A 57,671-nucleotide genomic window follows, 5' to 3' on the forward strand; every position below is an offset into this window, starting at 1 on the left:
CGTCCGACCCATTCGGGCGGCCCGGTGTCGGGGGTGATGATCTCGGTGATCCACCCATGCTCGCTGTCATTGACCTGGGCGTGATCGGCATCGCACGCCAGGGCGAGCACGTCGATGTCGGTCAACCCACCGTTCTTCCATTCCTGCACGTGGTGCACCGCGGCGCGGGTGGCGGGTTGATCACAGCCGGGGCGGGTGCAGCCGCGTTGGGAGGCGATCAACGCCATCCGTTGATCCGGGTTAGCGAGTCGTCGTTGCCGGCCGAGGAACAACGGCCGGTCCTTGTCGTCCAACAGGGCGAGGAACGGGCGAGACGTCCCGGCCAGGGCGAGGGCGTCCCGGACGGGGAGGGTGCCGCCGGAGGCGGTGGTCGCGATCCCGGTCTCCGCCTCCAACTCCTCCAATGTCATGACCGCGATGACCTGCGCGGGCAAGCCCCGGTGCTGGCCGAGTGCTCCGGACTCGGTGATGGTTCGCAGCATCAGGGTGAACGCATCATGGTTGCGTTGCGCGGTGCTGCGGGTGTCACGTTTCGCCGCGGCGGCAAGAACGTCGGCGTTGGCCTTGTCCGCATCTCCCACCGGTGAGTCGGGGTCATCGGGGTTGTTCATGCCCGGGCGGGCCCATTTCTCGGCCAGCACATCCCACAGGGCTCGGGTCATGGGATCGAGTTCGCCGCGGATCCCGGACATGTGGTCCACCCCCTGGCGACCCAGGGTCAACCCCCGACGGCGTTTGCGGTCGCGGTCGTCGTCATCGACCCCGTCGGGGTCCAGATAGGCCAACATGCGGTGCGCGGCCTTGGTCAACTGGTCCGGGTCCAACATCGCCGCCAACTCACCGAGTTGCTGTTCGGCGGCTTCCCACACCGCCCGGTCATCACGTATCGCGGCCGGAAACTTCGCGATCACCGACCGCATCACCCGCACATGCGCCGCCCCCACCGTCCCGTCGCGTAACAGTGTGGCCATGGTCGGTGCGTACGGCGGCAACGTTTCGCCGGTCAACCCCACCAACGGGGCACAATGCTCGGTGGTGCCGACGCGGGCGGCGGCCTCGGCACCACTCAACCGCATAACTTCTCGCAGATACGCCTTGCGCCGCAACCCTCGTTTCGCCGGTAACCCGCGCTCCAACATCTGCGTGGTCAACGCTACCTGCACCGCTTCATCCCGCCGGGTCTGCCGCTGCAACCGCTGCGCCGTGGTCACCACCTGTTCGTCATCCACCTCCACAAACGACTTGTCGACCAATCTGTCAGACAACGCTTCTCGAACGGACAACAACTCGTCGGTGTCCAAGTCCGCCAGCGCAGCCAACACCGACGACAGGCCGGATGCAGGGCCCGCTCCGTCATCAGGTGTCGCATAGGGGAACATGTGTTCGACACTACCGGGCGGTGCAACCGGGTGCCACCCTTTATCCACAACCAACAGAACGGAAATGGATTCACATCACCAGCCACCACCCATGACAGCGGTGAGACCTTCTCGCAGATCGTCGAGGTACCACTCCCTGGCCTCCAAGGACGGGAAATGACCGCCGCGAGCGGGTGCACGCCAGCGGACAATCTGCCGGAACCGCTGCTGAACCCAAGGGCGCGGATACTTTTCGATGTCCCGCGGGTACACCGTGATCGCGGTCGGCACATCGACCCGAAGTTCTGGATCGAGTGAAGCGTGGCTCTCGTAGTAGATCCTGGCCGCCGATGCACCCGACCGGGTCAGCCAATACAGGGTGACGTTATCGAGTAGCCGATCGCGCGAGATCGTCTCGAAGGGACTGTCGTCGGTGTCTGTCCACTCGGCGAACTTGTCCAGAATCCAGGCGAGCAGTCCGACTGGCGAGTCGACCAAGGAGTATCCGATGGTCTGCGGCCGAGTCGCCTGCTGTCGTGCGTAAGCAGTGCCATTCCGCCAGAAGTCGCGAGTCTCTTCGGTCCACCTGCGCTCGTCTGACGTCAAGCCGTCCGTCGACAGCCCGGGTGCCGCCTGCGCCAAAGTGGTATGGACACCGATCACGTTGTCCGCGAATCGTCCGCCCAGAATCGTCGTGATCACTCCGCCCCAGTCCCCGCCGTGCGCGAGGAATCTGTCGTAGCCAAGTCTGGCCATCAGTTCCACCCATGCGGCAGCGATCTTTTCCGTACCCCACCCGGTGGTCACCGGCTTGTCGCTGTACCCGAATCCGGGCAATGACGGCGCCACCACGTGGAACGCGGGACTGGACATCTCGTGCGGATCGGCCAGTTCGTCGATCACGTCGACGAATTCGACAACACTGCCCGGCCAACCATGGGTCAGGATCAGCGGGGTCGCGTCCGCACGGGGTGAGCGCCGATGCAGGAAGTGGATTCCAACGCCGTCGATGACGGTGCGGTACTGACCGATCTCGTTGAGGCGAGCTTCGAAACATCGCCAGTCGTGACCGGTGCGCCAGTAGTTCACCACGTCGACGAGGTCACCAAGAGGAACACCCTGATCCCATCGACCTGGGTCGGGTGCCTCCCGAAACACGGTTTCTGCCTCGGGTAGCCGCGCTGCGGTCAGCCGGGCCCGGAGGTCCTCGAGGTCACTGTCGGGTGCGTGTGCGTTGAAGGGCTGGACATCGCGGGTCATGAGACCTCCCTTCTGTGGAACCGCCTAAGACGGTTCTAGCACCGCGGCGCCTCCGCGGCAACCGGCTAAGGTGGTTCCATGGCTGCCGAGTACCCCGAGTTCCGTCTCGGCAGTGTGCTGGCCACCAGCTTCACGGCGACCCTGACCGAGCGTCAGGGACAGAGGCTGGAACGCATTCCCGTACCGCAGCGGTTGGCGGACTGGTTCGACGTCTCGGGACTCGCGGTCGAGTCCTGTTCCGCCGACAACCTCGCAGTGGCCGTGGAGCTCCGGGAATCCATCCACACTGCATTCACCGCCGCGGCGTCGCGGTCCGCACCTCCCGCGTCCGCGGTCGAGGTGATCAACGATCGGAGCATCCGCGGCAACGCCTCAGCGGTTCTGACATCTGAACTGACCCGGCGGTGGGTACTCGATTCCGCTGCGCGCGTCGAGGACGCCTTCGGTGTCATCGCCGCCGACGCGATCACCATCCTCGCCGGCGATCGCGACGGACGGCTCGCCCTCTGTGCCTCCCCGACCTGCCGAGCCGCGTTCTTCGACACCAGCCAGAGCCGCACACGTAGATGGTGCGACATGAACACCTGTGGGAATCGTCAGAAGAAGGCGCGGCTCAAGTCTGCGAGAGCGCAGGGCAAGTCAGCACGTTGAAGCCACTCTGAATCCCGTTCACGGAGTCCAGCGCACGCTTACGATGAGCGGACGACGCTGCGAGCGATCCCAACGGTGAGCGCGCACGATCATGACAGAATGCGCCTGTGACAGACCAGCGTCGGCACTGGGTGACGACGCCACACCGGTTGTGGCGGGTGGCGCACGTGACTGCGACCATCGGTATCCCTTGGGTGCTGGCTGTCTACTACTTGGTTTCGCAGCCGCATACGATTACAGGCGAAGCCGACCTAGTTGCCGACTTCCACGCGAAGGCGGCGGTCGCAGCGAGTGTTCTCCTCTTGAGCACTATATTCTTGCGTCTCTCCGGTCGCGGGGTTGCCGCGACCGTCCCCTTCGCAGTGATGTGGATGTCAGCGCTGACGTTCTCCATCTTCCAAGTGCGTGAATACAGCGGCGAATACGTCTGCGAGGATGAGCTCTGCATACCCGATTTCGGCCTCTACCTTACTGCCGTCCCATTCGCCGTTGCAGTCTCTGTCGCCGTAGTGAGCTCGGCCGTGACCAATCGGTTCCTGCGAGATCACGGCGAGGCCGTACCTGATGAATATAGGTGAGTTCGCGCCTCGGCTCCACGAGTAACCCGTTCTCCGAGACGGCTAACGAGACACTGAGTAAAACCTGTTTGTGGGTCTGATGGACTCTGCCCCAACGACGCCGGTTGCGGCGCTGTGGATTCAGCCCTCGCGCTGTTGCCTGCGGGTCCACTTCCAGTCTGGCCAGTTGAACGCTGTTCGCCCGGGTCCACCGCGCTTGACCGAGTATCAGTCGACGGCAACGCGCCGACGTCGAACAATCACGCGTGCCACCCATGTCTTTTCCGATGGTAACGATCCCGGCTGCGACCACCGATACAACAGGTGTCGGGCACACAAGCGAAGGGAATCAGCATGGGCGACAGCAATCCGTTCTTGGGCGTCGGCATCATCATCGCCATTGTGGTCTCAACCGTGGCCGGAGGCATCGTCTTGCTCGGCCACGCCTTGGGCCTCAACTAGACCACCGGCTCCGGTCCGGAGTGGAAAGCCTAGAGACAGCATGACTTTACGGTTCTGTGCCGATGTGTCACCAGCGGATTGGATCACGAACAGCCAAGATGACTGGAACGACCTCGCGTTGTTCGGGCCGTCAGGATTCGCCGGGTACGCACGCCTGCGTTTTATGCCGGATCCCGCTTACGCAGGCCAGAGCATCAATGATGCTCCCACCGCCAACCACCGCGCACACCACGACTCCGACACCACCCAAATCGCCAGGCTGTGCGCAGCGCTGGAGACTGCGACCAGCACACCCGCGGACTGCTACTTCGCCATCTGGGAGGGCTATCACAGGGTGGTGTCTCCGCTGCCGGGTGGTGCTCGGATGCGCATACCCAACCGTGGCTACCACCTCTACCAGGGGCCCCTGTCGGAGGCACAACGGTGGACCACACATGATGATCGACGCACAGCGCCGGAATTGGTCAACCATCCCGCCTTCGTGTGGCCGGCAGACCACGCCTGGTGCGTGGCATGCGACACCGACCCGCACTGGGCCGGGATCGGCGCAAGCGAACACACAATCGGCACGCTCGTGGCCCGCGACGACATCGACGTGGTCCGCGCACACCGCAGCGGACCGTTCTACACCTGACGAGCAACCCAGGGCCACACCGCCTCTGGTGCTCGTCATCTACGTCGGTGCGGCGACAACACCACTCTGTGTGCGCACACAGGTCCCGCGCCGCTGTCACAGCCACGCGAAATTCGCGAGCTCCATACAATGCACAAAGTCAGGCTACGTTTCCGCAACCTGACCTCTGCACCCGAACTGAGCTGAACCGCTCGTGGTGGGCGAAGGGGGACTTGAACCCCCACGTCCCGAAGGACACTGGCACCTGAAGCCAGCGCGTCTGCCATTCCGCCACTCGCCCGTGGCTGCCCTCCGCAGCGTGGAACCGCACTGCATTTGGACCTGAGAACGTTAGCACGCGGGACACCTGCGACGAAAATTCGTGCCGCCCGCGACCTGCTGACCACATCGTCCCTGGTCAGGGCGGCACCGAGCGGCGCACAGCCACCGGAACGCCGCTGAGGCAGGTGTTGCAGACGGTGCTGATGACTACGCAATGTCACTTTCGCGGCCCCGGGTCGCTATCATCAAAACGCACTATTGGCACGTCGACACGCTGAACGCGGGAAGGGGGTCATCCATCATGGGAATCCTGCAGCGCTTGGAACGCAAGCTCGAGAGTGCCGTCGATGACGGCTTCGCCCGCGTCTTCGGAGGCAAGGTCGCCCCGCAGGAGGTGGAGAACGCCCTCCAGCGCTCCGCCGAGGATTCGCTGGAAAGCCTGGGCGACGGCAGCCGCCTGGCGTCCAACTCCTACACGGTGGTGGTCAGCTCCACCGACTATGACGAGATGGCCGCGGAGTACGAGCTCAATCGCAAGGCGTTCTCCAAGCATCTGGAGAACTTCATCCACGACAACGGCTGGCAGACCTACGGTGATGTGGTCGTCGAACTCGAACAGTCGCCGGCACTGCACACCGGTATGTTCCGTGCCCATGGGCGCGTCGACCCCGACGCCCGCCCGATCCCCGTGCGTGGGACGAACCCGACTGCACACAACAACTCGAACGCAGAAGCAGGAGCCGTGCCCATGACTCACAACTCCGGATACGACCAGCGCCGTGGCTACGAGGGCTCCGACCGTGGCTATGACCCGGGCAACTACCAGCCCGAGGGTCGTGGCGATCAACCCCAGCACGGTGACGACCGTGGGTACGACGACCACCGCGGATACGACCAGGGTCCCGACCAGCGGTACCAGCAGGGCTACGACCAGCAGGGGGGTTACGACCCTCGCTACAGTCAACAGCAATACGGGGACCAGCAGCAGTACGGACGCCAGGACTATGCGCCGCACGACTACGGACGCCAGCCCGGCTACGACCAGGCCGACCACGGTGACTACGGCCGCGGATACGAGCAGCCCTACCAGCAGGGCGGCTACCAGCCCGGTTACCAGCAGGGCGGTTACGACCCTCGGTACGCACCCCAGTACGAACAGGGCTACGCCCAGGGTGGCGGATACGGCGGCCAGCAGGGCGGGTACGCGCTCGCCGGGTACGACCAGGGTTACCAGCAGGGTTACGCCGGTGGGAACTACGCCCCGACCGCGGTCACCCTCGTGCTCGAGGACGGCAGCAACCGCACCTTCCAGCTGCGCGATGGTTCCAACGTCATCGGTCGCGGTCAGGACGCACAGTTCCGCCTGCCCGACACCGGTGTGTCGCGGCGGCACGTGGAGATCCGCTGGGACGGCCACACCGCACTGCTCAGCGACCTGAACTCCACCAACGGCACCACCGTCAACGAGGTGCAGGTCTCCAGCTGGGAACTCGCCGACGGTGACCGCATCCGTGTGGGCCACTCCGACATCACCGTCCGGTTCCAGTAGGTCGCAACCGTCCGGGACGGCCGCGTCACACGGGCAACCGCCGTCCGGTCAGAGGCGACGATCCGATAACAGTCGCCGATCTCGGCGAGCGTCGCCTCGGCCGATTGGTAGAACTGCCAGACCCGGGCCCTAAGATGCAGTCGACAAGAGTGGTCTGCGACGCACAGTGGTCGACGACCGGCGATGCGCGATGCGCACACGACCCGCGGAGGTGAACGGCGAATGCAGGGCATAGTTCTGCAGCTGACGCGCGTCGGCTTCCTGCTCCTGCTGTGGCTGTTCATCTGGGCGGTGCTGCGAGTCCTGCGTAACGACTCCTACGCCGCGACGGGCCAACGGCCGCTCGCCCGTTACGCCCGGCCCACCAAACGCAAGGACGGCCGCACCAAGGGCGCCGCCCGGCATCTGGTGGTCACCCACGGCGCCCTGGCCAACACCCGCATCAACCTGGGCACCCAACCCATTCTGCTGGGTCGCGCACCCGACTCCACCCTGGTCCTGTCCGACGACTACGCCTCCGAACGCCACGCCCGGCTCTCCCCGCGCGGCGACGACTGGTACGTCGAGGATCTCGGCTCCACCAATGGCACCTACCTCGACCGCGCCAAGGTCACCACCGCTGTTCGCGTCCCGATCGGCACACCCGTCCGGGTGGGCAAGACCGTGATCGAGCTGCGCCCGTGACACTTGTCCTGCGCTACATCGCGCGCAGCGACCGCGGGCTCGTGCGGTCCAACAACGAGGACTCGGTGTACGCCGGTGCCCGACTCCTCGCCCTCGCCGACGGGATGGGCGGCCACGCGGCGGGTGAGGTGGCCAGCCAGCTCGTCATCCAGGCCCTGCGTCCGCTCGACGAGGACGAACCCGGCAACGATCTGCTCAGCCTGCTCGACGACGCCACCCGGCAGGGCAACGAGGCCATCGCCGCTCAGGTGCAACGCTCCCCCGAACTCGATGGCATGGGCACCACGCTCACCGCCATCCTCTTCGCGGGAAACCGCGTCGGGCTGTGTCACATCGGCGACTCCCGCGGTTACCTGCTCCGCGACGGCTCGCTCACCCAGATCACGCGAGACGACACCTTCGTCCAGACGTTGGTGGACGAGGGCCGGATCACCGCCGAGGAGGCACACACTCACCCGCAGCGGTCGCTGATCATGCGGGCGCTCACCGGCGCCGAGGTGGAACCCACGCTGACCGTCCGGGACACCCGCATCGGCGATCGCTACCTGCTGTGTTCAGACGGATTGTCCGATGTGGTCAGCGAGGAGACCATTGCCGACACCCTCGGCAGCGTCAGCGACAACAAGGAATGCGCCGACCGGCTCATCGAGCTCGCCTTGCGCGGTGGCGGCCCCGACAACGTGACCGTGGTGGTCGCCGACGTGGCCGACGTCGACTACGGCGAGCACCGGCCGATCATCGGCGGTGCCGCGGGCGGCGATGACGAGGAGTACGTCCCGGACCCACGCACCGCGGCCGGCAGGGCCGCGGCTCTGCGCCCGCCCCGCGAGGAGCCTCGCCGCCCCGACATCGAGGCCGAACCGATCGACACCCGCAGGCACCCGCGCCGCAAGTGGTATGTCGGGTCCGGAGTGGTGCTCGCCCTGATCGTGGTGGTCGCCGGCATCTTCACGGCGAACTCCTACATCCGTTCGCACTACTTCTACGTCGGTGTGCAGGGTGAGAACGTGGTGGTCTACCGCGGTATGCAGCAGTCGTTCCTCGGCATCGGCCGCGGTGAGGTCAGTCGCGCCACCTGCGTGCGCAATCTGAACACCGAGGCACCCACCATCGACTTCGTCGACAGCGGCACCGCCGACGCCGACTGCACGCACCTCGTCCTCGACGACGTCGCCGACAACTCCCGGGCCGCCGTCACCGGGACCCAGCCGTCGACCAGCCTGAACGAGGCCCAGGACCAGGTACGCCGGGTCGAGTTCAAGCCACTGTGCAAACCGGCTCGACCCGCCACCCCGGCCCCCGGACAGCCCGGCACCCCCGCGCCGCCGACCACTCCGGGGGCACCACCGACGACGTCGCCGGCGCCCACCCCGTCCACCGCGGTGTCGACGTCGGCCGTACCGTCCACGAGCGACCAGGAACCCGGCTCCTGCCGGCAGGGCGGTCGCTGATGTCGCAGGCTGCCGTCACCCAGTCCCCACCGTCGGGGCCGATCCGGGTCAGCACCGGACGCAACAGCGAACTGCTGATGCTGGTCCTCGCCACCGTGCTGTTCACCTTCGCGCTGGTCAACGTGGAGACCGCGCAGGAACAGAAGGTGTCCTGGGATCTGCTGAAGTACGTCGGCGCGTACCTTGCGCTCTTCGGCATCGCCCACCTCGTGGTGCGCCGGTTCGCCCCGTACGCCGACCCCCTGATCCTGCCGCTGGTCGCCGCGCTCAACGGGTTCGGTCTCGTGCTGATCCATCGCCTCGATCTGGGAGCCGGTCGCACCGGCGAGACCGTCAACGCCACGGTCGATTCGCACAACGCCGATCAGCAGGTGCTGTGGACGGTGCTGGGCGTAGTCGTGTTCTCGGCGATCCTCATCTTCGTCCGCGATCACCGCACGCTGTCGCGGTACAGCTACATCCTCGGCCTCGGTGGTCTGCTGTTCCTGGCCATCCCCGCCCTGCTGCCGTCGTCACTGTCGGAGATCAACGGGTCCAAGAACTGGATTCGCACCCCGCTGTTCAACATTCAGCCCGGCGAGTTCTCCAAGATCCTGCTCATCGTGTTCACCGCGTCGTTGCTGGTGTCCAAGCGCGACCTGTTCACCACCGCGGGCAAACACTTCCTCGGGATGGATCTGCCCCGGGCCCGTGACCTCGGGCCGCTGCTGGTGGCGTGGATCGTGACCATCGGGATCTTCGCGCTGGAGAACGACCTCGGTGGTCCGCTGCTGATCTTCTCCACCATCCTGGTGATGCTGTACGTGGCCACCGGGCGCATCGGATGGGTGATCATCGGCATCGTCCTGTTCACCGTGGGCGCGGTGCTGGCCTACGAGCTGTTCCCGCACCTGCAGGTCCGGGTCGCGGTGTGGCAGGATCCGTTCTCCGACTTCGACGGCAGGGGCTACCAGGTGGGTCAGGCACTCTTCGGCCTGGCCACCGGTGGGGTGTTCGGCACCGGACTGGGATCGGGTCGACCCAACATCGTGCCGTTCGCCAACAGCGACTTCATCATCGCCACCGTGGGCGAGGAGCTGGGCCTGGCCGGTCTGGCGGCGATCGTGCTGCTGTACCTCGTGCTGATCGTCCGTGGCCTGCGCACCGGTCTGACCGTGCGTGACAGCTTCGGCAAGCTGCTGGCCACCGGGTTGGCGTTCACCATCGCCGTGCAGATCTTCGTGGTCATCGGCGGCGTCACCAAACTGATCCCGCTGACGGGCCTGACCACACCGTTCCTGTCCTATGGCGGATCGTCGCTGCTGGCGAACTACGTGCTGATCGCGATCCTGCTTCGTGTCTCGAACGCCGCCCGCGAACCCGACGGAGAGAAGAACGGGCCGAAGAAGAAGCCCGCGACACCGTTGCCGCAGGCTCCCACCCAGGTGGTGAAGCGATCGTGAACGTCTCCATCCGCCGCGTGGTGATGGTGGTGATGGCCATGGTGGTGCTGTTGCTGCTGAACGCGACCTACGTCCAGGTGTTCAAGGCCGACAAACTGCGCAACGACCCGCGCAACAACCGGGTCCTGCTCGACGAGTACTCGCGTCAGCGCGGCCAGATCACCGGTGGTACCGATCTGCTGGCACAGTCGATACCCACCGAGGACCGCCTCAAGTACCTCCGCAGTTACCCCAACGGCAACGACGCGTCGGCGTACGCCTTCGCGCCGGCCACCGGGTACTTCTCGTTCCAGTACGGCAGTTCCGGTCTCGAACAGGCCGAGGACAGCATCCTCAACGGCAACGACGATCGGCTGTTCGGTCAGCGGTTCGTGGACATGTTCTCCGGGCGCGACCCGCGCGGCGGCAACGTGGTCACGACCATCAACCCGCGCGCCCAGCAGGTCGCCTACGACGCCATGCAGAAGGGCTGCTCGGGTGGATGCCGCGGCGCGGTGGTGGCGCTCGCCCCGAGCACCGGCGCGATCCTGGCCATGGTGTCGACACCGAGCTACGACCCGAACAAACTCGCCACCCACGATGCCGACGAACGCGAGAAGGCCTGGAACAGCTGGACCAACGACCGCTACGAGCCGATGCTCAACCGCGCGATCAACCAGACCTACCCGCCGGGGTCGACGTTCAAGATGATCACCACCTCGGCGGCCCTGGGCCAGGGTGTCGACGAGAACACGCGGTTGACCGCGAGCAACACCATCACGTTGCCCGACACCGTTACCCCGTTGACCAACTACGGCAGCGAGACCTGCCCCAACTCCTCGGGTGGCACGGTGAGCCTGCATCAGGCGCTGCAGTACTCCTGCAACACCGCGTTCGTGCAGCTGGCGACGGAGAAACTGCGCAACCCCATCGACTCGTTCAAACGGCAGGCCAGCGCGTATGGCATCGACACGGACACGCCCAACATCCCGTTGGACGTCTCGGACTCGACGGTCGGTCAGATCCCCGACCTGGCCGCGCTGGGTCAGTCGGCGATCGGTCAGCGAGACGTGCGGATCACCCCGCTGCAGAACGCCATGGTCGCGGCGACCATCGCCAACGGCGGCGTGCGTATGCAGCCCTACCTGGTGGACAAGCTGCAGAGTCCCGACCTGAAAACACTGCAGACCACCCGTCCGCAGTCGGTCAACGAGCCGATCACGCCGCAGGTCGCCGCCACCCTCACCCAGATGATGATCGACTCGGAGAAGAACACCAGCGGGTCCGGTGGTGCGATCTCCATCGCGTCGAAGACCGGGACCGCCGAGCACTCGGCGAGCTCGGACGCCGCCGACACCCCGTACGCCTGGTACATCGCGTTCGGTCCGTCGAGCAACGCGCAGGTTGCCGTCGCGGTGATCGTGGAGAACGGCGACCGCGGCGTGCAGTCGACCGGTGGGTCGTCGGCGGCGCCGATCGGACGCGCAGTGATCAACTCGCTGGTAGGAGGTAACGGATGACCTGGGCCGGGCAGCGTATGAGCCGTGCCGCCGACCGCCGTGGTGTCCGTCCGGCGGACACGATGCGTGGTTCCCGCACGCGGGTACCGACGAGGGGTGGGTGCAACCGATGAGCCTGCAGAGTGGGACCACCATCGCCGATCGGTACCGGTTGATGCGACTGATCGCGACCGGCGGCATGGGACAGGTGTGGGAGGCCCTCGACACCCGTCTGGACCGGCGGGTCGCGGTGAAAGTGCTCAAGGCCGAGTTCTCCGACGACCAAGAGTTCCTCGCGCGCTTCCGCACGGAGGCGCAGACCACCGCCCGACTCAATCACCCCGGCATCGCGAATGTCTTCGACTACGGCGAGACGCCGGACCGCAACGGCGGTGCCCCGCTGGCCTACCTGGTGATGGAGCTGGTCAACGGCGAACCCCTGAACTCGGTGATCTCACGGATGGGCCGACTGCCCATCGCCAACTCCCTGGACATGCTCGAGCAGACCGGGCACGCGTTGCAGGCCGCCCACGACGCCGGGTTGGTGCACCGCGACGTCAAGCCGGGCAACATCCTCATCACGCCGACCGGTCAGGTGAAGATCACCGACTTCGGCATCGCCAAGGCGGTGGACGCGGCACCGGTCACCCAGACCGGCATGGTGATGGGTACCGCCCAATACATCTCGCCCGAGCAGGCCCTCGGTGAGGACGCCACCGCGTCGTCGGACGTGTACTCGCTCGGTGTGGTCGGATACGAGGCGATCTCCGGACGCCGCCCGTTCCTCGGCGACGGAGCGATCACCGTCGCGATGAAACACATCCGTGAGGTGCCGCCACCGTTGCCCGCGGACCTGCCCGCGAATGTTCGTGAGCTGGTCGAGACCGCGATGACCAAGGAGCCGGAGACCCGGTACCTCGACGGCGGCGAGTTCGCCGACGCCGTCGCGGCCGTCCGGGCCGGCCGTCGGCCACCACCGCCACGACGAGGGACCGGTGGTCTGGTGGTCCCCCCGGTGCCGCCGCCCTCGACCCGTGCCATGACCTCGGCGCAGCGACCGATGACGTCGCCCCCCACGTCCGGCCGGACCCGCGCCACCCCGGCCCCGCCGGCGACCCAGTCGTCGCGTCGGGCGCCTGCTCCCGCAGACGACGGGCGCTGGACCGGTGGCCAGAAGGCGCTGGCCACGATCGCCGTGCTGCTGCTGATCGCGGCGATCGGGCTGATCGGGTACTGGTTGCTCGGCAACAAGAGCACCGACACCACCCCGACGCCGTCGACCACCCCCACGGTCACCACCACCACCGAGGCCCCCGCGACGACCACCCAGCGCCGGACCACGACGACCGAGGAACCGACGACCACCGAGGAGACGACGCCCACCTCCACCACCGACGAGACCACCGAGGAGACCACGCCCACGTCGGAGGCGACGACCACCACGCCGGAGACCACCGCCACGAGCGGTGGCGGACCCGTCATCAGCATCCCGATCCCCGGCGGCCCGGCCATCACCCTCGGTGCCGGTGAGGCGCAGGCCCCGACCACCGGTGCCGACACCGCGACGAGCACTCCCCCCGGTGGCGTGTGATGTCCACCCCGCAACATCTCTCCGATCGCTACGAGCTCGGTGAGACCCTCGGTTTCGGCGGTATGTCGGAGGTGCACGCCGCCCGCGACCTGCGACTGCACCGCGACGTGGCCATCAAGGTGTTGCGCGCCGATCTGGCCCGCGACCCCACGTTCTACCTGCGCTTCCGCCGGGAGGCGCAGAACGCGGCCTCGCTGAACCACCCGACCATCGTGTCGGTGTTCGACACCGGTGAGGCCACCACACCCGAGGGCCCGCTGCCCTACATCGTCATGGAGTACGTCGACGGTGAGACGCTGCGCGACGTGCTCCGCGCGCAGGGTCACGTCGCACCCCGACAGGCGATGACCTGGATGGCCGATGTGGCTGCGGCACTGGACTTCTCGCATCAGAATGGCATCGTGCACCGGGACATGAAGCCGGCCAACGTGATGATCGACAAGTCGGGTGCGGTGAAGGTGATGGACTTCGGCATCGCCCGCGCCATGTCGGACTCCACATCGTCGATGACCCAGACGTCTGCGGTGATCGGTACCGCCCAGTACCTCTCGCCGGAGCAGGCTCGCGGTGAGAGTGTCGATGCCCGCAGCGACGTCTACTCGATGGGTTGCGTGCTCTTCGAACTGCTCACCGGCGAACCTCCGTTCACCGGTGACTCCCCGGTCGCCGTGGCCTACCAGCACGTTCGCGAGGACCCCCGCTGGCCGTCGGCGGTGCGGCCCGAGATCCCACGTGAACTCGATTCCGTGGTGCTCAAGGCGATGTCGAAGAACCCGGCCAACCGCTACCAGTCGGCCGCCGACCTGCGCGCCGACCTGATGCGAGTGCTCGCCGGCGGCAAACCCGGCGCACCGATGCTGCTGTCCGACGAGGAGAAGACCGGGGTGATCACCACCGGTCCGCGACGTGCTCTGCGCGACGCCGGTGGTGGTCGGGGGGGCAGTTCGGCGCATCGCCGTTCCGACTCCGACGACGATCCGGACGACCGGCCGCGCCGCCGCTCGCGGGCCGCGCGGTGGGGGGTGGCCGCCCTCGTGGCCATCCTGGCGATCGTGGGCGTCACCCTGCTGCTGACCCGTCCGTGGGCCGAGACCTCGACTCCGCAGGTCGCCGTTCCGCCGGTGACCACCCTGACCGCCGATCAGGCACAGCAGGAACTGCAACGCCTCGGTTTCCGGGTGCTGGATCCGCTCGAGGAACCGAGCCTCACCGTGCCGGAGGGCAGGCCCACCCGCACCGCGCCGACGGCGGGGGTGCGGATACCGAAGGGTTCCAAGGTCGCGCTCTACGTCTCGTCGGGACCGCAACGGATACAACTGCCGCCGCTGGACGGCAAGACCCCGCAGGAGGCGATCGCCCAGCTTCGACAGCTCGGCTTCACCAGCACCCCGACGACCCAGAACGTGGTGTCCACGGACGCGCAGAACGGCAAGGTGGTGAGCAGTCAGCCACAGGCGGGCACCAATGCGCGGGTCACCGACCCGATCACCCTGCAGGTGGGCACCGGTCCCAAGCAGGTGGACATCCCATCATTGGTGGGGTTGTCGCAGAGTGCCGCGTCGGCCGAACTCGACGACTTCGGGCTCAAGGTGGGCACGGTGAGCCAGGTCGACTCCGAACAGTCCGCCGGGACCGTGCTGTCGCAGAGCCCGACGTCGGGCACCCAGGTCGACGACGGGACGTCCGTGGACATCACGGTGTCGCGGGGCAACATCTTCCGCGTCCCGGATCTTACCGGGAAGACCTCCGCCCAGGCACGGACCGCGCTGACGGGAGCCGGGTGGAAGAACACCACGCTGACCGAGACCAAGCGCAACGTCCCGTTGGGCAGCCCCGACGACAACCGCGTGCTGTCGCAGTCGCCGGCAGCGGGTAGCGCAGTCCGCAACGACACGACCATCACCATCGTCGTCGGTCGCGCGAGTCTGCTGCCGAACTGACCGGCATCCGCCAGATGAGGGCAGCCTGACCTTGTCACTGCGCCAACGTTTTTCGAGCCGCAGGGCAGCCTGACCTTGCTGGTGGAACGACGGCGGAGGTCGTAGCGTGAGTCGTGCCAGGCGACCGGACAACCCCGTCGCCCGCGACGACTTCTGGAGGATCCCATGGCCACCCTCGAAATGCCCCACGTCTCCGACTGTTCGGTGAGCTCGTGCTCGTACAACCATGACGGCTGCCACGCCTTCGCCATCAATGTGTCCGGTGAGAACGGCACCGCCGACTGCGCGACCTTCATCCCGCTGTCGGTCAAGGGCGGCCTCGACGTCGTCTCACCGCAGGTCGGTGCCTGCCAACGCGCCGACTGCTCCTTCAACGACAACTTGGAGTGCACCGCCGCGGCCGTGCGCATCGGTGCCGGGGAGAGTTCGGACACCGCGAACTGCCTGACCTACCAGAAGGCCTGAGACACACCGGAGAACCGCGGTCGCCGACGCGCCCACTCCGCAGTCGCCCGCCGATCGAGACCGCCCGCACGCCAGGACAGCCCCCTGCGTGCGGGCGGTCTCGTCGTCGCGGGGGGTCAGCCGATGGCGACCGCGACCTCGTCCTCGAGCGCGGCGACCACCGATTCGGACACCGGGAAACCACACACACCGAGCCAGTTGGCGAGCATCCGATGGCCACCCTGGGTGAGCACGCTTTCCGGGTGGAACTGGACGCCATGGATCGGCAACTCTCGGTGCGCCATCGCCATCACGATGCCGCTGTCGGTCTGCCCGGTCACCTCGAGTTCCTTCGGGATGGTCGACGGCACGACGGTCAGCGAGTGGTAGCGGGTCGCCACGAAGGGGTGCGGCAACCCGGCCAGCACCCCGCCGTCGGTGTGCTCGACCAGTGAGGTCTTGCCGTGCAGCAACTCCGGCGCCCGCTCCACCGTCGCGCCGAACGCGGCGCCGATGGCCTGATGACCTAGACACACACCGAGGACCGGGGTCCCGCGTTCGGCGGCCACCGGGACGATCGGCATGGTGACCCCCGCGCGCTGCGGTGTGCCCGGCCCGGGACTGAGGAGCACGCCGTCGTATGCGGACACCGCGGAGTCCAGATCGTCCAGGTGCGGATCGTCGTTGCGCCAGACCTCCACGTCCACACCGAGCTGACCCAGATACTGGACCAGGTTGTAGACGAAGCTGTCGTAGTTGTCGACGACCAGGATGCGGGCGACAGCGGCCGCGTCACCATCGGTCGGGTCTGACGTGCTCACAGCGCTCCAGGCTACCCACTGGGCGAGTACGTGGCCGGTGGAGTCCGGCACGTGGGATCTGCCAGGTGGGTGGGATACCGTGGTCAGACCGACGCCGAGGGGCGCGCGGTGCCCAGACACCCGCGATGCCCTGCCCGTACCCGATCGAGGAAGTCATGCCGAAGTCAAAAGTCCGGAAGAAGACCGATTACACGATCAACCCGGCGAGCCGCACGCCGGTCAAGGTCAAGACCGGTCCATCCAGCCAGATCTACGTGGGCGTGATGCTCGGTCTGATGCTCATCGGTCTCATCTGGCTCATCGTCTTCTACCTGGTGGCCACCCCGTCCGCGCTCGGTGCCGACGGCAAGATCCTGCACTGGATGTACGACCTGGGCCCGTGGAACTTCTTGATCGGCTTCGGCTTCATGGTCGCCGGCCTGCTGATGACCATGAAGTGGCGCTGATCCGGCGCTGAGCTGCAGAAACACATAGATGTAATTCATCCCCAGTGTTGACAGACCCTGTGGACAACTCGCCGCACGCGGTGGAATGGGCTGCCCCGCGTCTGCTCGGTGCCGCGATGGTGGCCGGAGGTATCGGCCTGATCGCCGCCGCCGCGGCCTCCGGGACCGATGCGGCCGGCCTGGTGTTGCTGATGGTGGCGGCGGTGTTGTTGCTCGGCATGGGTGCGACGTCGCTGCTTGTGCGTCCGAAGCTGGCCCTGATGGGCGCACCCGACGACGCCGACGGCATCAGGGTGCGTGGCCTACGCGGCGCGGTCGACTACCCGCGGGCCGCGATCAGCCGGATACGGGTCATCGACCTCGCCCGCTTCGGCCGTCGCGTACCGCATCTGGAGTTCGACGTCCGAGACGGTGCCGGCGACGACCGGCTGATCATGTTGGGCCGATGGGATCTCGGGACGGATCCGGTGGAGGTCGCCAACGCCTTACGTGCGTCCGGGCTCCGCGTCGAGGAGCGGCTCGGCAAGCGCTGAGTCAAGCGGTGACGCCGAGCGCGATCGCCACGACCACCAGGACGACGGTGGCCGCCCATCCGACGGTGTGGGACCGAACCCGGCCACCCAACCTGCCGGGGAGCAGCAGGAACGCGGCCGCGGTGGCCGCGCCGAAGACCAGACCACCGAGGTGCGCCCACAGCGAGATGTTGGGGATCGCAAAGGTGATCGCGATGTTGACCGCGATCAGCGTGAGGACGGGCGCGGGTGAGAGCCGAGCTCGTAACACCACGATGAGGGCAGCACCCATGAGACCGTAGATCGCCCCGGACGCGCCCGCGGCGATATCGTTCGGCGACATCAGCATGACCAGAGCACTGCCACCCAGGAGCGCGGTGCCGTACACGGCCAGGAATCGCGGGGTTCCCATCGTGAGCTCGACGTCGCGGCCGAGGACGTAGAGCGAGAACATGTTGACCGCGATGTGCAACAGGCTGAAGTGCAGGAACCCGGAGGTGAGCAGCCGCCAGACCTCGCCGTCCGCCACCGCGGGCCCGTAGAGCACACCGTCGACGAAGACCTTCGAACCGCCGAAGGCCGAGGCACTACCGGCCTGCGCCGCGCAGATCAGGAAGACCAGGCAGTTGATCGCGATCAGCGCGTAGGTGGCGGTCGGTCGCGCGGCGCCGGTGATCCGTGCCCGGGGGACCCAGCCGCGCTCGGCCCGCACGCAGTCGACGCAATGCTGCCCCACCGACGCGGGGCGAAGGCACTCCGCGCACGCCGGACGCCCACACCGGGTGCAGGACAGGCCTGTCACCCGGCCCGGGTGCCGGACGCACTCGTGTGCGGGGAGCTGGGTGCTCAGCTGATGTCGATCTTCTCGATGACCACGTCGTCGAGCGGCTTGTCGCGCCGATCGGTGGAGGTGGTGGCGATCGCGTCGACGACCTTGCGCGACGCGTCGTCGGCCACGACGCCGAAGATGGTGTGGCGACGGTTCAGGTGCGGGGTCTTGCCGACCGTGATGAAGAACTGCGAGCCGTTGGTGCCGGGACCCGCGTTGGCCATCGCGAGCAGATACGGCTGGTCGAAGGACAACTCCGGGTGGAACTCGTCCTCGAACTGGTAACCGGGGCCCCCGGTACCGGTGCCGGTCGGGTCACCGCCCTGGACCATGAAGCCGTCGATGACGCGATGGAAGATGGCGCCGTCGTAGAACGGGCCGCTGTCACCACCGGATGCGTTGGGGGTCGAGTAGTCCTTGGTGCCCTTGGCGAGGCCTTCGAAGTTGGCGACCGTCTTCGGCGCCTGGTTACCGAAGAGGTCGATGTTGATGTCGCCGTGATTGGTGTGCAGGGTCGCGGTTGCGGTCTTTTGCGGTGTACTCACACCGACCATCTTGCCATTGGCGTCTCACGACCGGACCTGACCTGCGTTCTCTCCCGTGCACCGGGGTGGCGCGGCGCTGGCGTGCGCGGGTGCCGCCTGGCAGGGTGGTACGAACACGAACACCCAGTCATGCCGCTTGAGGGAAAGGTCACCGGAGATGTCGTCTGTTGCTGCTTCGTCGCGAACCGCGCCGGTGGTGTCCGCCGCAGGCAAGGCCGCCAAGTTCGGTGCGCGCGCCTACCTCGGACCCTGGGGTTACCTCGCGGCTCGCGTGGTGGAACACGAGAAGAAGCAGCAGAAGGCGGAGCGTCGAAAGACTGCGGCGCGGTTCGCGAAGTTCGGTCTGATCGGGGTGGCCGTGCTGGGCGCCGGCGGCGCCACCTTCGCCATCGTCCGACGGAGCCGTCGTCAACCGCCAGCGGTCGCACAGTTCCCGCCCCGAGTCCAGGACGTGCCCACCCGTACCCACGCCGATGTGGACAGCACCCCCTCGGCGGACAGCACGTCGTGACGGCGCTCTTCGGTAGGTTGTAGCGCGTGCATCCCGACAACCAGTCCCCTACCCCCCGGCCCGCGGGCGAGACCGCCCCACCGTGGGAGCGGCCGATGCCGCGCCGCCCGGATCAGTCGGGCCGCCATCAGCTGCCGACCGAGGGAGGAGCATCGGACGGCGCTCCGTCGGGTGATGCTGCGCGTTCTGCACCTCCCCTCCCCGACCACCTTCGTACCGACCGGCCGCGGACCGATGCCCCCCGGGGCGGCGCTCCGTATGGCGATGGTCTCCGCGTCGGCGCTTCCCGCCCGCAGACGGACCGCCCCGGCGGACCGGCGCCCACCGGTGGCATTCCCGACCGCCGACCGCCTGCCGCGCCGTATCGTCCGTCGAATACGGACCCGGATGCGCCCCGTACCGAGGTGTACACGCGTCCACCGACAGGACCCACCGCGTATTCCGAGCAACCCCGATCGCGCGATGACACCCCACGCTACGAACCCGAGACGGCCTACAGCCGCAGCCCTGGTCACACCGGCCCCGTCGCCAATGCCCTCGACGACCGCACGACGCGTCACGACGACGTCGAGGACCACGATCCACACGACAGCGCCCACGAGGGCACAGAAGAGGACGGGGAGGCGATGAACGCGGCCGCAGCCCGGCGCCAGAAGCCGGTGAACCGGACGGCGATCGCCGCACTGATCCTGTCGGTTCTGGGCGTGACCGCGATCATCGGCGTGGTGTGCGGCCACATGGCGAAGGCGACCATCCGCCGGACCAAGGAACGCGGCGAGGTGCTCGCGACTGCGGCGCTGTGGGTCGGTTACCTGTACCTCGCTGCGGCGCTGCTCTGCCTGATCGCGTATCTGTACATCGTCAATCAGGCCTGACGCCGCCCCCCGGGTCGGCGACCACCGCAACGGGACTGCACCGGGCGCGCGGTCCCAGCCCACCCCACCAACCCGCGACCACCTACCCCGCAGCGACAGTCACCGGGGTGCACGGCACGTCAGGCGTTCCGACGGGATGCTCGGCGGTACACGGCGGCAGGTTGTCGGGAGTGACCGATGGAACTGCGGACGGCGGCGTGGCGACGGTGGTCGGCGTACCGGCGTCGATGGTCGGTGCGTCCGCACCGGTCGCGACGGTCGATGACGGCGCGGCGGAATCGGTGGCCGACGCACTGTTCGACCCGGCCTGGGGGGTGCCTGTAACCCCGCTCACCACAGTGGTTTCCGTCGAGGTACCACTCGAAGTCGTCGTGGCCGACTGCTGGGCCAGCACCTGCGCGACGCGCTCGTCCACCGACGTGGCGGTGGTGGACGGCTCCGACGTGGTCGCCGCGGTGGAGGTGACGGTCGTCGGATCCGGCAGCTCGTTCGCCGCGATCACCGTGGTCTTGGTGGTCACCGGCGGCTTGCGCAGTACGTCGAGCAACTGATCCCGACCGCTGGTGAGACCGCGGTTCCAGTTGTCCCAGTCGTGGCCGCCGTAGTTCGGCAGAGTGATCACCGAGACGCCCGCCTGCTTGAGCTGCAGTTGCAACAGCACCGTGGACGCAGCTGCCAACGCCTCCAGCAGGATGGCGCTGATCTGGTCCTGCGGGGCGATCTTGGCTTGTTCCTGCGGAGTCAACATCGCGTTACCCGACGACAGGATCAGTACCTGTCCGTTCTCCTTCAGCTTGGCCAGGTTCTTCGACGCGTCGTTGTCCTTCCACGCCGTGCTACCCGGCAGGCCCCACATGTTGACGATGCCGTTGGTGTAGTTCGAGACCACGGTCTGGGTACCGAACACACCGAGCCACCCCAGGGGATTGTCGGTCTGGTAGTAGCCTGACATCGCCTGCACCACACGGAATTGTTCGGGATGCTTCTCGGCCAGGGTGACCGCCGGTCCGGCCGACATCGAGATCCCGACGATCGCGTTGTTGGACGGGCTGACGCCGAACTGCTGCTGCAGGTAGGCGGGAAGCTCCGACGTCAGGAATGTCTCCTGCTTCACCGGGGTGTTGGCCGCGCCGGCGCCGCCCTGCCAGTCCGTGTTGAAGGTGGATGCGCCACCGGCGGGCATCACCAGCGTGGTGTCGGTGCTGCCGTCGTAGACGCGCGCGGCCTGCACATCGGTGGTCCAGGCCGACCGGTCGTCGCGAGCGCGCATCCCGTCGAGCAGATACACACCCTTGTCACTGCCGTTGGAGGCACGGATCTGCACCACCACGAACTTGTTCTGCGACGGCGACCACACCTTGCAGTTCTGCACATAGTTCTTGGAGACGTCCCACGTGCACCCCGGGCGAAGGATCTCCGGGTGGCCGACAAGGGCTTTGGCCTTCGTCTGCGTGAGCAACATGGCAGTCAGGGCGAACAGCACGAGACTTGCTGCGACGCCGATGACGAGCGGCCGGAGAACGGTCGGGCGAGCGAGCACGGAAAGGAAACCGGCACGGGACCAGGCAGTGGTGAGACCCATCGAGGGTGCCCCTTAGAACGTCGGTGGCTGGACATCGTCCCCCGACGATGAGCCGAGCGTAACCCCTGCCGAGCGATAGCGACATGCGGCCCTCGATATTCTCAGGATCGGACCGGCGGACCGGTTCTCACCGGACCTACGCGTCGTCGTAGCGGTAGAACCCCTCACCCGTCTTGCGACCCAGTTTCCCGGCGTCCACGTACTCGTGCAGCAGCCGTCGAGGGCCCTCCGGCAGGTTGGGGTTCTCGGCGGCGTAGTGGTTCTCGATGTCGAGCACCACGTCCAACCCGACCGAGTCCATCATCTGGAACGGGCCCGCAGGCATGTGCCAGTTGATGCGGAACATCGCATCCACGTCGTCGGGTCGGGCAACCCCGTCCGCGACCACCGCCAACGACTCCCGCTTGATGGCCGCCCAGATGCGATTGAAGATGAAACCGGTGCTCTCCTTGAGCGCTTCGAACGGGTACACGCCGAACTCGGGGAGGACGGACAGCAGCGAGTCGAGGGCCGCACGCGAGGTCTGGCCATCCGACATCAGGTCGATCGCATTGGACGACGGCGGCATGTAGAAGTGCATGTTGCAGAAGCGTGATTTGTCCCGGATCCGCTCGTCCATCGTTCCCGAGGCATACGACGACGAGTTGGTGGCCAGGATGGCGTCGGCCGGTACAGCGGCGTCGATCTCGCCCCACAGCGGGATCTTGATGTCCAGTCGTTCCGGTACCGCCTCCACGGCCAGCCATGCACCGTCGGACGCGGTGGCCACCGAGTCGTGGGCGACGGCCTCCCCAGGTTCACCACCGTCTCGCTGGGCGATCACATCAGGCAGTGTCTCCGCGACGTAGTCGACGGCGGCGCGCGCCTGCTCGACATTCGGGTCGTAGATGTTCACGACGCCACCGCGGGTGGCGAACATCAAGGCGATACGGCGCCCGAGGGTGCCTGCACCGAAGACCGCGACCGGTCGGTTGCGGATCTCGTCGAAGGTGTGTCCGTAGGTCATTGTCCGTTCCTTCCACAGGTGTCGCTGAACACGATCATGATTCTCGTCGTCCGTCGGATACGTCGTCATCGTCGGCCGCGAGCGCATCGAGTACCGCGCGTGTCCGCCGATCGCGCCGGACCCGCAACGCCTCGTAGACGTCGGGACCGGTTCCGTAGGTGGCCTCGACCTGGGTGATGAGTCGTTCGACGGCCTCGGCGTCCGTTGCGGGTACACCCGGCTCGATGCCGCCGGTCTGCGCACCCACCCCGGCGAACAGGTGCCGGATGCCACCGGGTCCACCACCGAGCACGTTGCCCTCGAACAGGCCGATGGTGGCCCACCGCAGTCCCAGCGAGTTGCGCAGGATGGTGTCGAGATCCGCGGGTGACACCACCTGAGACTGCACCAGGAACCGTGCCTCCCGAGAGATGGCGCCCTGCAGTCGATTGGCGACGAACCCCGGGATCTCCTTGCCCACGACCACCGGTTCGCGGCCCAGTTGGCGGTAGAGGGCGACTGCGGCATCCGTCGTGGCCGGTGACGTGCGCCGGCCCGGGACCACCTCCACCAACGGCATCAGCTCCGGAGGGTTGAAGGGGTGTCCGACGAGGAGCCGTTCGGCGACGCCGTCGGTCAACCCATCGGCGATCTCGGAGGCGGTGATCGACGAACTCGACGTGGCGAGGATCGCCTGCGCGGGTGCGGCCGCACCGATCTCGGTGAAGAGCTGTTGTTTCACGGTCAATCGCTCGGGCCCGTTCTCCTGCACGAGGTCTGCGGCGCGGACCGCATCGGAGAGATCCGGGGTGACACGCACATCGGCGCCCTCTCCCACACTCGAGGACACCAGCTCTGCGACGTCCGGCCGCGGATCGGTGACGACGACCGTCCAACCGTGCTCGCGCGCCAACCGCGCCCAGGACAAGCCGATGACACCGGCACCGACAACGGCCACGGTGGGCTGCTCGGCGGTCATGACGTCACTCCGACGATGCCGGTGAATGCGCTCCCCGGTACCGAGACGACCAGCCGTTCGGGCGGTGCGTCCGGACGGATCGGGACAGCGCGCACCGTGCCGTCCAGAGCGGTCACGTATGCGACTCCGGCCTCGGTGTCGACGGCGAGTCCGATGGCCTCGGCGAACCCGTGGGCGAGGATGGTGGGAGTCTCACCCAGCTCCCCCACTGCGGGTAGCGGTGCGCGGTTGAGAGTGTTCCCACGCGGTTCGGCTCCGCGATCGGTCCAATAGAGGGTGGCCGAGCTCGAATCGATCCAGAGGTCGATGGGCTCGGGCAACTCCGACCACAGCACCTCCACATCGGTACGCGTGTCGGCGGCCTCACCGGCGGGGACGTCCATGCCGGCGCGGAAGATCCGGCCGGTGCCGCCCTTCGCCGGCCCCTTCTGCGTCCAGTACAGCTGACCGGCCGCCGGGTCCACGGCGACACCGACGCATTGGTCGTCGATACCGACCAACCCGGTGTTCGTCTCCCGGGGACGGACCACCAGGTCGGTGAGCTCCGACCCGTCGAGCTTGGACCGGCTCACCCGTCCGCCCTCGCGATCGCCCCAGTACAGCGACCCGCCGGCCGGGTCGATGTCGAGTTGCTTGCCGGTGGTGATGACGCCCTCGTTCAGAACCACCGCCTGGTCGGACCCGTCGGTCCGGGCCGACCGGATCCCACCGTTGCGGTCGGAGAAATCCGACACCGACCCGTCCTGGTGCGGCTGTCCCATCAACGTCCAATAGATGCGGTCGCTCTTCGGATCTCGGATGATCCCATCCGGGGCGGGCCCGGCGTCGGCGACCACCGTGTGTACGGCCCCGTCGAGGTCCACTCGCCGGATCGCGCCCGCCACGATGTCGAGAACCAGCAGATGATCGAACATGCTCTCCTCCTCAGACCCCGACCACGTCGCGTTCGGCGACGACGGCCGGGTCGGCGTTGTTGACCAGGGCGCTCGGTGATCGCAGCACCGCGTCGGATGCGACAGCACGTCGACGGGCCGCCGCCAGGCCACCGTGGTTGGTGGTCAGGCCGACCAGACGGGCCGCATGATGACCGACCTCGGACTCGTAGGTCATTCCGATCCCCCCGTGCAGTTGGATGATCTCCTCCGCCACCGCGATTGCCGCGTCACCCACGTAGACGAAGGCGTCGTCGGCGACCTGTGTGAGATCGACATCCGCCCGTTGTGCGGAGCCGGCGTACTCCGCCAGTGCGGTGGCGTGCAGCGCCATCGAGCGTGCGAGCTCGACGGTCGCGTACAAGTCGGCCGCGCGATGGACCAACGCCTGGAAGGTCGACAGCGGCACGCCGAATTGTCTGCGGTTCTTCAGGTAGTCGACGGTCAGGGCCAACCCGGACTCCATCAACCCGACGGCCTCCGCCGTCGCGGCGATCCGTGCCCTGGCGAATGCGTCGCGTACAGCGGCCACCGCGTCCGAGTCCGCGTCGCCGAGCAGCGTTGCCGGCGTATCGGAGAAGGTGACCTGCGATGCGTGGGTCCAGTCACCCGTCCGTCCGTCGGCACGAGTGATGCCGTCGGCACCGGCCTCGACCAGCGCGACGCGCATCGACGAGTTCGCGTCGGTCCCGGTCACCAGATAGCTCGTGGCCTGGTCAGCGTGCAATACCGGCGCCTTCACGCCCGAGATGGTCACCACACCGTCCTCACGGGTGGTGATGGCGGTGGTCGGCGCGGTATCCCAGGCGTGCGTGGGCTCGGCGTGGGCTACCGCGACGACGGCGTCACCAGCGGCGAGTGGGCCCAGCAACCCGGTGAGCTGGTCGGGTTGTCCCAACGCGGCGATCAGCCAACCCGGTAGAGCCACCGCGTCGAGCAACGGTTCCGCGGCGGCGTGCCGACCGAGCGCCTCGAGGGTGGCGTACAGCTCCGCGGGGCCCGCTCCCACACCACCGTGGTCTTCGTCGATGGTGAGCCCGGTCAGACCCAGTTCCACCAGGGTGGTCCAGACCCGGGCGTTCCAGCCGAGGACTGACGACGTCGCCGCGGCCCGTCCCCCGGTGGGGTAATCCCGGCCGACCGCGGAGTCGACGGTGTCGAGCAAGAGCTGCTGGTCGTCGTTGAGTTCGAGGTTCATGATGATGTGTCCTTCCGGCGATTGCGCGGTCTGCGGCCCGGCGCTCAGAGGCCCAGGATGGTCTTGGCGATGACTCCCCGCTGAATCTCGTTGGAGCCACCGAAGATCGACAGTTTGCGCAGGTTCAGGTATTGCGTTGCCGATGCGCTCGCCGCGGGGTCGGCTCCGAGGTCCCCGTCGGCGGTCACCAAGGAGGCATCGGCACCGGCGGCAGTCATCCGCAGCCGGGTGAGTTCCTGCAGCGCCTGCGTCCCCTCCAGTTTCAGCAACGATGAGACGGGGCTCGCGACGCCGTGCTCCGATGCTCCGGTGACGCGCAGCTGGGTGGCCTCGAGGGCGAGCAGCTGGGTCTTGATGCGGTGCATCGACCCGCGGAAGTCGGGGTCGTCGGCAAGCGGGCCCACCCCGGTCGATGTGGTCGCGGCGGATGCCGCGAGGTCGGCGTAGATCCGCTGCGCGGTCCCGACCTGAGCGATGCTGTTGCGCTCGTTGCCGAGCAGGAACTTGGCGTAACCCCACCCCTTGTTCTCCTCCCCCACCAGGTTCTCGACGGGTACGACGACGTCGTCGAAGAAGAACTCGTTGACCTCGGCGCTGCCGTCGACCAGGGTGATCGGCCGACGCTCGATGCCCGGTGTGGCCAGGTCCAGGAGCAGAAACGAGATGCCCTGCTGCTTACGCGGTGCGTCGGGGTCGGTCCGCGCGAGGACGAACATCCAGTCGCCGTACTGGCCGAGGGTGGTCCAGGTCTTCTGTCCGTTGAGGATGTACACGTCGCCGTCGCGTCGAGCGGTGGTCTTCAACGATGCGAGGTCGGAGCCGGCCTCCGGCTCCGAGAAGCCCTGCGACCACCAGATGTCGAGGTTCGCGGTGGCCGGCAGGAACTTCTGCTTCTGTGCGTCACTGCCGAACTCGGCGATGATCGGCCCCACCATCGAGACGTTGAAGGCCAGCGGTTGCGGCACGGCCGCGCGCTGCAGCTCGGAGCCGTAGATGTGCGACTGCGTGGCCGACCAGTCACGACCGCCCCAGGCGACGGGCCAGTGCGGAACGGCGAGACCATGCCGGTGGAGGATGCGTTGGCTGTCGACGATGTCGTCGCGCGTGGTCTGATTCAACGCGCTGCGACGCCGGATGTCGGCGGGGATCTCACCGAGGAACACCTCGCGCAGCCCGTCGCGGAATTCGATGTCGTCGCTGGAGAGTTCGAGGTCCATCAGTATCTCTCTCTGTGATCGTCGGGAAGTCGATGAAAGGTTGTCGACGTCAGGCGTGTGCCGGGACGTGGGTCGCGCCGAGCACCTCGGCGGTACTGGCTCCGGCACGCTCGGCGTGGCGGTAGAACCCGGTCGGTGTCTGCGAGAAGTGCAGCGGATTGGCCACCACACGGATGGTTCCCTCCGTGGGGTGCTCCATCTCGGTGATGAGCCCCACCTCACGCACGTACGGATCGTCGGGCAGATCGGCGATGTCGACCACGACGCCGTAGGGCATGTCGTTGGCGGTCAGGTACTGCTCCCACTCGGCGGTCGTCTTGGTGGTGGAGTGCGCGAGCACCTTCTCGATGCCGTCGGTGAAGACGGGCCGATCGATGACCGGCGAATCCCACACCGGATCGGCGGCATCGGAGTCGAGACCGGCACCGATGAGCAGCTTGCGCACGGCGTCGTTGGTGTAGGGCACCGCGGCGATGGCGCCACCGTCCTTGGTGCGCATGGCAGCGTGCGCGGGGGTCAGACTCAGGGGGTTGCCCACATCACCCGCGGCGGGTACGAAGACGTCACCGCCCATGTGCTCCACCATGTTCACCGCGATCATCGCGTCGGCCATGGCCAGCGTCAGGTGCTGGCCTTCGCCGGTGCGGAGTTGGTGGTAGAGGGCCGCGAGGATGCCGTTGAGCAGGTAGAGCGCCGCGGTCTTGTCCGCGATGAACGTCGGCATGAACTGCAGCGAGTCACCCGACCGGTCCTGCAGGTTGACGAGACCCGAGACCGCCTGGATCACCTCGTCGTAGGCGGGTCGGTTGCCCTGTGACGACTCGGGGGCGAAGCCTTGGGCATGGGCGTAGATGAGGTGCGGGAACCGCTCGTGCACGTCGTCGTAACCGAGTCCGAGGCGGTCGAGGGCGCCGGCACGCATGTTGGTGACCAGTACGTCGGCGCCGGCGAGGATGCCGAACAGGTCCGAGATTCCCTGCGGGTCCTTGAGGTTCAGCGCAACGCTGCGCTTGTTCCGATTCACCTGCATGTACAGCGGTGCCATACCGGGGTTGCGGCCCGTGTTGGCCGGCGACTGGCGCGCGGTGTCGAACGGTGGCTCGATCCGGATGACGTCGGCACCGAAGTCACCCAGGATCTGGGTGGCGTACGGCCCCATCACCACGGTCGAGATGTCGACGACCGTCACACCGGCCAGGGGGCCCGCCGACTGTGGCCCCGTCGTTTGCGGCCCCGCCGTCTGCAGCCCCCTCGTTTGCGGCCCCGCCGTCTGTTCGGTCGCGACTCTGGTTCGTACGTCGTCGGTAGCCATGTTCGCTCCTTCGTCGATGATCTCGAAGTACCTGTCTTCGACGCTAGGTCGTTACTGGAACTAAAGGAATTACCGTCTGACTCACCCCGGTGTGTCCACAGCGATAACACCGTGCCTATCCTGTGTCTGGTGGAGATGCACCACCTGCGCTATTTCTTGGCCGTCGCCCGCGAGTTGAACTTCACCCGTGCGGCGCGCTCGTTGAACATGTCGGTGCCACCGTTGAGCCAACGCATTCGAGCGCTGGAGCGTGAGCTGGGTACGCCGTTGTTCGATCGGTCCACCCACCACACGCGACTGACGCGCGCCGGCGAGACGCTGCTGCCGTTGGCGACGTCGGTGGTCGCCGACTTCGACGCGATCCCCCACCTCGTCGGCAACGATCAGGAACGCCGACCCGACGTCCGCCTCGCCGTTCCGGACGTCCTCAATCCGCGACACCGACGTGAGCTGGGTGAGTCCATGCGCCGGCTCGAGAACGATGTCACGTTCACCCTGCGACAGATGCCGTCGCTGGAGATGGAGGCGGCGCTGCTCAGCGGTTCGCTCGACATCGCCATCGCCCACGTGGGAACGACCGACGCGCGATTGTCCGTGCGCGTCCTCTACAACGAGCCACTGGGAGCCGTCGTCGACATCACCCGCTTCCCCGGCCGGTCGTCGTTGTCGTCCGCCGATCTCCGGGGTATGCGCTACATCCAGGGACCCCGACACTGGGATCTCGAGGGCCGTCGCGGCGACCGCCTAGCGGCGGTGGGCGCCGTGGTGGACTCCGACGCCCAGTTCAGCGACACCAACGGCCTGCTGATCTTTCTGGCCGGCACACCGGCGTTCACCCTCGCGCCGACAGAATCGGAAGCCGTGAGCGCGATCGACAGCGAGCAGTTCGCGATCCTCCCCATCGATGACATCACCGAAACCCTCACCACGTACCTCGTGCGCCGTACCGCCGACCACTGGCTCGACCCAGTGGTCGCGGCGCTGGCGACGATTGCGTAGTCCCTGAGCACGAGCGATGACATGGAACCCGGCGTCACCCGCTAACGGCGGTTGTCGCGTGTGGCCTGGTCTGTCCCCGCGCCGATCTCGCGGTGTGCCCAGTCGAGCCACTCGATCTGGGCGGTGAGGGATCGCCGTCCGTACTCCAGTGCGATACGGGCGTACAGGTCGGCGTCGGTGTCGTCCCACGGCACGTCCTCGGCGACCGCGTCCAGTCTGTCGCGCCAGGCGCGACTGGTGGCCTCGACCCGGTCCAAGATCCCGTCGGCTTCGGAACGACTGACCTCGGAGAGCAGGAAAACTCTGAGCAGCATGGGGTTACGGAAGGGTTCGGGATCACTGGACGTCAGCCAAGCACGCAGTTCGCCGCGTCCGTCCTCGGTGATGCGATAGTTCTTCCGGCCGCGTGCCCCGCGTGAACTGATCTCCACCAGGCCGTCGGCATCCAGTCGGTTCAGCTCGTTGTAGAGCTGGCTCTGCGTCGCGGGCCATACGTTGGCCAGGGACTCGTTGAACATCTTGAGCAGGTCGTACCCGCTGCTGTCGGGGTACTGGGCGATCAGCCCCAGCGCACCCATTCGAAGACTCATACCCCGACCTTACATTCCACTATTGACATGTGGGTATTGATAGACCAGTCTTGACATGTCAGAAGTGGAACATTGCACGCGAACACCCTCGGAGGGTCCACATGACCATCGTCAGAGCTCTTGCCGGCTGGATCGTCTTCGCGATCGTCGGCTCCTTCGCCGCCACGACCACTGCCGCACTGGTCGCGCTGATCACCGCCCTGCTCAGCCTGGCGCTGGGACTCCGGTCATATCGGGCGCTGTCCGCGACGGTCATCGAGCTGGCGACAGTGGTGTTCTTCACCGCTTTGGTTCCGGTGACCTACCTGCACCCCACGATCGGACACTTCGATTCCTGGGTGGCGGCCGCTTCACAACTCTGGCTCGGCCTGACCGTCCTGGTCACGCTGCTGATCGGTGCCCCGTTCACGCTGGCGATCGCGAAACAGGATGCTCCCGAGGAGATCTGGGAGACGGCGGAGTTCCGTCGGTTCAATGTCGTGATCACGCGCGCCTGGATGGTCAGCTTCTTCACCTCGGCCACCCTCATCGCCGTGCTCTGCGCCACCGGAGTCGTCTCATCGTGGATGACGACCCTCATCGTGGTCGCCGGGATCGTCGTCCCGATCCGCTTCACCGAGCACCGGGTGCGTGCTCTCAAGACCGCGTCGGATCCGGACGGAGTCCGGTGATCGTGGACCATCCCAACGAGAAGCAAGGACCGGACATGTCCCAGAACGAGTTCTACCTTCAGGGCAACTATGCCCCAGTGTCCGACGAGCGCGCCGCGTTCGACCTCCCGGTGAGTGGCGACATCCCCCCCGAACTCGACGGGCACTACCTGCGCAACGGCCCCAATCCGCGCCGGCCCGAGGACCATTGGTTCGCCGGCGATGGCATGGTCCACGGTGTCCACCTCGAGGGCGGCCGTGCACGCAGTTACCGGAACCGGTACATCCGCACCGAGAGCTTCACCGACCCGTTTCCGCTGTACAACGCGGACGGCACCCGCAACCTGCACGCCAGCGTCGCCAACACGCACGTCGTAGGTCACGCGGGCAAGATCCTGGCGCTCGTCGAATCGTCGCTCCCCTACGAGATCACCGCCGATCTGGCCACTGTCGGGTGCTACGACTTCGGCGGTGCTCTCGCCGATTCCATGACCGCCCACCCCAAGACCTGCCCGGACACCGGCGAGCTGCACTTCTTCGGCTACGGCAACCTGCACGAGCCGTACGTCACCTACCACCGGGCGACCCCCGACGGCGAACTCGTGGTCGAACAGCCTGTCGACGTGCCCGCCCTGACGATGATGCACGATTTCTGCCTGACAGCGGATTACGTGATCTTCCTCGATCTCCCCGTCGTGTTCGACATGACTCTGGCGCTGGGGGGTGCGGCCATGCCGTATCGCTGGGACGACGATTACGGCGCCCGGATGGGGGTGATGCGTCGTGACGATCCGTCGGCACCGCTGCGGTGGTTCGACATCGCTCCCTGCTACGTCTTCCACACCGCCAACGCCTACCAACGCGATCACGCGATCGTCATCACCGGAGTGCGGTACGAGGAGCTGTGGCGTACCGATGGGAACGATTTCGCACATCCATCACACCTGTGGGAATGGACCCTGGATCTGCGGACCGGCATCGCCCGCGAACGTCAACTCGACGACGTCGATACCGAGTTCCCGCGCATCAACGACGCGCTGACCGGTCGTCCCACCGATCTGGTGTACACGGCAGCCGACCACGCGTTGTTGCGATACGACCTCGCTGCGAACACCATCAGCCGACACGACTTCGGTGACGACGAGCCCGGTGAGGCGACCTTCATTGCCCGCTCGGACGCCGAGGGGGACGGGTACCTGATGAGCTACGTCTACCGCCCCGCGACCGACCTCAGCGATCTGGTGATCCTCGACGCCGGCGACCTCGGCGCCGCGCCGCTGGCCACCGTTCACCTGCCACAGCGGGTTCCGCGCGGATTTCACGGCAACTGGTTCGGCGGGTGACACGGGAGTTCGCTCCGCTGGACGGGCTGTCAGTGCGCTGCCGGGAGAGCGGGGGTGCGGACCCAGTGCGACGCCGCCCGGCCTGGCCGGGGACGAACACACCGGTCACGTCTCCTACCTGCTGTCAGATCGTGAGCCGTCGATGGCGGCGTAAACCCCACGGAGTTGAGAACTCGCCGTGTGCTGCCCGGGCGCCGACATCCCGCTTGCACCGTAACGCTGCGCCCAGCCCGGTGGTACCCAACCTCCGTTGAGGAACTGTGGATGCCGCCGGTGGCGTACGCGAGCCCAGAAGGTGAATACCAGCTCGGCCCACTCCGAGCCGAGTATCCAAGTGACGTGCCCATTGGCGGAATCACCACTGAACTGGACGGTTCCTGGAGCGACCAGTTGCATTGACCCGATCGCATCCCACCACCACGAGTACATACCGCGCTGGGTCTGCATGCGGAACCCGTGAGTGCTGACGAATAGTGCGCCCTGGTCGATCTGCTTCCAACGCGCCACAGCCGCGGCCTGTGCTGCACTTCGACGGCTGCCGTTACCGAGTGCTCGTCCGGCCGCCATCCCCGCAGTCAGCGCCAATCCTGTCCCACCGCTGGCAAAGAAGAACCCATTGTTGTGTACATAAGAGCCATCTCCCATCGCACCGAAATCGTGCAGCGTGAAGGCTCCCTGCACGACGATCCGCTCGCTCGAATCCGCTGGCGGAAACGGCGTCAGGACTTCCGGCACATCGTCGAGGCGGCCGGCGTCGAACCAGGCCTCACGCTACAGGCGAGCCACCGAGAAGGGTCGAACGCTCGGCGTTGACTTACCCCAGTTGTGACAGACCGACAGGCCCATCGAACCAGAACAATGGCCCACTCAACGTCAACGAGGGCACGCTCGGCGTATGTGTGTGGAGCCTAGGAGATTCGAACTCCTGACATCTGCCTTGCAAAGGCAGCGCTCTACCAACTGAGCTAAGGCCCCGTGCCGGTACTCACCGGCGGGAGGGGTTGGCGTGCCAAACCTCGATCTTGCGATTCGACTCGACCAGCAGGCCGCCGACGATCAGCGCGAGCGCACCGATGACGATCAGCAGAACCTTTACCACGTGGGCCTAGGAGGACTTGAACCTCCGACCTCTTCGTTATCAGCGAAGCGCTCTAACCGCCTGAGCTATAGGCCCGTGAACCGAGGTGCAAGATTACCCGACGGCCTCGGCTGGTGACAAAACGGCTGGTCAGTCCCGGTCCGCGAGAGTGACCTCGAGCCCGCCGATGAGGTCGGCGCTGAAGTTGTAGATGAACGATCCGATGGTCGCCAACGCGGTGAACAGCACCATGTTGATGGCGCCGATCAGCGCGGCGACACCGAAGACCCCGCCCGCGGTGATCTCGAACGACGAGGTGTCCGCGGTGTCATTCGACGACACGAGGGTCCCGAAGGAGCTGTTCACCTGATCCCACACACCCATGCCGTCGAGGATGAGGTACAGCACGCCGATCGCAATCATCCAGATGAAGAACGACGCCACCGACAGCACCGCCGAGATCTTGAACGCCGACCACGGGTCCACCCGGCGCAGCTGCACCGCGGCCCGCAGCGGCCCCCGATGTCCCTGCGGACCCGTCTCGGTGGGCACCGCGTGGTTGTGCGCCGGGTCGGCCTGCGGATGGTGGATGGCGTCGAGATCGGGTAGGTCGTCCGCGATCTCCGAACGGTCGATGTTGCGCGTCGGGCCGTCGATGACCCGGCCCGTCGTCGTCGACCGACCCTGACGTTCCCCCCGCGCGGGAGACTCCGGCTTGCCGTCCTTGTCGAGCCGGGTGACCGGCGCCGGAGGAGACTGCTCGGATCCGTGCGGCCGGGGTGCGGCCGTCCCGGTGATCACCGGACGGCTGGTCTGGGGAGCACCGGTCTGGGGCCCGGCCGAGGGGGACCGACCCTGGGGTCCCCGGTCCTGCGAGCCCCGGTCCTGCGAGCCCCGGTCCTGCGGGCCACGCTCCCCCGGTGCCGGCGGGATGTTCTGCGGAGCCTGCCGCTGACCGCTGCCCCGTTGCCACGGGGGAACCCCACCGGGACCGGATGCCGACTGTTGTCCGGCACCGTTGGGCCCACGGTTGGCACCGGTGCGCACCGCATCCTGATCGAGGCGATCCTGTGCCGACTGCTGCCGGTCGCCGGGGTCGTTCGGTGTGCTCACCTGGATTCCTTAGGTCGTCGCGCGTGCCTCGACCGGGTTCTCGTACTCACCCGATCCGCCTACTCGCCGGTCGGCTCGTCGATCTCGTCGGCGTTCCGTGCGATAGCCAAGAGCGTAGTTCCTTCACCGAGGTTCATCAGTCGGACACCCTTGGTTTGGCGCCCTGCTTTTCGGACCTGGCGGGCCGCGGTACGGATGACACCACCGTTGGAGGTGATCGCGTAGACCTCGCTGTCGTCGTCGACGATGATGGCCCCGACCAGCGCGCCGCGACGCTTGTCGTACTGGATGGTCAACACACCCTTGCCGCCCCGACCCTGCGCCGTGTAGTCCTCCAGCGGGGTGCGTTTTGCGTACCCACCCGAGGTCGCGACCAGCAGATACGTCCCGTCCCGGACCACGGAGAGGCTGAGCAGTTCGTCGTCTTCGTTGAACCGCATGCCCTGCACGCCGGAGGTCTGACGACCCATCGGTCGCAGCGCCTCGTCGGTGGCCTCGAAGCGAATCGACTGCCCCTTCTTGGACACCAGCAACAGGTCATCGGCCGAGCTGCACAGCTGTGCGCCGACCAGCTCGTCGTCGCCCCGCAGGTTGATCGCCGCGATGCCGCCGGACCGGTTGGAGTCGAAATCGCTCAGCTTCGACTTCTTCACCAGACCGTTGCGGGTCGCCAACACGAGGTACGGCGCGTCGTCGTATCCGCGTATCTGGATGACCTGGGCGATCCGCTCCTCCGGCTGGAAGGCCAGCAGGTTCGCGACGTGCTGGCCGCGAGCGGTGCGATTGGCCTCGGGCAGCTCGTAGGCCTTGGCACGGTACACCCGGCCCTTGGTGGTGAAGAACAGGATCCAGTCATGAGTGGAGGTGACGAAGAAGTGCCGGACGATGTCGTCCTGTTTGAGTCCTGCCCCTTGCACCCCCTTGCCGCCACGGCGCTGCGACCGATAGAGGTCGGTCTTGGTGCGCTTGGCGTACCCGGTCTCGGTGATGGTGACCACGACGTCCTCACGCGCGATGAGGTCCTCGTCGTTGACGTCTCCGTCGGCGGCGACGATCTGCGTGCGCCGGTCGTCGCCGTACCGCTCCACCACATCCTTGAGCTCGTCGCGGACGATCGCGCGCTGGCGCTCCGGACGGTCGAGGATGTCCTTCAGGTCCGCGATGTGCGCCTCGATCTCGGCGAGCTCGTCGACGATCTTCTGCCGCTCCAGCGCGGACAGTCGGCGGAGCTGCATCGCCAGGATGGCGTCGGCCTGGATCTCGTCGATCTCCAACAGGTCGATCAGCCCGCGGCGTGCGGTCTCGGTGTCGGCGGCCGCGCGGATCAGCGCGATCACCTCGTCGAGCGCGTCGAGTGCCTTGACCAGTCCGCGCAGGATGTGCGCGCGCTCCTCGGCCTTGCGCAAGCGGTATCGCGTCCGTCGGACGATCACGTCGATCTGGTGGACGATGTACATCCGGATCATCTGGTCGAGGCGCAACGTGCGCGGCACCCCGTCGACGATCGAGAGCATGTTCACCCCGAAGCTGGTCTGCAGCTGGGAATGCTTGTACAGGTTGTTGATGACGACCTTGGCCACCGCGTCGCGACGCAGGGTGACCACGATCCGCATCCCCACCCGATCCGAGGAGTGGTCCTCGATCCTGCTGATGCCCTTGAGTTTTCCCTCGTTCACCTGCTCGGCGATCGACTGGATCATCCGGTCGGGGTTCACCTGATACGGCAATTCGGTGATGACGATCTGGGTGCCGCCGGTACGCGTTTCCTCGACGGTCAGCACACCGCGCATCCGGATCGAACCGCGTCCGGTGGTGTAGGCCTCGTGAATCCCCTGCGCGCCGACGATCAGCCCGTGGGTCGGGAAGTCCGGGCCCTTCACCCGCTCCATACACGCGGCGAGGGTCGTCTCCTCGTCGGCCTCGAAGTGTTCCAGGGACCAGAAGATCGCCTCGGCCACCTCGCGCAGGTTGTGCGGCGGGACGTTGGTGGCCATACCCACCGCAATACCGCCCGAGCCGTTCATCAGCAGGTTCGGCACCCGGCTGGGCAAGACCGTGGGCTCGGAGTTCTTGCCGTCGTAGTTCGGGACGAAATCGACGGTGTCCTCGTCGATGTCGCGCAACATCTCCATGGCCAGCGGGGTGAGGCGGGCCTCGGTGTAGCGCATCGCGGCCGGGCCGTCGTCACCGCGGGAACCGAAGTTGCCCTGCCCGTCGACCAACGGATACCGCATCGACCACGGCTGGGCCAGACGGACCAGGGCGTCGTAGATCGCGCTGTCACCGTGCGGGTGGTAGTTACCCATGGTCTCGGCCACCGGCTTGGCGGCCTTCACATAGCTGCGGTCGGGTCGGAAACCGGCGTCGTACATCGCGTACAGCAGGCGCCGGTGGACCGGCTTGAGGCCGTCGCGAACCTCCGGCAGCGCGCGTCCGACGATCACGCTCATCGCGTAATCGATGTAGCTGCGCTGCATCTCCTGCTGGATGTCGACCGGCTCGATCCGGTCGCCTCCTCCGCCGTCGGTGGCACCTTCGGGAGGCAGGGTGGTGTCGGTCATCGTGTCACTTTCTTCTGGCGGGAGCGGCCGGCCGGCGTTTCACGTGAAACACCACCCGCGCGCTGTCTCACACGTGTCGACGTTCAGATGTCCCGATGGTCAGACATCGAGGAACCGCACGTCCTTGGCGTTCCGGGCGATGAAGCTGCGGCGGGCGACGACGTCCTCCCCCATCAGCACGCTGAACAGCTCGTCGGCGGCGGCCGCGTCGTCCAATGTCACCAGACGCAACACCCGGTGCTCGGGATCCATGGTGGTCTCCCACAGCTCCTTGGGGTTCATCTCACCGAGCCCCTTGTAGCGCTGGATGCCGTCGTCGGTGTTGATCTTCTTGCCCTGGGCGCGCCCCTCCGCGAGCAACGCGTCCCGCTCGCGGTCGGAGTAGGCGAATTCCGGCTCGGCACCCTTCTGCCACTTCAACTTGTAGAGCGGCGGCTGCGCCAGGTAGACGTGGCCGTGCTCGACCAGCGGGCGCATGAACCGGAACAACAGGGTCAGCAGCAGGGTGGAGATGTGCTGCCCGTCGACGTCGGCGTCGGCCATCAACACGATCTTGTTGTAGCGCAGCTTGGCCAGGTCGAACTCGTCGTGGATACCGGTACCGAAGGCGGTGATGATCGACTGCACCTCGGAGTTCTTCAACACCCGGTCGATGCGCGCCTTCTCGACGTTGATGATCTTGCCGCGCAACGGCAGGATCGCCTGGTACATCGAGTCGCGGCCGGTCTTGGCGCTACCACCCGCGGAGTCACCCTCCACCAGGTAGACCTCACACAGCGATGGGTCGTTGCTGCGGCAGTCGGCGAGCTTGCCCGGCAGGCCGCCGATGTCGGTGGCGCTCTTGCGCCGGACCAGCTCGCGGGCCTTGCGTGCGGCCATCCGGGCCTGCGCGGAGTCGACCGCCTTCTTGACGATGATCTTCGCCTCCGCCGGGTTGGCCTCGAACCAGTGCGCCAGGTGCTCGTTGCAGACCCGCTGCACGAAGCTGCGGACCTCGGTGTTGCCGAGCTTGGTCTTCGTCTGCCCCTCGAACTGCGGGTCGGCGACCTTCACCGAGATCACCGCGGCCAGTCCCTCGCGGATGTCGTCACCGGTGAGCTTGTCGTCCTTCTCTTTCACCAGCTTCTTGTCGGCGGCGTATTTGTTGACGGTGCTGGTCAACGCGGAGCGGAAACCCTCCTCGTGGGTGCCGCCCTCGTGGGTGTTGATGGTGTTGGCGAAGGTGTGGACGGACTCGCTGTAGCCCTCGTTCCACTGCATGGCGACCTCGACCTCGTGGCCGGTCCCCTTGGCGGTGAAGTCGATGATGGTGGTGTGGATCGACTTCTTGGAAGCGTTCAGGTGCGCCACGTAATCCCGGAGACCGCCGGGGTAGTGATACGTCTTGGTGCGCTCGCGCTTCTTCTTGGTGCTCGCCTCGGCGTTCTCGATGGACTGCTGCGCCTCGGTACCCGGCGCCTCCGCGCGGTCCATGTCCTCGTCCTCGGCGACGTCGACCTTGTCGGCCCGCTGGTCGGTCAGTGTGATGGTGAGTCCCTTGTTCAGGAACGCCATCTCCTGCAGCCGGCGCGCGATGGTCTCGAAGTTGTAGGAGACCGTCTCGAAGATCTTCGGATCGGCCCAGAACCGCGTGAGGTTTCCCGTGCGCCGGGTGGCCTTACCCTTCTGCAGCGTTCCGGGTTTCGCGTAGTCGTAGACCTGTGACCAGGAGAAACCGTCTCGGTCGATCTCGAGTTCGACCTTGGTGGACAACGCGTTGACCACCGATATACCCACACCGTGCAGACCACCGGACACCGCGTAGGAGTCGGAATCGAACTTGCCTCCCGCGTGCAGTTGCGTCATCACGACCTCGACGGTGGGCACGCCCGTCTTGTGGGTCTCGACGGGGATACCGCGGCCGTCGTCGGCCACCTGCACTCCCCCGTCGGAGAGGAGGGTGACGTCCACCCGGCTCGCGTGACCCGCCATCGCCTCGTCGACCGAGTTGTCCACGACCTCCCAGATGAGGTGGTGCAGACCACGTTCACCGGTGGAGCCGATGTACATACCCGGGCGCTTGCGCACGGCCTCCAGACCCTCGAGGATGCTGATCGAATCGGCACCGTAGTCCTTGGGCGCGGCCTTCTTCGCGGGTTTGCTGCTCTTCTGGCCATCACTCTTCTGGGGCTTCGCGTTGTCGCTGGTGTCGGCCACGAGGTGCGTCCGCTCCTTACGTCTCGATCGAAGACATGGCGATGAGGCGACCGTCGACGGCAGCATGCGTGAGCACCCGCTCGACTCCGGTCAGGGAGTAGGGGTGCCCTCGTGTCGTGTGCATGCCGAGACCACCGGCTGTCCCTCGGTGGGACCTACATGTCTCTTGCTCGTTCCATAGTACTGCAGCGCACGACCGGAAAGGGTCATCCAGGGCCTCTGACACCGTCGCTGATCGAATTTCTCGGCCAGACCCTCGTCCCGTTGTAGGTGTGACCCTCTCGGCACCCATCACGGGCCGTACAGCGCTGTTTGCCGTGGGCGGTCAACCGTAGGTGTCGCGCGGGCCGCGACCCCGGACGTGTCGGTCGCCCTTACGCCACGACGGGGCCTTCGGGCCGGTGATCCGGAGGCTGGTCACCACACCCTCGCCGACGGCCGCCGCCACCTTCTTCAGGATGTCCGTCTGGATCAGCCGCAACTGTGTCGCCCAGGCTGTCGACTCCGCGCTGACGTACAACACCCGGTCGCGTAGCTGCAGCGGTTGGGCGTGCGCGGCGATGTCGGTGCCGACGATCGTCTCCCAGCTGCCCATCACGGTGCCGTCGGCGACCCTGGGTTCCCACCCTCGCGATCTCGCGACGTCGCGGGTGAGCCGCCCGAAGGGCTGCGGATCTCGGGAGTCGGCACCCGGCCCGGACCAGCTGCGGCGCGAGGAGCGGGACGACGTCCGCCGCTGCGGCGACGTCCGGCCCTGTCCCACCGCCCGTCCGGACGCCTTCGCCGCGGCACGTGCTTCCTCGAGTGCGCGGCGCGCCATCTCGTATCCGGCCGATCCCCCACCTGCCGGTCCCGGCCGGTCGCTGCCGAGAGAATCGTCATCGGACGGACCGGTCGTCTGATCGCCTGTCACCTGCTCACCGCCCTCTCGCGGTCATCGGAGAACCGACCGTCGCCCACCGGGTTCCACGTCTTCCACCGACACCTCGACCCGTCGGCCACCGATCTCATCCGGGATGTCCTCGGCCACCGCGGCGGTGATCAGCAGTTGTTCGGCGCCTGCGACGAAGTCGACGAGATGGCTGCGACGCCGGGCATCCAGCTCGGCGAACACGTCGTCGAGCATGAGCACCGGTTCCACCCCGTCGGACCGCACCAGCTCCACCGATCCCAACCGCAGAGCCAGCGCCAACGACCAGGATTCCCCGTGGCTGGCATACCCTTTCGCGAGATCCGCCCCGAGATGGAGATCGAGATCGTCTCGGTGCGGCCCCACCAGGCACACGCCTCGCTCGATCTCCTTGGCGCGCAGCTCCGCGAGTCGGGTCAACAGGACCGCCTCGATGTACTCCACGTCGGCCGCACCCGGCGCCGGCGAACCGTCACCGTCGATCTCCGCTCCGGCCGACGCCCGGTACCGCATCGCCACCGGTCGAGAATGTGGGGCGATGGACGCGTAGGCGGCGATGACATGCGGTGCCAACGCCGCGACCGTGTCCAATCGTGCGGCCGTGACCTGCGCACCGTGTGCGGCCAGCTGACCGTCCCACACGTCGAGCGTGCTGACCACCGACGCCGCATCCTGTCCGCCGCGGCGCATCGCCGCGGCCGCCGTCTTCAACAGTGCCGAGCGCTGCCGCAACACCCGGTCGTAGTCGGCACGCGCGGCAACGAATCGGGGTCCGCGCATTGCCGCGAGATCGTCGAGGAACCGCCGCCGCTCCCCCGGATCACCCCGGATCAGCAACAGATCCTCGGGAGCGAACATCACCGTCCGCAGGATGCCGAGCACGTCGCGCGCCTTGCGCGCCGGCGCACCGTTGATGGCCGCCCGGTTCGCCCGACCCGGTGTGACGACCACCTCGACGGTGAGTTCACGACCCGAATTCTCGACCGTCGCACTAATCTTGGCGTCGGAGGTCCCCGATCTCAGGAGGTTCTGGTCGGAGCCGACCCGGTGCGACCGGAGGTTCGCCAGATAGAACAACGACTCCAACAGGTTGGTCTTGCCGAAGCCGTTGCGTCCGGTGAACACGGTTGCACCGGGTCCCAGCTGCAGCGTCACCGACTCCCAGGATCGGAAGTCGCGCAAGCTCAGCTGACGTACATACACCTCGTCCGAAGATCTCTCACGAACCGCTCTTGTGGTGCATGGAGTGCCCACCGAACTGATTCCGCAACGCCGACACTGCTTTCAGTGCGGGTGAACCGGACTCCTGCCGCGAGGCGAACCGCGCGAACAGTGCAGCCGAGATGACGTTGGCGGGCACCGAATGCCGGATCGCCTCCTCGACGGTCCACCGACCCTCGCCGGAATCGGTGGTGTAGTCGGAGATCTCCTCGAGACCCGGATCCTCCTGCAGAGCACGCACCAGCAGATCCAACAACCACGAACGGATGACCGTGCCGTGGGTCCAGGCCTGCAGCACACCGGTCACGTTCTCGACCAACGGCTCGGCGGCGAGCAGCTCGTATCCCTCACCGTAGGCGTGCATGAGTCCGTACTCGATGCCGTTGTGCACCATCTTGGCGTAGTGACCGGCACCCACCGGCCCGGCGTGCACGAAGCCGTCCGCCCGGTCACCCGGCGGGCGCAGTGCGTCGAAGACGGGCATGGCGAACTCGATGTCGGCATCGGAGCCGCCGGCCATCAGGCCGTAGCCGTTCTCCAGACCCCACACACCACCCGAGACACCACAATCGATGTACCGAACCTCTTTCTCCGCCAACAACTTCGCGTTCACCGCGTCGTCGGTGTAGCGCGAGTTACCGCCGTCGATCACCAGGTCGCCCGGCGACAACAGATCCGCCAGGGTGGCGACCGTGTCGCGCGTGGGCGCACCGGACGGGACCATCACCCAGATGATGCGCGGTCCCTCCAGCGCAGCCACCAGCCCCTCGAGGTCGGGGACGTCGGTGACCTCCGGACGCGGGTCGTAACCGACCACTCCGATGTCGAACTTCTTCAGGCGCTCCCGCATGTTCGCGCCCATCTTGCCGAGACCGATCAGACCAATCTGCATGCCGCGCACCTTTCGATGTTCGCTGTGTCCCCTATGCTTCTACTGTCTGCGGCCGCTGCGCACAACAGCTACGACGTCGGATTCCCGACCCACCGGCCCGACACGCGGGGATCGATCAACCGGGCAGACGCACCGGCATCAACAAATAGGTGAAATCGCTCGCCGGAGCGGGGAAAGCACCCGAATCATCGGCCGCCGGCGGCTCACCGGTCCCGGGCCGCAGTACGGCAGGCCTGCTGGGGGTGGTGAAGCCGAACTCCACCGTCGAGGCGTTGAGTGCCGACAGCCCGTCGAGCAGGTAACCGGGGTTGAAGGCGATGGTCAGCGGGTCGCCGTAGAACTCGACAGGCAATTCCTCCTGGGCGCTGCCCGCGTCCTCACCTCCCGCCGACAGCTGCACCGAACCCTCGGAGAACTCGAGACGGACCTGGGCACCCCGTTCGGCGACCAGCGAGACCCGCTTGATGACGTCGACCAGTGGCGCGATGTCGGTGACGGCCATCGCGGTGTGGGTCGGCGGTAACAGCTGACGGAATTTCGGGAACTCGGCGTCGAGCAACCGACTGGTGGTCTTGCGATGGGCGCCGACGATACCGAGTAATCCGTCGGTGCCGATCGACGAGCCGCTGCCCAGAGCCAAAGAGAGATCGGAACCGTCCTCGGCACCAGCCGATTTCGCCGATTCGGAGAGAGTCTTGGCAGGTACCAACACGGCGGCGGACACCTCCGCGGAACCGGGTTGCCAGTGCACCTCGCGCACCGCGAGACGGAACCGGTCGGTGGCGGCGAGCACGATCCGCTCACCCTCGATCTCCATGCGGATGCCGGTCAGCATCGGGAGCGTGTCGTCCCTGCCCGCGGCCACAGCGACCTGCGAGATGGCCTCGGCAAAGTCCTGGACGGCGATCGCGCCGGTGGTCGGCGGCACGTCGGGCAGCTGCGGGTAGTCCTCGACCGGCATGGTGGGCAACGAGAAGCGGGCACTGCCGCATCGGATCGCGACCCGCGAACCGTCCAGCGCCACGTCGACCGGCTTCGCGGGCAGCGAGCGGGTGATGTCGGCCAGCAGTTTGCCCGAGACCAGAACCTGACCCTCATCGGCCACCTCGGCCGACACCTCGGCGTTGGCGGAGACCTCGTAGTCGAATCCTGCGACGGTCAACCCGTTGTCGTCGGCGGTCAGGACCACACAACCGAGAACCGGGACGGGCGGACGACTGGGCAGGCTACGTGCCACCCAGGCAACGGAATCGGCGAACTCGTCGCGTGTGACACGAAACTTCACGGTGGTCGGGACTCCCATGTCGTCGAACGGTGCAGGTGACGCGATCGGCGCGAATGACACGATCGGACTGCGACGGGTTGTCGTCGCTGATCCACTGTAGAGCTCCGGACCGGGTACGGGCGGCAATGGGTCGGTTTCACCGAGCACCTCGGGGACCCGCTGACAGGTGTGATTCCACAGCGGCTCTTTCTGAAGAGATTCTTCTAGAGAGAGATTCTTCATGGTCATAGGTGCTGTGCAAACTGTGGACAAGGGCGCATCGGCACAGGTCGCCCGGCCAGAGGTGATGTGCACCGGGGGTGGAACAACGCCGCGGCCGCCTCACCGCAGCTGTGCACGGACGAGAGTTGTTCTTCTCCGTCCACCCGCAGTCCACATGTCCCGGCAAGTTATCCACTGACTTGTCCACAGCTGGGGAATGCCCATTGCGCCCCAACTGTCACAGGAAGTTCTCAGCGAAACCCTCTGGTGTGGGTCGAGACGTGTCTGTTTTCGAGGCAGCCGACATGGCCGGCCGAGAGGCCGGAGAGGGGTGGTCGCCGAGTGCGACACGGGTGCGCACCGTCCCGAGCATGTGGTGCGAGCGACAGAAGGGTCAGCGGCGGGAGCGCTGTTTGATCCGTGCGGTGAGCTCTTGGACGTGCTCGTAGACCCGTCGGCGCTCGGCCATCTCCTTGCGGATCTTCTTGTCCGCGTACATGACCGTGGTGTGGTCGCGGTTGAAGGTCTCACCGATCTTGGGCAGTGAGAGGTCGGTGAGCTCGCGGCAGAGATACATGGAGATCTGCCGGGCCTGGGCGATCGAGCGGGCCTTGCCGGGACCGCGGAGTTCCTCCACCGAGACGTCGAAGTACTCGGCGGTGATGGCCAGGATGGTCGGGGCGTTGATCTCCAGGGTGCTGGAGTCGGGCAGGAGTGCCTGCAGGACGATGTCGGCCAACGAGCGGTCGAGTTCGGTGTTGTTCAGCGAGGCGAAGGCGGTGACCCGGATCAACGCACCCTCGAGTTCGCGGATGTTGCGTTCGATCTTGGAGGCGATCAGTTCCAGCACGTCATCGGGGACCTGCAGGTTGTCCATCTGCGCCTTCTTGCGCAGGATGGCGATGCGCGTCTCGAGCTCGGGTGGTTGGACGTCGGTGATCAGCCCCCACTCGAATCGGGTGCGTAGCCGGTCTTCAAGTGTCGCAAGCTGTTTGGGTGGACGATCGGAGGACACCACGATCTGCTTGTTGGTGTTGTGCAGGGTGTTGAAGGTGTGGAAGAACTCTTCCTGGATACCTTCTTTGCCCACCAGGAACTGGATGTCGTCGACGAGCAGTACGTCGACATCGCGGTAGCGGCGTTTGAATGCGACCCGACGGTCATCACGCAACGAGTTGATGAAGTCGTTGGTGAACTCCTCGGTGGACACGTATTTCACCCGCATACCGGGGAACAGGCGTTGGGTGTAGTGACCCGCGGCGTGCAGCAGATGGGTCTTGCCGAGCCCGGACTCACCCCAGATGAACAGGGGGTTGTAGGCCCGTGCGGGTGCCTCCGAGATGGCGACCGCAGCGGCGTGGGCGAAACGGTTGGACGCCCCGATGACGAAGGTGTCGAAGGTGTACTTGGAGTTGAGGCTCGAATCCTGCGATCCACCGACGGGTGCGGTGGAGGACGTGCCGTTGGTGAAGTATTTCGACCACTGGTCGTCGGTGTACCGCGGGGCCTGCTCGGCACGGCGGCCGCCGAACGTGTCGTCACCGGACAGGTCGGAGACTCCGTCGGTGTCTGCGGATGTGGGGCCCGCCTCGACGGGTCGGACCTCCGAGGGCGCTTCCATCGGTGCGATCCGAACCCCGAGGTCGACGTCCTGACCGAGATGCCGGGACAACGACGACCGGATGGACTCGCGGAGTCCGCGTTCGATCTGTTCCTGCACGAGCTGGGTGGGCACGGTCAACAGCGCGAAACCCTCGGCCAGCGTCAGCGGCTGTACCAGCGACAACCAGGCCTTCTGCTGCCGACTGAGGGGTTCGTGGGCACCGGCGGTGTCGTCGTTGAGTTCGGTGACCACCCGACCCCAGACCTCGCCGAAACTGTCCCGATCGCCGCTCATACGTCGGAGATGCGGTCGCGGGGCGGAAACATGGCGCGGTGGACTCCAGGCGGGACGGGCCGGACAGGAACGGGGTGGTCGCGAGTGACCTCGCGGTCCGTGCTCGTGGTGCGGCACGAACGGAGTGACCGGGTTCGACGGTAGCGTGCGGTGCGAACCGCGTGTGTCATGACTGCACCTCGTCGTCATCTCCTCGAACCCGTCGAACCACCCAATTGTCCACACAGTTATCCACAGCTGTGAACAAATCGATATGAGACGGGTGCCCGAGGAGCGTGTCAGGAACGCGAGATACCCGGCGGTCCCTGAATCGTGTTGGGTCAAGCTAACAGAGGTCGCCGGGACCCCACAACACGTCCACACAGAACCCGGGTGGATGCAAGCATGTCGGCGTGACGGCGTGTCGGATGGTTTGACCAGGGTCTGCCGGGTCAGTAGTCTCGAACGGTCGCCCAGGGTGGCACCGGCTCGTTGTGTGTGGACCTCTGCTCTACCGGATGTGCATACGAACAGTTGACGGCTCACACCCGTCGACCGGGTGCAGACCACGGGGCAGAAACCACCGTAAGCAGGGTTCTGCGGCGAGAACACGCCTCGCAGGAGCCCGAACGACAAGGAGTCAACCGTGGCCAAGGGCAAGCGCACCTTCCAGCCGAACAACCGTCGTCGTGCGCGCGTGCACGGATTCCGGCTGCGCATGCGCACCCGCGCCGGTCGCGCCATCGTCAACGGCCGCCGCCGCAAGGGCCGTGCCAGCCTGACCGCCTGATCGTCCTCGCCTGTCCGGCTCGTGCCGACAAGCGTCGACGTCCACCCGTCGGACCGGTTCCGTCGATCCGATGGGTGTGGTGAGCGACCGTGCTGCCCTCCCCGCAACGGATCAGTCGCGGATCCGAGTTCACCCGCACGCTGCGCAGCGGTGTTCGGGTGAACGGTTCTGCCGTCATCTGCTATGTCGCCGACCCGTGTGCGTCGACGTCCCCCATCGGTGCTGAACCGGTGATCACCTATGGTGGTCCGCGTTTCGGACTCATTGTGAGCAAATCTGTCGGCGACGCCGTGTGTAGGCATCGGGTGGCCCGTCGCCTCCGCGCCGCGGCCGCCGCCGTGAGCGATGACTGCGAGTCCCAGTGGTCGGTGGTGATCCGCGCGCTGCCCAGTGCCGCGTCGACCCCGACCTCCGAACTGGAACGTCAACTCCGGCGGGCCGTGGGCAGAGCCCGGTCCCGCTGGTCCCCTACCGGGATGGTCTGACGGCCATGCAGCAGTGGCCGCAACGGATCGTCATCTTCCTCATCCAGCTGTACCGGACCTGGGTGTCGCCGATGCGGCTGCCGACCTGCCGTTTCGAACCGACCTGCAGTTCGTATGCGGTCGCGTCACTCGAGCGGTACGGACTGCTCGGCGGAGGCTGGTTGGCGGTGATCAGGATACTGAAGTGTGGACCGTGGCATCGGCCCGGTTACGACCCGGTACCCGACCGCTGGGATGTGCTGGGTAGGCACCACGATGTCGAGCGACCACGAGAAGACCCGATGAACAGGGTGACGCCGGCGGCGTCACCGACGACCGAGGAGTCCCATACGCCGTGCTGAACTTCATCTATTACCCCGTCTCCGGGATCATGTGGGTCTGGCACTGGCTGTTCGACCACATCTTCCCGAACACCCCGGGCTGGGACGGCATCGCCTGGGCGCTGTCGGTGGTCTTCCTCGTCTTCACCCTGCGCGCCATCCTCTACAAGCCCTTCGTGAAGCAGATCCGCACCACGAAGAAGATGCAGGAGATCAACCCGCAGCTGCAGGCGATCCGGAAGAAGTACGCCAAGGACCGGGTCAAGATGACCGAGGAGATGCAGAAGCTGCAGAAGGAGCACGGGTTCAACCCGTTGCTGGGCTGTCTGCCGATGCTGTTGCAGATCCCGGTGTTCATCGGCTTGTTCCACGTGTTGCGTTCGTTCAACCGCATGGGGACGGGCATGGGGCAGTTGCACATGTCCGCACAGCAGACCCGATCGACAGGCAACTATTTCTTCAGTGTCGATCAGGTGCAGAACTTCCTGGACGCCCGGCTGTTCGGGGTCCCGCTGTCGTCGTTCATCTCCGAGAAGCAGACGGAGTGGGTGGCGTTCACCAAGACACTGAACGTCGACGACATCGACTTCACCCGCGGAACCATCGCCTTCGTGGTCGTCCCGTTGGTCATCATCTCGTCCATCGCGACGCACATGAACTCGCGGGCCTCGGTCGCCCGCCAGGGTGCGGCTGCGTTGGAGAACCCGCAGACCCGCATCATGAACAACCTCGCGCTGTACGTCTTCCCGCTCGGCATCCTGGTGTCGGGTGCGTTCTTCCCCGTCGCGATCCTGCTGTACTGGGTGAGCAACAACCTCTGGACCTACGGCCAGCAGCACCTGGTGTTCGGCAAGATCGCCAAGGAAGAGGAAGAGGCCAAGCTGGCCAAGCAGGAGAAGTTGAAGGCCAACGCGCCCAAGCCGGGCGCCAAACCACAGGTCGGCAAGGGTCAGAACGCCAAGGGTGGACAGAAGCCGAACACCAACGGCGCGCCCGCTGCGGAGACATCGCAGACGTCGAGCCCGGTGAACGGTCAGACCGACCTCAGCAAGAAGGTCGGTAGCAAGAAGGTCGACGGGGCCGAGAAGGCTGACGGGGCCAAGGTCGACGGGGGCAAGGTCGACGGGTCGGCCGACGCAACCGCGAGCACGTCCACCGCTGCGGACGGTAGTCGTCCGCCCTCCGCGCCGCGACCCGGCCAGCGACCGCAGGGTCGAGGACAGAACCGATCGCGCAGCAAGAAGAAGCGCTGACCCCGGGGCGGTGCGGGCAACCCGATGCCCCCGCCTCTGTACCGAACTCATCGCAACGAAGGAAAGTGGAACGCCATGACCGCAGATACCCATGACGACGTGCGTGACCCGGAGGTGGAGGAGGTCACCACCGTCGAGGACGCGGCGCTGCAGGACGACGGAGTTGCGACCACTCCCCTGCCTGCCGACGCCGACACGGACGCCGATGGAGATGACGCCGATGGAGATGACGAGGACCGACTGGTCGAGGAGGGCGAGATCGCCGGCGACTACCTCGAGCAACTTCTCGACGTCTTGGATTTCGACGGGGACATCGACCTGGACGTCGACGGTGACCGGGCGGTGGTCAGCATCGACGGCGGCTCGGATCTGGCCAAGCTGGTCGGCCGGAACGGCGAGGTGCTCGACGCGCTGCAGGAGTTGACGCGATTGGCCGTACAGCAGGCGACCGGCGATCGCAGCCGTCTGATGCTGGACGTCGCACGCTGGCGCGCGGATCGTCGTCAGCGCCTGGCCAAGCTCGGCGCCGAGGTGGCAGACCGGGTGCTCGCCCAGGGCGGGCGGGAGTCGTTGGATCCGATGACCCCGTTCGAGCGGAAGATCGTGCACGATGCGGTGGCGGCGGTGAACGGTGTCATCAGCGAGAGTGAAGGCAACGAACCCCACCGGCGCGTCGTCGTCATCAAGGAGGGATGAGCGGCGACGCTCCTCCGACCAGCGATCGGTCCCCGGCAGTCTCGACGACTCCGGGGACCGTTTGCTGTGAGGCGAACGAATAACATCGGTGTAGTTCTTCGAGAGGGTTGTTTCACGTGAAACATGACTCCGATGCCACGGCAGGTGATGTACCCGCGCAGGCCGCGCGCGTCTTCGGCGACCGCCTGCCCTTGGCGGAGCGGTATGCGGATCTGCTCGCGACCGCGGGTGTCGAGCGGGGTCTGATCGGCCCACGGGAAGTGCCGCGTATCTGGAGCCGACATGTTCTCAATTGCGCGGTCATCGGCGACGAGATCGGGCAGGCGCTCCGTGTGGTCGACGTCGGAAGTGGCGCGGGGCTGCCGGGTATCCCCTTGGCCATCGCTCGTCCCGACCTGACGGTGCAGCTTGTCGAGCCGTTGTTGCGCCGGGTGACATTCCTGGAAGAAGTCGCCGTCGAACTCGGGATCGACGTCGAGGTGGTGCGCGGTCGCGCAGAAGAACGGACCGTGCGACGTCGGGTTGGTGAGGCGGACGTGGTGACGTCACGGGCGGTCGCTCCCCTGGATCGCTTGGCGGCCTGGTCGGTGCCGCTACTCGCGGCGGGCGGACACATGGTCGCGATCAAGGGTCGGTCGGCAGCTGAGGAGATTGACACGCACCGTGCATCGACCGCACGGCTGGGGCTGACCGCACTGTCCGTCCGCAGCTGTGGATCGGCGATACTGGACGAACCGACGACGGTCATCGTCGGCGAGGCGACCGCACACGGCACAGGCAAGGGTCGTGGGCGGGGTTCGGTGCGAGATCGGCGTGGCTCCGGTAGAGCACGTGGCGTGGCGGGCGCAGAATGATGGGCAGACGTGGACGAAGGGGCAGTGCGATGGTGGAGGATTCCGATGTTTCACGTGAAACGGTTTCACGTGAAACGAGCGTCGAGAGCGACCAGGACACTCCGATAGCGGCGGCGGCTCGACGCGCAAGCCAGCTGCGGACACCCGGCGGAGCAGGCAAGCTCCCGCGCCCCACAAGCCCCCGAATCATCACCGTCGCCAATCAGAAGGGCGGTGTGGGCAAGACGACCACCGCGGTCAACATCGCCGCGGCGCTGGCCCTGCACTCACTGGGAGTGCTCGTCGTCGACCTGGATCCGCAGGGGAACGCAAGCACTGCATTGGGCATCGATCATCGCTCCCCCGACATCGATTCGGTGTACGAGCTGTTACTGGGTGAGGTGGAGTTGCGCGACACCATCCAGCGCAGTCCCAACAACGAGAACCTCTACTGCGTACCCGCGACCCTCGACCTCGCCGGCGCCGAGATCGAACTGGTCTCGATGGTCGCCAGAGAGAACCGTCTGCGTAACGCGATCAACGGCGATCTCCTCGCCGAACTCGGTATCGACTATGTGTTGATCGACTGTCCGCCGTCGCTGGGGCTGCTGACCGTCAACGCGATGGTCGCGGCGCGCGAGGTCCTCATCCCGATCCAGTGTGAGTACTACGCACTCGAGGGTGTGGGTCAGCTGCTTCGCAACATCGAGTTGGTGCAGGCCCATCTCAACCCGGCGTTACACGTCTCCACGATCGTGCTGACGATGTACGACGGGCGGACCAAGCTGGCTGATCAGGTGGCCGAGGAGGTGCGCAATCACTTCGGTGACCGGGTGCTGTCGACTGTCATCCCTCGGAGCGTCAAGGTCTCCGAGGCGCCCGGGTACGCGATGACCATCATCGAATACGACCCCGGATCACGTGGCGCGATGAGTTATCTGGACGCAGGACGCGAATTGGCGATGCGGGCCCATCGGGAAGAGAACTCGTCCAACCGGGTCGGCGAAGCACAGACGGGAGCGGTGTCGTGACGCAGCAACGCAAGGGTGGACTCGGGCGTGGTCTGGCCGCGCTGATCCCGACGGGTCCCGCGGAGGGGCCCCGGTTGGGCAACGCCGCCGCCGATGTGGTGCTGGGTAATGGCTCCGGGATCGCGGACAACCGCACGCCCGTCGCTCCCCCGGCGGACGGCACTCCTCACGCCGACGCGGAGCTGGGTGAGGTCGGGGCGACGTATCGGGAGATCGCCCCCGCGGATATCCAGCCGAACCCCAAACAACCCCGTGTCGCCTTCGACGACGAGGCCCTGGCGGAACTCGTGCACTCGATCCGCGAGTTCGGACTCATGCAGCCGATCGTCGTGCGTGAGCTCCCCGCCGCCACCGGTGGTCCGCACTACGAGCTGGTGATGGGTGAGCGCCGTTGGCGCGCATCCACCGAGGCCGGGTTGGCAGCGATACCGGCCATCGTGCGCGAGACCCCCGATGACGCCATGCTCCGCGATGCTCTGTTGGAGAACATTCACCGCGTCCAGCTGAACCCCTTGGAAGAGGCGGCCGCATACCAGCAACTACTCGATGAGTTCGACGTCACCCACGACGAACTCGCGAGCCGGATCGGCCGGTCGCGGCCGCTCATCTCCAACATGATCCGGTTGTTGAAGCTCCCGGTGCCAGTGCAACGACGGGTCGCCGCCGGCGTGTTGTCCGCAGGCCATGCCCGGGCGCTGCTGACCCTCGACGGCGGGCCGGACGCGCAGGAGGCGCTCGCGGCGCGGATCGTCGCCGAGGGTATGTCGGTGCGGGCGACCGAGGAAGCCGTCACCCTGGCGAACCGTGGCGACGGCACGGATGCCCCGACGCCGCCGACCAAGCGGAAGCCGATGCAGATGCCCGGCCTGCAGGATGTCGCCGAACGACTCTCCGACAGTCTGGACACCCGGGTGACGGTGAGCCTGGGGCGCAAGAAGGGAAAGATCGTCGTGGAGTTCGGCTCGGTGGACGATCTGGAACGGATCGTCGCGTTCATCGACAAGAATGGGCGCTAGACGTCGAGATCGGCGCGATACTCGGTATGGGGACATAACGTCACTGTGACATCGGGAAGTGTGGAAGTGGTCATCGAACAGCGGAAGCGTTGTCGCGCAGCAGATCTCATCATGATCAGCGCCGCGTGGGGGTCGTGGTCGTGAAGATCATGCCGCTGACGCTGGACTTGTTCGAATCGCTCCCCCCGCACCCACGGCGGTGTGTCTTCTGGGAGGTGGAACCCGACGTCGCTCCGGGCGAGCAGGGTAAGAGCTTCTCCAGTGAGTTCGACAAGGAAGCCTGGTTGTCGATGGTGATGCTCGAGTGGGGTACCTGCGCGCAGATCGCGGTCGAGGAGTCGACGGACACGACGATCGGGGTGGCGTTCTACGCCCCGCCGGGCCGAGTCCCCCGCGCGCGCTCCTTCCCCACCGCCCCGGTGAGTGCGGACGCGGTTCTGCTCACCTCGGTGCGGACCGCACCCGGTCACGACGGCGTCGCGGAAGCATTGGTCGGGGCCGTGGTGGCCGATCTGGTTCGCCGTGGGGTGCGGGCAGTCGAGGCGTTCGGCATCGTCCGGTCCTCGGCGACGACCACCGGCGAGGGTGAGGAGCTCTGTCCGGGTTGCGTGATCGACGCGCATTTCCTCAAGGAATCCGGGTTCGACGTGGTGGCCAGCCATCCCCGCTTCCCGAGACTGCGCTTGGAACTCGACGAGGGGCTCGGGTGGAAATCGGGTGTCGAGGCCGCTCTGCAACGGCTGTTCGTGATCGCGCAGATCGACCTCACCGGATCGGAACGCGCACCGCTGGCGGTTCCCGTGGGCAGCGCTCGACACCGCAGCGCGGGCTGACCGCCGGTCGCCCGCTCAGCGGGCGATGTGTTCGGACGCGAGCAGGTCGGCGAAGGTGTAGGTCCCGGTGGGACGGTCGTTCTTGCCCAGCAGGTACACACGCTTGACCGCGACCAGAATTGCCTCGGCGATGGTGTCGCGGAGAACCGGATCACTGAGAAGTTCGACGTCGGCGGGGCTGGACATGTAGCCGACGTCGATCTGTGACACCGGCATCCGGGTCAAGCGCAGGATGTCCCAGGTGCGTTCGTGTGATCGGCAGTCACGCAACGGGGTTCGGGCGACGATCTCGCGCTGGATGAAACCGGACAGCGATCGACCGATCGCCGACGCGGATCCGTGGGAGTTGCCGAAGTAGAAGCTGGCGACACCGTTGGCGGCCGGACTCGAGTAGTGCGCACAGCGGAGGCAGATCACCAGATCGGCACCGACCACGTTGGCGACCCGGGCGCGTTCGGCGTCGTCGGGATCCTGGTGTTCACCGCGGGACAAGTAGGTCTGCATACCCGCGGCGGCCATCCGACCCTCGATGCGGCGCCCGAGATCCCACAGGATCGCGGACTCGCGTTCGGCGATCGCGCCGGTCGACAGGTCGTGGTCTCCCCCGTTGCCGGGGTCGATGAGGATTCGCTTCCCGGACAGCTGGGGTCCGGAATTGCGTACGTGCTCCTCCTCGCGGATCGCGTGTGGGGAACCGCCGCTGACCCGCGTGCCGAGGTTGTTCAGCGACCGCAGCGTCTTGGGTCCACAGATCCCGTCCGGCGTCATCCCGTAGTCGTGCTGGAAGGTGGTGAGCGCGGTGTGCGTGTTCTCGCCGAAGGTGCTGTCGATGAGGCTGGTGTAGTAGCCGAGATTCTGCAGTCGTGCCTGCAGGGTGGCCACGTCGTCGCCGTGCATGGGCGCCGACACCAGGAACGACAGGATCCGAGAACCGAGGTGGTACGAGGATTCGCGCAGCACCCGGTAGGTGGCGGGCCCGACGATGCCATCGACGATCAGCCCGCGCTGTTGCTGGAATGCACGCACCGCGTGGTCGCAGTCGTCATCGAAGACCGGCTCCGCCGTGGGCGGCGACCAGCCGTGATCGGTGGGGAGGACGTCCGGATCGGACAGCAGGCCCAGGGAGGTCAGGATCATGCGCACTTCCGCGACGGCCGAGCCACGATCGCCGAGGCGAAGTAGACGCATACCACGCCTTCCTGTCAGGTGCGGGTCATGACGGGCAGCCCGCTCGGTCGTGCCGAAAAACACTCTAGAGTCTGACAGGCGTGCGCGGCGTCAACAAAACCGGCAGTTGCCAGACTGCAACCAGGGATTCGACGCACACCAGCGACAGGCCGGACCCGGAGCGGATCCGGCCTGTCGGGCGCGGGATCAGGATGCGGACGGAGTGAGTACGCCGTCGAGCTCGCTGAGCAGGGCGGCCTTGCTCTTGGCGCCGACGATGGTCTTGGTCGGCTTGCCACCCTGGAACAGGATCATCGTCGGGATGGACATGATCTGGAAGTCGCGGGCGACACCGGGGTTCTGGTCCACGTCGACCTTGGCGATGGTGAGCTGATCGCCGTGGCTGCCGGCGATCTCCTCCAGAACCGGCGCGACGATCTTGCACGGGTGGCACCAGGTGGCCCAGAAGTCGACAAGAACCGGCTTCTCGGACTGCAGGACGTCGTTGGCAAAGGTTGCGTCGGTGACGGCAACGGTGTTGGCTCCCATGATTTTCCTCCTAGATGAGAATGAGAACGGGGTGGTGAGTGGCGGCGGTGGTCAGTGGTGTCGGGGGTGATCTCTACACGGCCGAGACGACGGCGGCCGACGCCTCGTCCACCGGTGCGGTCTGCGACTGCTGGTCGGCGAGCCACCGCTCGGCGTCGATGGCGGCGCTGCAACCGGTACCCGCTGCCGTGATGGCCTGTCGGTACCGGTGGTCCACCAGGTCGCCCGCGGCGAAGACCCCGGCCAGCGAGGTCGCGGTGGTGCCGCGCTGTACGACGACGTACCCGTCGTCGTCGAGGGCGATCTGACCGCGGACGAGATCGCTGCGCGGATCGTGTCCGATCGCGACGAACATGCCGGTCACGTCCAGGGTGCGGACGCTGCCGTCTCGGGTGTCCCTGAGCTCGAGCCCCGTGACGGAGTTCTCACCGAACACCTTCTCGACCACCGCATTGGTGACGAAGCGGATCTTGTCGTTGGCGCGGGCCCGTTCCAGCATGATCTTGGACGCGGCGAACTCCTCGCGGCGGTGGATGAGGGTGACCGACCGGGCGAACTTGGTGAGGAAGGTGGCCTCCTCCATCGCCGAGTCGCCACCGCCGATGACGGCGATGTCCTGATCGCGGAAGAAGAAGCCGTCACAGGTCGCACATGCGGACACGCCGCGACCGAGCAGTTCGGTTTCTCCGCTCACCCCGAGGTAACGGGCGGCCGCCCCCATGGCCAGGATCACCGAGCGCGTGCGGAACACCTCACCGCCGACCTCGACCTCCTTGATGTCACCATCGAGGCGGAGCGCATCGACGTCCTCCATCCGCAGGTCGGCGCCGAAGCGTTGAGCCTGCTCGCGCATCTCGTCCATGAGCTCCGGTCCCTGGATCCCGTTGCGGAATCCCGGGAAGTTCTCCACCTCGGTGGTGGTCATGAGCGCGCCACCGAACTGCAGTCCCTCGAACACGATCGGCGCCAACTCGGCACGGGCCGCGTAGACCGCCGCGGTGTATCCGGCCGGACCCGAACCCACGATGATCACGTCGTGGACGGTGTCGGTTCCTGCCTCACTCATGTGCCCTCCATACTCCTGGGCCGGCCCGGTGAACCCTACGTTCGTGGCGCCGGCACGTCTCGTCAACACCAGGGTAAGGGCAGATGTTCCCGGGTCCGGGACGAGCGGGTAGGGACGAGCGTGGGGTCGGTGACCCGGCGGGGCGGTCAGTGGCCGGCGTCGATGTGCAGCGCGTGTCGGATCCGGAGATCCACCGCTCGCGGGATCGGTTCGGTGATCACCGGGAGGTCGGCGAGCAGACGGCGCAGCGGCGCGAGACCGATGTGCTCGCCGGACCGTGCGCGCACTGCGGTCTCGGCCTGCTCGTCATCGTTCCCGGGGTGGTCGGTGGCGACGTCGGGGGCACTGGATGTGTGGCTGGAACTGGTCATGGTGTTCGCCCTCGTCTGCTGTGTCTGTCGGTGACGGCCGGGGCGGGCATCCGATGACGCAGTGCACGGGTGTGAGAGCGGTGCGTCGTAGCGATGCGCGCGTGCGGGGCCCGGTGTCCCGGTCAGATGTCTCGTCGGTCGTTTCTGTCCGTTGGACGCGCGACACCGGTCGTCGGTTCCGCTCCGCTGACGTCGATCTGGCTGCGACCGTCCCCGACCAGGGTCCGTCCGGGTCGCGGTTGTCCACACCTGTGAATAACACTGTTGATATTCACACCCGCACCGCGTTGATCAGGTGCGACGTGATCCGGTACAGGGGGCCGTCGGCGCATCGGTGGGTCGCAGGTGGTGCAGCGCCTCAGCGAGTTTCGCGCGTCCGCGCGAACAACGACTCTTGATGGTCCCTGCCGGAACACCGAGCAGCGTGGCGGCCTCGGTGACCGATAGACCCTCGACGTCCACAGCGATCACCGCGGCACGCTGCTCGGCGGGCAACGTCTGCAACACCCGACCGATCGCGAGACCCAGGTCGACGTCGGCGGTGGCGTCTCGGGGGTCCGCGAAGATCGTGTGGTCCTGCGGCGGCAGCGGCACCGTGTGCCGCACCTTGTTGCGGCGGATCAGGTCCAGACAGGAGTTCACCACGATGCGGTGCAACCAGGAACTGACACGCGCGTCGGCGCGGAACCCGTGCGCCATCCGCTGAGCCTTGAGCAGGGCATCGTGCAGGGCGTCTGCGGCGTCCTCGGAACTGTGGCTGGTCCGGCGGGCCACGGCCCACAGGTGGTCACGGTGGCGCAGGTAGATGATGCCGAACGCCTCGGCGTCGCCGGCGACGTGATCGGCGAGGAGTTGTTCATCGGTGCGCGGATCCCTCGGCACCGGATACTGTCCCGGCAGGTTCATGGCAGGACCGTAACCAGCGAAAACGCGGCGCGAGGAGCCCGCACGACAGGGTTCATTCGGGCGGCGGACCGCCTGTGTACCGACCGAATGACCCCCGGTTACGTCGACCGGACGACACCGGCGTAGGTGTCCCCGGGGTGTCCGATGACGAGCGAGGCCACCGGACCTTGTGAGTCTCGGTGGCCTACGCGGTGGCGGGTTACGCCAGCGGGTTCAACGGAGATGGCGACCCGTGGTGTTCCGGTACGGACGTGCGATTCGTGTCACGTTCGCTCAGGATCGTGACCTGGTCAGCAGTGGCTCGGCCCGAGACCACAGTTCGGTGACCACCTCGCCGGCGGGGCGATCGGTGGCGGCACGAAACCCGGTCCCCGCCCACATGTTCAGCGACTGCGGGTCTTCGGCACGCTCGGCGGCCGCGCGTATCGGTCCGGTCAGCGTGTTGACCTCCGGATATGCCGCAGGTGTGACGTCGGCGAAGTCGGTCATGAAACGGTTCGCGATTCCTCGGGCCGGTCGGCCGGAGTACGCCCAGGTCACGGCGGTGGTGGTGAACGCGGGGTCCATCATCGCCGTGCGGTGCAACGCCTTGGTGCCCGCCTCGGGGGTCCGCAGCAGCAGGGTGCCCACCGACACCGCCCGAGCACCCGCGTCGAGTAGCCGCGCGACGTCCGTCCCGCCGGCCACGCCACCGGCCGCGACCGCAGGCGTCGACAACGATCCGGTGATCTCGGCGAGGAGCTCGGGCAACGGTTGAGTGGGTGGCTGCTCGTCGGGCCGGAAGGTGGACCGGTGGCCTCCGGCGTCGGGACCCTGCACCACCAGCAAATCGGCACCGCGATCGACCGCCCGGCGCGCGTCGTCGGCCGTGGTGACCGTGACCCCGATCGCGACGTCGCGGTCGTGCAACACCGCGACGTCGCTCTCGCTCGGC

At 66.7% G+C, this 57,671-nt stretch carries 54 protein-coding genes, 3 tRNA genes and 1 pseudogene (1 of these 58 cut by a window edge); 27 read left to right on the plus strand and 31 right to left on the minus strand.

From position 1 onward, the window contains the following. Together BW971_RS09795 and BW971_RS09800 are read right to left on the minus strand one after the other, a co-directional pair. The coding region (locus tag BW971_RS09795) for an HNH endonuclease signature motif containing protein (RefSeq protein ID WP_200799402.1) at positions 1–1,379 on the minus strand (1,379 nt) is incomplete at its 3' end. A 75-nt stretch (positions 1,380–1,454) separates the two neighbouring features. Continuing rightward, the gene (locus BW971_RS09800; protein WP_076479047.1) at positions 1,455–2,618 is read right to left on the minus strand and encodes an epoxide hydrolase family protein; all 1,164 of its coding nucleotides are present in this window, start codon (positions 2,616–2,618) and stop codon (positions 1,455–1,457) included. Positions 2,619–2,696: 78 nt separating this feature from the next. On the opposite strand from BW971_RS09800, the gene BW971_RS09805 reads away from it, so the two are divergent. From BW971_RS09805 to BW971_RS09815, 3 genes are all read left to right on the plus strand, one after another. Then, positions 2,697–3,269, plus strand: coding sequence for a CGNR zinc finger domain-containing protein (locus tag BW971_RS09805; protein ID WP_076479049.1), 573 nt, complete (start codon positions 2,697–2,699; stop codon positions 3,267–3,269). 167 nt (positions 3,270–3,436) lie between these two features. Further along, positions 3,437–3,847 carry a hypothetical protein gene (locus BW971_RS09810; RefSeq protein WP_234974335.1) on the plus strand — a complete coding sequence of 137 codons (411 nt, stop codon included), beginning with the start codon at positions 3,437–3,439 and terminating at the stop codon, positions 3,845–3,847. 604 nt (positions 3,848–4,451) lie between these two features. Further along, positions 4,452–4,922, plus strand: a complete 471-nt coding sequence (locus BW971_RS09815; protein WP_083709630.1) for a hypothetical protein — start codon at positions 4,452–4,454, stop codon at positions 4,920–4,922. 194 nt (positions 4,923–5,116) lie between these two features. Here the strand turns inward: BW971_RS09815 and BW971_RS09820 are convergent. Further along, positions 5,117–5,202, minus strand: a tRNA-Leu gene (locus BW971_RS09820). 282 nt (positions 5,203–5,484) lie between these two features. Here BW971_RS09820 and BW971_RS09825 point away from each other — a divergent pair. The 8 genes from BW971_RS09825 (at position 5,485) to BW971_RS09860 (ending at position 15,783) form a co-directional block, all read left to right on the plus strand. Continuing rightward, a complete protein-coding gene (locus tag BW971_RS09825) occupies positions 5,485–6,732 on the plus strand; it encodes a DUF3662 and FHA domain-containing protein (protein ID WP_076479056.1) in 1,248 nt (415 codons plus the stop codon). Positions 6,733–6,954: 222 nt separating this feature from the next. Then, on the plus strand, positions 6,955–7,416 hold the full coding sequence (locus BW971_RS09830) for an FHA domain-containing protein FhaB/FipA (RefSeq protein WP_076479372.1): 462 nt from the start codon (positions 6,955–6,957) through the stop codon (positions 7,414–7,416). Further along, positions 7,413–8,867, plus strand: coding sequence for a PP2C family protein-serine/threonine phosphatase (locus BW971_RS09835; RefSeq protein ID WP_076479058.1), 1,455 nt, complete (start codon positions 7,413–7,415; stop codon positions 8,865–8,867). Before BW971_RS09830 ends, BW971_RS09835 begins: the two co-directional genes overlap by 4 nt. Continuing rightward, positions 8,867–10,309: an FtsW/RodA/SpoVE family cell cycle protein gene (locus BW971_RS09840; RefSeq protein ID WP_076479060.1), complete on the plus strand. Its 1,443-nt coding sequence runs from the start codon at positions 8,867–8,869 to the stop codon at positions 10,307–10,309. Before BW971_RS09835 ends, BW971_RS09840 begins: the two co-directional genes overlap by 1 nt. Beyond that, complete coding sequence (locus BW971_RS09845; RefSeq protein WP_076479062.1) at positions 10,306–11,808, plus strand: peptidoglycan D,D-transpeptidase FtsI family protein; 1,503 nt, start codon at positions 10,306–10,308, stop codon at positions 11,806–11,808. Before BW971_RS09840 ends, BW971_RS09845 begins: the two co-directional genes overlap by 4 nt. Positions 11,809–11,917: 109 nt before the next feature. Continuing rightward, positions 11,918–13,378 carry a protein kinase domain-containing protein gene (locus tag BW971_RS09850; protein ID WP_083709633.1) on the plus strand — a complete coding sequence of 487 codons (1,461 nt, stop codon included), beginning with the start codon at positions 11,918–11,920 and terminating at the stop codon, positions 13,376–13,378. After that, a complete protein-coding gene (gene pknB, locus BW971_RS09855) occupies positions 13,378–15,318 on the plus strand; it encodes a Stk1 family PASTA domain-containing Ser/Thr kinase (RefSeq protein ID WP_076479064.1) in 1,941 nt (646 codons plus the stop codon). The genes BW971_RS09850 and pknB overlap by 1 nt, the downstream gene beginning before the upstream one ends. A 165-nt stretch (positions 15,319–15,483) precedes the next feature. Next, the gene (locus BW971_RS09860; protein ID WP_076479066.1) at positions 15,484–15,783 is read left to right on the plus strand and encodes a DUF1540 domain-containing protein; all 300 of its coding nucleotides are present in this window, start codon (positions 15,484–15,486) and stop codon (positions 15,781–15,783) included. A 116-nt stretch (positions 15,784–15,899) separates the two neighbouring features. On the opposite strand, the gene BW971_RS09865 is transcribed toward BW971_RS09860, so the two are convergent. Next, positions 15,900–16,583, minus strand: coding sequence for an aminodeoxychorismate/anthranilate synthase component II (locus BW971_RS09865; protein ID WP_076479068.1), 684 nt, complete (start codon positions 16,581–16,583; stop codon positions 15,900–15,902). A gap of 155 nt (positions 16,584–16,738) precedes the next feature. Between BW971_RS09865 and crgA the strand changes: the two genes are divergently transcribed. After that, on the plus strand, positions 16,739–17,029 hold the full coding sequence (gene crgA, locus BW971_RS09870; protein WP_076479374.1) for a cell division protein CrgA: 291 nt from the start codon (positions 16,739–16,741) through the stop codon (positions 17,027–17,029). Between the two features lie 44 nt (positions 17,030–17,073). Then, complete coding sequence (locus BW971_RS09875; protein WP_234974336.1) at positions 17,074–17,562, plus strand: PH domain-containing protein; 489 nt, start codon at positions 17,074–17,076, stop codon at positions 17,560–17,562. 1 nt (position 17,563) lies between these two features. Here BW971_RS09875 and BW971_RS09880 read toward each other — a convergent pair whose 3' ends face one another. After that, the gene (locus BW971_RS09880) at positions 17,564–18,391 is read right to left on the minus strand and encodes a rhomboid family intramembrane serine protease (RefSeq protein ID WP_076479070.1); all 828 of its coding nucleotides are present in this window, start codon (positions 18,389–18,391) and stop codon (positions 17,564–17,566) included. Then, the gene (locus BW971_RS09885; RefSeq protein WP_200799403.1) at positions 18,388–18,924 is read right to left on the minus strand and encodes a peptidylprolyl isomerase; all 537 of its coding nucleotides are present in this window, start codon (positions 18,922–18,924) and stop codon (positions 18,388–18,390) included. Before BW971_RS09885 ends, BW971_RS09880 begins: the two co-directional genes overlap by 4 nt. A gap of 148 nt (positions 18,925–19,072) precedes the next feature. On the opposite strand from BW971_RS09885, the gene BW971_RS09890 reads away from it, so the two are divergent. Beyond that, positions 19,073–19,426, plus strand: coding sequence for a hypothetical protein (locus BW971_RS09890; RefSeq protein WP_143690292.1), 354 nt, complete (start codon positions 19,073–19,075; stop codon positions 19,424–19,426). A gap of 404 nt (positions 19,427–19,830) precedes the next feature. Continuing rightward, positions 19,831–20,301, plus strand: a complete 471-nt coding sequence (locus BW971_RS21475; RefSeq protein ID WP_159441849.1) for a DUF4190 domain-containing protein — start codon at positions 19,831–19,833, stop codon at positions 20,299–20,301. Positions 20,302–20,383: 82 nt separating this feature from the next. Here the strand turns inward: BW971_RS21475 and BW971_RS09900 are convergent, their stop codons facing one another. The 7 genes from BW971_RS09900 to BW971_RS09930 form a co-directional block, all read right to left on the minus strand. After that, positions 20,384–21,883 carry an alpha/beta hydrolase gene (locus BW971_RS09900; RefSeq protein WP_076479074.1) on the minus strand — a complete coding sequence of 500 codons (1,500 nt, stop codon included), beginning with the start codon at positions 21,881–21,883 and terminating at the stop codon, positions 20,384–20,386. Positions 21,884–22,019: 136 nt separating this feature from the next. Then, positions 22,020–22,889 carry a 3-hydroxyacyl-CoA dehydrogenase family protein gene (locus BW971_RS09905; RefSeq protein WP_076479076.1) on the minus strand — a complete coding sequence of 290 codons (870 nt, stop codon included), beginning with the start codon at positions 22,887–22,889 and terminating at the stop codon, positions 22,020–22,022. A 34-nt stretch (positions 22,890–22,923) separates the two neighbouring features. Beyond that, positions 22,924–23,847, minus strand: coding sequence for a 3-hydroxyacyl-CoA dehydrogenase NAD-binding domain-containing protein (locus tag BW971_RS09910; protein ID WP_076479078.1), 924 nt, complete (start codon positions 23,845–23,847; stop codon positions 22,924–22,926). Beyond that, the gene (locus BW971_RS09915) at positions 23,844–24,761 is read right to left on the minus strand and encodes a YncE family protein (RefSeq protein ID WP_076479080.1); all 918 of its coding nucleotides are present in this window, start codon (positions 24,759–24,761) and stop codon (positions 23,844–23,846) included. The genes BW971_RS09910 and BW971_RS09915 overlap by 4 nt, the downstream gene beginning before the upstream one ends. A 10-nt stretch (positions 24,762–24,771) precedes the next feature. Then, positions 24,772–25,977, minus strand: a complete 1,206-nt coding sequence (locus BW971_RS09920; RefSeq protein WP_076479082.1) for an acyl-CoA dehydrogenase family protein — start codon at positions 25,975–25,977, stop codon at positions 24,772–24,774. A 44-nt stretch (positions 25,978–26,021) separates the two neighbouring features. Continuing rightward, the gene (locus BW971_RS09925; RefSeq protein WP_076479084.1) at positions 26,022–27,194 is read right to left on the minus strand and encodes an acyl-CoA dehydrogenase family protein; all 1,173 of its coding nucleotides are present in this window, start codon (positions 27,192–27,194) and stop codon (positions 26,022–26,024) included. A 49-nt stretch (positions 27,195–27,243) separates the two neighbouring features. Beyond that, positions 27,244–28,506 (minus strand): CaiB/BaiF CoA transferase family protein, encoded by a 1,263-nt coding sequence (locus BW971_RS09930; protein WP_083709640.1) that lies wholly within the window; start codon positions 28,504–28,506, stop codon positions 27,244–27,246. 135 nt (positions 28,507–28,641) lie between these two features. Here BW971_RS09930 and BW971_RS09935 point away from each other — a divergent pair, with 135 nt between their 5' ends. After that, positions 28,642–29,505 (plus strand): LysR family transcriptional regulator, encoded by an 864-nt coding sequence (locus BW971_RS09935; protein ID WP_234974347.1) that lies wholly within the window; start codon positions 28,642–28,644, stop codon positions 29,503–29,505. A gap of 41 nt (positions 29,506–29,546) precedes the next feature. Here the strand turns inward: BW971_RS09935 and BW971_RS09940 are convergent, their stop codons facing one another. Beyond that, positions 29,547–30,095 carry a PadR family transcriptional regulator gene (locus BW971_RS09940; RefSeq protein ID WP_076479088.1) on the minus strand — a complete coding sequence of 183 codons (549 nt, stop codon included), beginning with the start codon at positions 30,093–30,095 and terminating at the stop codon, positions 29,547–29,549. 101 nt (positions 30,096–30,196) lie between these two features. On the opposite strand from BW971_RS09940, the gene BW971_RS09945 reads away from it, so the two are divergent. Beyond that, positions 30,197–30,766: a hypothetical protein gene (locus tag BW971_RS09945; RefSeq protein WP_076479090.1), complete on the plus strand. Its 570-nt coding sequence runs from the start codon at positions 30,197–30,199 to the stop codon at positions 30,764–30,766. Positions 30,767–30,801: 35 nt separating this feature from the next. Continuing rightward, positions 30,802–32,088 carry a carotenoid oxygenase family protein gene (locus tag BW971_RS09950; protein WP_076479385.1) on the plus strand — a complete coding sequence of 429 codons (1,287 nt, stop codon included), beginning with the start codon at positions 30,802–30,804 and terminating at the stop codon, positions 32,086–32,088. 114 nt (positions 32,089–32,202) lie between these two features. On the opposite strand, the gene BW971_RS21125 is transcribed toward BW971_RS09950, so the two are convergent. The 11 genes and pseudogenes from BW971_RS21125 to dnaA form a co-directional block, all read right to left on the minus strand. Then, entirely contained in the window at positions 32,203–32,823 is a 621-nt protein-coding gene (locus BW971_RS21125) for a hypothetical protein (RefSeq protein WP_143690294.1), read from the minus strand. Between the two features lie 167 nt (positions 32,824–32,990). Beyond that, positions 32,991–33,063, minus strand: a tRNA-Ala gene (locus BW971_RS09960). A 125-nt stretch (positions 33,064–33,188) separates the two neighbouring features. After that, positions 33,189–33,262 (minus strand) — tRNA-Ile (locus BW971_RS09965). Positions 33,263–33,316: 54 nt separating this feature from the next. Next, a complete protein-coding gene (locus tag BW971_RS09970) occupies positions 33,317–34,279 on the minus strand; it encodes a DUF3566 domain-containing protein (RefSeq protein ID WP_083709642.1) in 963 nt (320 codons plus the stop codon). Positions 34,280–34,338: 59 nt separating this feature from the next. Continuing rightward, positions 34,339–36,840, minus strand: a complete 2,502-nt coding sequence (gene gyrA, locus BW971_RS09975; protein WP_076479094.1) for a DNA gyrase subunit A — start codon at positions 36,838–36,840, stop codon at positions 34,339–34,341. A gap of 99 nt (positions 36,841–36,939) precedes the next feature. Continuing rightward, a complete protein-coding gene (gene gyrB, locus BW971_RS09980) occupies positions 36,940–39,036 on the minus strand; it encodes a DNA topoisomerase (ATP-hydrolyzing) subunit B (RefSeq protein ID WP_076479096.1) in 2,097 nt (698 codons plus the stop codon). 325 nt (positions 39,037–39,361) lie between these two features. After that, positions 39,362–39,949: a DUF721 family protein gene (locus BW971_RS09985; protein ID WP_076479098.1), complete on the minus strand. Its 588-nt coding sequence runs from the start codon at positions 39,947–39,949 to the stop codon at positions 39,362–39,364. 21 nt (positions 39,950–39,970) lie between these two features. Further along, positions 39,971–41,149, minus strand: a complete 1,179-nt coding sequence (gene recF, locus BW971_RS09990) for a DNA replication/repair protein RecF (RefSeq protein WP_076479100.1) — start codon at positions 41,147–41,149, stop codon at positions 39,971–39,973. A gap of 16 nt (positions 41,150–41,165) precedes the next feature. After that, positions 41,166–42,074 (minus strand): annotated as a pseudogene (gnd, locus tag BW971_RS09995) (phosphogluconate dehydrogenase (NAD(+)-dependent, decarboxylating)); the annotation flags it as partial. A gap of 100 nt (positions 42,075–42,174) precedes the next feature. Continuing rightward, positions 42,175–43,344 (minus strand): DNA polymerase III subunit beta, encoded by a 1,170-nt coding sequence (gene dnaN, locus BW971_RS10000; RefSeq protein ID WP_076479389.1) that lies wholly within the window; start codon positions 43,342–43,344, stop codon positions 42,175–42,177. Positions 43,345–43,939: 595 nt separating this feature from the next. Further along, positions 43,940–45,442, minus strand: a complete 1,503-nt coding sequence (dnaA, locus tag BW971_RS10005) for a chromosomal replication initiator protein DnaA (protein WP_076479104.1) — start codon at positions 45,440–45,442, stop codon at positions 43,940–43,942. Between the two features lie 625 nt (positions 45,443–46,067). On the opposite strand from dnaA, the gene rpmH reads away from it, so the two are divergent. The 9 genes from rpmH (at position 46,068) to BW971_RS10050 (ending at position 52,678) form a co-directional block, all read left to right on the plus strand. After that, the gene (rpmH, locus tag BW971_RS10010; RefSeq protein ID WP_076479106.1) at positions 46,068–46,211 is read left to right on the plus strand and encodes a 50S ribosomal protein L34; all 144 of its coding nucleotides are present in this window, start codon (positions 46,068–46,070) and stop codon (positions 46,209–46,211) included. Positions 46,212–46,300: 89 nt separating this feature from the next. Next, positions 46,301–46,696, plus strand: coding sequence for a ribonuclease P protein component (gene rnpA, locus BW971_RS10015; RefSeq protein WP_076479108.1), 396 nt, complete (start codon positions 46,301–46,303; stop codon positions 46,694–46,696). Between the two features lie 5 nt (positions 46,697–46,701). Next, entirely contained in the window at positions 46,702–47,037 is a 336-nt protein-coding gene (yidD, locus tag BW971_RS10020) for a membrane protein insertion efficiency factor YidD (protein ID WP_083709645.1), read from the plus strand. Beyond that, the gene (gene yidC, locus BW971_RS10025; RefSeq protein ID WP_076479110.1) at positions 47,031–48,269 is read left to right on the plus strand and encodes a membrane protein insertase YidC; all 1,239 of its coding nucleotides are present in this window, start codon (positions 47,031–47,033) and stop codon (positions 48,267–48,269) included. Before yidD ends, yidC begins: the two co-directional genes overlap by 7 nt. 75 nt (positions 48,270–48,344) lie before the next feature. Further along, positions 48,345–48,965 (plus strand): Jag family protein, encoded by a 621-nt coding sequence (locus BW971_RS10030; protein ID WP_076479112.1) that lies wholly within the window; start codon positions 48,345–48,347, stop codon positions 48,963–48,965. A 116-nt stretch (positions 48,966–49,081) separates the two neighbouring features. Continuing rightward, positions 49,082–49,819, plus strand: coding sequence for a 16S rRNA (guanine(527)-N(7))-methyltransferase RsmG (gene rsmG / locus BW971_RS10035; RefSeq protein WP_076479114.1), 738 nt, complete (start codon positions 49,082–49,084; stop codon positions 49,817–49,819). A 29-nt stretch (positions 49,820–49,848) separates the two neighbouring features. Further along, a complete protein-coding gene (locus BW971_RS10040; protein WP_076479116.1) occupies positions 49,849–50,829 on the plus strand; it encodes a ParA family protein in 981 nt (326 codons plus the stop codon). Continuing rightward, on the plus strand, positions 50,826–51,845 hold the full coding sequence (locus BW971_RS10045) for a ParB/RepB/Spo0J family partition protein (protein WP_076479118.1): 1,020 nt from the start codon (positions 50,826–50,828) through the stop codon (positions 51,843–51,845). The genes BW971_RS10040 and BW971_RS10045 overlap by 4 nt, the downstream gene beginning before the upstream one ends. A 134-nt stretch (positions 51,846–51,979) precedes the next feature. Then, positions 51,980–52,678 (plus strand): hypothetical protein, encoded by a 699-nt coding sequence (locus BW971_RS10050; protein WP_076479391.1) that lies wholly within the window; start codon positions 51,980–51,982, stop codon positions 52,676–52,678. Positions 52,679–52,693: 15 nt separating this feature from the next. Here the strand turns inward: BW971_RS10050 and BW971_RS10055 are convergent, their stop codons facing one another. The 6 genes from BW971_RS10055 to BW971_RS10080 form a co-directional block, all read right to left on the minus strand. Beyond that, positions 52,694–53,866: an N-acetylmuramoyl-L-alanine amidase gene (locus BW971_RS10055; RefSeq protein ID WP_076479120.1), complete on the minus strand. Its 1,173-nt coding sequence runs from the start codon at positions 53,864–53,866 to the stop codon at positions 52,694–52,696. 186 nt (positions 53,867–54,052) lie between these two features. Beyond that, positions 54,053–54,394, minus strand: coding sequence for a thioredoxin (gene trxA, locus BW971_RS10060; protein ID WP_076479122.1), 342 nt, complete (start codon positions 54,392–54,394; stop codon positions 54,053–54,055). 73 nt (positions 54,395–54,467) lie between these two features. After that, entirely contained in the window at positions 54,468–55,460 is a 993-nt protein-coding gene (trxB, locus tag BW971_RS10065; protein ID WP_076479124.1) for a thioredoxin-disulfide reductase, read from the minus strand. Positions 55,461–55,606: 146 nt separating this feature from the next. Continuing rightward, a complete protein-coding gene (locus BW971_RS10070; RefSeq protein ID WP_076479126.1) occupies positions 55,607–55,831 on the minus strand; it encodes a hypothetical protein in 225 nt (74 codons plus the stop codon). 291 nt (positions 55,832–56,122) lie between these two features. Further along, on the minus strand, positions 56,123–56,737 hold the full coding sequence (gene sigM / locus BW971_RS10075) for an RNA polymerase sigma factor SigM (protein WP_076479128.1): 615 nt from the start codon (positions 56,735–56,737) through the stop codon (positions 56,123–56,125). 273 nt (positions 56,738–57,010) lie between these two features. After that, positions 57,011–57,671 carry the 3' portion of a nitronate monooxygenase gene (locus BW971_RS10080; RefSeq protein ID WP_076479393.1) on the minus strand. It continues 404 nt past the right edge of the window, so 661 of the gene's 1,065 nt are visible here — the last part of the coding sequence; its start codon lies off the right edge, out of view; it ends in the stop codon at positions 57,011–57,013.

The sequence above is a fragment of the Williamsia sterculiae genome (assembly GCF_900156495.1).
Taxonomy (GTDB): Bacteria; Actinomycetota; Actinomycetes; order Mycobacteriales; family Mycobacteriaceae; genus Williamsia_B; species Williamsia_B sterculiae.

Coding starts and splice junctions, on each gene's coding strand:
- BW971_RS09800 (WP_076479047.1), bottom strand. CDS start 2,618: ATGACCCGCGATGTCCAGCCCTTCAACGCACACGCACCCGACAGTGAC.
- BW971_RS09805 (WP_076479049.1), top strand. CDS start 2,697: ATGGCTGCCGAGTACCCCGAGTTCCGTCTCGGCAGTGTGCTGGCCACC.
- BW971_RS09815 (WP_083709630.1), top strand. CDS start 4,452: ATGCCGGATCCCGCTTACGCAGGCCAGAGCATCAATGATGCTCCCACC.
- BW971_RS09825 (WP_076479056.1), top strand. CDS start 5,485: ATGGGAATCCTGCAGCGCTTGGAACGCAAGCTCGAGAGTGCCGTCGAT.
- BW971_RS09830 (WP_076479372.1), top strand. CDS start 6,955: ATGCAGGGCATAGTTCTGCAGCTGACGCGCGTCGGCTTCCTGCTCCTG.
- BW971_RS09840 (WP_076479060.1), top strand. CDS start 8,867: ATGTCGCAGGCTGCCGTCACCCAGTCCCCACCGTCGGGGCCGATCCGG.
- BW971_RS09850 (WP_083709633.1), top strand. CDS start 11,918: ATGAGCCTGCAGAGTGGGACCACCATCGCCGATCGGTACCGGTTGATG.
- pknB (WP_076479064.1), top strand. CDS start 13,378: ATGTCCACCCCGCAACATCTCTCCGATCGCTACGAGCTCGGTGAGACC.
- BW971_RS09860 (WP_076479066.1), top strand. CDS start 15,484: ATGGCCACCCTCGAAATGCCCCACGTCTCCGACTGTTCGGTGAGCTCG.
- crgA (WP_076479374.1), top strand. CDS start 16,739: ATGCCGAAGTCAAAAGTCCGGAAGAAGACCGATTACACGATCAACCCG.
- BW971_RS09885 (WP_200799403.1), bottom strand. CDS start 18,924: ATGGTCGGTGTGAGTACACCGCAAAAGACCGCAACCGCGACCCTGCAC.
- BW971_RS09890 (WP_143690292.1), top strand. CDS start 19,073: ATGTCGTCTGTTGCTGCTTCGTCGCGAACCGCGCCGGTGGTGTCCGCC.
- BW971_RS09900 (WP_076479074.1), bottom strand. CDS start 21,883: ATGGGTCTCACCACTGCCTGGTCCCGTGCCGGTTTCCTTTCCGTGCTC.
- BW971_RS09905 (WP_076479076.1), bottom strand. CDS start 22,889: ATGACCTACGGACACACCTTCGACGAGATCCGCAACCGACCGGTCGCG.
- BW971_RS09910 (WP_076479078.1), bottom strand. CDS start 23,847: ATGACCGCCGAGCAGCCCACCGTGGCCGTTGTCGGTGCCGGTGTCATC.
- BW971_RS09915 (WP_076479080.1), bottom strand. CDS start 24,761: ATGTTCGATCATCTGCTGGTTCTCGACATCGTGGCGGGCGCGATCCGG.
- BW971_RS09920 (WP_076479082.1), bottom strand. CDS start 25,977: ATGAACCTCGAACTCAACGACGACCAGCAGCTCTTGCTCGACACCGTC.
- BW971_RS09925 (WP_076479084.1), bottom strand. CDS start 27,194: ATGGACCTCGAACTCTCCAGCGACGACATCGAATTCCGCGACGGGCTG.
- BW971_RS09930 (WP_083709640.1), bottom strand. CDS start 28,506: ATGGCTACCGACGACGTACGAACCAGAGTCGCGACCGAACAGACGGCG.
- BW971_RS09935 (WP_234974347.1), top strand. CDS start 28,642: ATGCACCACCTGCGCTATTTCTTGGCCGTCGCCCGCGAGTTGAACTTC.
- BW971_RS09940 (WP_076479088.1), bottom strand. CDS start 30,095: ATGAGTCTTCGAATGGGTGCGCTGGGGCTGATCGCCCAGTACCCCGAC.
- BW971_RS09945 (WP_076479090.1), top strand. CDS start 30,197: ATGACCATCGTCAGAGCTCTTGCCGGCTGGATCGTCTTCGCGATCGTC.
- BW971_RS09950 (WP_076479385.1), top strand. CDS start 30,802: ATGTCCCAGAACGAGTTCTACCTTCAGGGCAACTATGCCCCAGTGTCC.
- gyrA (WP_076479094.1), bottom strand. CDS start 36,840: ATGACCGACACCACCCTGCCTCCCGAAGGTGCCACCGACGGCGGAGGA.
- dnaA (WP_076479104.1), bottom strand. CDS start 45,442: ATGAGCGGCGATCGGGACAGTTTCGGCGAGGTCTGGGGTCGGGTGGTC.
- yidD (WP_083709645.1), top strand. CDS start 46,702: ATGCAGCAGTGGCCGCAACGGATCGTCATCTTCCTCATCCAGCTGTAC.
- BW971_RS10030 (WP_076479112.1), top strand. CDS start 48,345: ATGACCGCAGATACCCATGACGACGTGCGTGACCCGGAGGTGGAGGAG.
- BW971_RS10040 (WP_076479116.1), top strand. CDS start 49,849: ATGGTGGAGGATTCCGATGTTTCACGTGAAACGGTTTCACGTGAAACG.
- BW971_RS10055 (WP_076479120.1), bottom strand. CDS start 53,866: ATGCGTCTACTTCGCCTCGGCGATCGTGGCTCGGCCGTCGCGGAAGTG.
- trxA (WP_076479122.1), bottom strand. CDS start 54,394: ATGGGAGCCAACACCGTTGCCGTCACCGACGCAACCTTTGCCAACGAC.
- trxB (WP_076479124.1), bottom strand. CDS start 55,460: ATGAGTGAGGCAGGAACCGACACCGTCCACGACGTGATCATCGTGGGT.
- BW971_RS10070 (WP_076479126.1), bottom strand. CDS start 55,831: ATGACCAGTTCCAGCCACACATCCAGTGCCCCCGACGTCGCCACCGAC.
- sigM (WP_076479128.1), bottom strand. CDS start 56,737: ATGAACCTGCCGGGACAGTATCCGGTGCCGAGGGATCCGCGCACCGAT.